Source organism: Dietzia maris (genome assembly GCF_036287335.1).
Taxonomy (GTDB): Bacteria; Actinomycetota; Actinomycetes; order Mycobacteriales; family Mycobacteriaceae; genus Dietzia; species Dietzia cinnamea.
This window is the reverse complement of the sequence record NZ_CP143053.1, coordinates 576,717-633,288: the sequence shown is the minus strand read 5'-3', so window position 1 is coordinate 633,288 and position 56,572 is coordinate 576,717. Positions and strand designations below refer to the sequence as shown.

The 56,572-nt window shown below is 72.4% G+C and carries 52 protein-coding genes and 1 tRNA gene (1 of these 53 running past the window's edge); 17 read left to right on the top strand and 36 right to left on the bottom strand.

Annotated elements, in window-relative coordinates:
• The 8 genes from VYL96_RS02870 to ftsH form a co-directional block, all read right to left on the bottom strand.
• A protein-coding gene (locus VYL96_RS02870; protein ID WP_061227476.1) for a Rossmann-like and DUF2520 domain-containing protein crosses the window boundary here: on the bottom strand, window positions 1-918 show its 5' portion. Its footprint begins 36 nt before the window's first position; the window shows 918 of its 954 coding nt (coding positions 1-918); its start codon is at window positions 916-918; its stop codon lies beyond the left edge, outside the window.
• A gap of 146 nt (window positions 919-1,064) precedes the next feature.
• Complete coding sequence (locus VYL96_RS02865; RefSeq protein ID WP_061916571.1) at window positions 1,065-2,213, bottom strand: DUF6779 domain-containing protein; 1,149 nt, start codon at window positions 2,211-2,213, stop codon at window positions 1,065-1,067.
• Window positions 2,214-2,335: 122 nt separating this feature from the next.
• Window positions 2,336-2,812, bottom strand: coding sequence for a DUF3180 domain-containing protein (locus VYL96_RS02860; protein ID WP_061227477.1), 477 nt, complete (start codon window positions 2,810-2,812; stop codon window positions 2,336-2,338).
• Window positions 2,809-3,339 (bottom strand): 2-amino-4-hydroxy-6-hydroxymethyldihydropteridine diphosphokinase, encoded by a 531-nt coding sequence (gene folK / locus VYL96_RS02855; protein ID WP_061227478.1) that lies wholly within the window; start codon window positions 3,337-3,339, stop codon window positions 2,809-2,811. The genes VYL96_RS02860 and folK overlap by 4 nt, the downstream gene beginning before the upstream one ends.
• Window positions 3,336-3,731, bottom strand: coding sequence for a dihydroneopterin aldolase (gene folB / locus VYL96_RS02850; RefSeq protein WP_061227567.1), 396 nt, complete (start codon window positions 3,729-3,731; stop codon window positions 3,336-3,338). The genes folK and folB overlap by 4 nt, the downstream gene beginning before the upstream one ends.
• Window positions 3,731-4,594 (bottom strand): dihydropteroate synthase, encoded by an 864-nt coding sequence (folP, locus tag VYL96_RS02845; protein WP_438356731.1) that lies wholly within the window; start codon window positions 4,592-4,594, stop codon window positions 3,731-3,733. The genes folB and folP overlap by 1 nt, the downstream gene beginning before the upstream one ends.
• Window positions 4,591-5,214, bottom strand: coding sequence for a GTP cyclohydrolase I FolE (gene folE, locus VYL96_RS02840; RefSeq protein ID WP_061916559.1), 624 nt, complete (start codon window positions 5,212-5,214; stop codon window positions 4,591-4,593). Before folE ends, folP begins: the two co-directional genes overlap by 4 nt.
• Window positions 5,215-5,247: 33 nt before the next feature.
• Window positions 5,248-7,716 (bottom strand): ATP-dependent zinc metalloprotease FtsH, encoded by a 2,469-nt coding sequence (ftsH, locus tag VYL96_RS02835; RefSeq protein ID WP_061227481.1) that lies wholly within the window; start codon window positions 7,714-7,716, stop codon window positions 5,248-5,250.
• Between the two features lie 152 nt (window positions 7,717-7,868).
• Here ftsH and VYL96_RS02830 point away from each other — a divergent pair, with 152 nt between their 5' ends.
• On the top strand, window positions 7,869-9,230 hold the full coding sequence (locus VYL96_RS02830; protein WP_243699670.1) for an amidase: 1,362 nt from the start codon (window positions 7,869-7,871) through the stop codon (window positions 9,228-9,230).
• Window positions 9,231-9,248: 18 nt separating this feature from the next.
• Here VYL96_RS02830 and VYL96_RS02825 read toward each other — a convergent pair whose 3' ends face one another.
• A complete protein-coding gene (locus tag VYL96_RS02825) occupies window positions 9,249-9,527 on the bottom strand; it encodes a DUF1059 domain-containing protein (protein ID WP_243699669.1) in 279 nt (92 codons plus the stop codon).
• A 4-nt stretch (window positions 9,528-9,531) separates the two neighbouring features.
• On the bottom strand, window positions 9,532-10,512 hold the full coding sequence (locus VYL96_RS02820) for a sigma-70 family RNA polymerase sigma factor (protein ID WP_243699668.1): 981 nt from the start codon (window positions 10,510-10,512) through the stop codon (window positions 9,532-9,534).
• Window positions 10,513-10,708: 196 nt separating this feature from the next.
• Here VYL96_RS02820 and VYL96_RS02815 point away from each other — a divergent pair, with 196 nt between their 5' ends.
• Complete coding sequence (locus VYL96_RS02815) at window positions 10,709-10,873, top strand: hypothetical protein (RefSeq protein WP_156482520.1); 165 nt, start codon at window positions 10,709-10,711, stop codon at window positions 10,871-10,873.
• A 626-nt stretch (window positions 10,874-11,499) separates the two neighbouring features.
• Here the strand turns inward: VYL96_RS02815 and VYL96_RS02810 are convergent.
• The 6 genes from VYL96_RS02810 to VYL96_RS02785 form a co-directional block, all read right to left on the bottom strand.
• Window positions 11,500-13,035, bottom strand: a complete 1,536-nt coding sequence (locus tag VYL96_RS02810; RefSeq protein ID WP_061916568.1) for an acyl-CoA synthetase — start codon at window positions 13,033-13,035, stop codon at window positions 11,500-11,502.
• Window positions 13,036-13,055: 20 nt separating this feature from the next.
• Entirely contained in the window at window positions 13,056-14,369 is a 1,314-nt protein-coding gene (locus VYL96_RS02805) for an exodeoxyribonuclease VII large subunit (protein ID WP_156482521.1), read from the bottom strand.
• Window positions 14,370-14,502: 133 nt separating this feature from the next.
• Entirely contained in the window at window positions 14,503-15,060 is a 558-nt protein-coding gene (gene hpt, locus VYL96_RS02800; protein WP_061227485.1) for a hypoxanthine phosphoribosyltransferase, read from the bottom strand.
• Window positions 15,061-16,074, bottom strand: a complete 1,014-nt coding sequence (gene tilS / locus VYL96_RS02795; protein ID WP_061227486.1) for a tRNA lysidine(34) synthetase TilS — start codon at window positions 16,072-16,074, stop codon at window positions 15,061-15,063. It lies immediately after the preceding gene.
• Entirely contained in the window at window positions 16,061-17,455 is a 1,395-nt protein-coding gene (gene dacB / locus VYL96_RS02790; RefSeq protein ID WP_243699667.1) for a D-alanyl-D-alanine carboxypeptidase/D-alanyl-D-alanine endopeptidase, read from the bottom strand. The genes tilS and dacB overlap by 14 nt, the downstream gene beginning before the upstream one ends.
• Before the next feature lie 66 nt (window positions 17,456-17,521).
• Window positions 17,522-17,986 carry a hypothetical protein gene (locus VYL96_RS02785; protein WP_254425955.1) on the bottom strand — a complete coding sequence of 155 codons (465 nt, stop codon included), beginning with the start codon at window positions 17,984-17,986 and terminating at the stop codon, window positions 17,522-17,524.
• Between VYL96_RS02785 and VYL96_RS02780 the strand changes: the two genes are divergently transcribed.
• Together VYL96_RS02780 and VYL96_RS02775 are read left to right on the top strand one after the other, a co-directional pair.
• Window positions 17,985-19,127 (top strand): IS630 family transposase, encoded by a 1,143-nt coding sequence (locus VYL96_RS02780; RefSeq protein ID WP_061917901.1) that lies wholly within the window; start codon window positions 17,985-17,987, stop codon window positions 19,125-19,127. The genes VYL96_RS02785 and VYL96_RS02780 overlap by 2 nt on opposite strands.
• A gap of 144 nt (window positions 19,128-19,271) precedes the next feature.
• Complete coding sequence (locus VYL96_RS02775; RefSeq protein ID WP_061227487.1) at window positions 19,272-19,784, top strand: inorganic diphosphatase; 513 nt, start codon at window positions 19,272-19,274, stop codon at window positions 19,782-19,784.
• A 122-nt stretch (window positions 19,785-19,906) separates the two neighbouring features.
• Here the strand turns inward: VYL96_RS02775 and VYL96_RS02770 are convergent, their stop codons facing one another.
• The 3 genes from VYL96_RS02770 to VYL96_RS02760 all read right to left on the bottom strand — a co-directional run bounded on the left by VYL96_RS02770 (window position 19,907) and on the right by VYL96_RS02760 (window position 22,067).
• A complete protein-coding gene (locus tag VYL96_RS02770; protein ID WP_082767562.1) occupies window positions 19,907-20,782 on the bottom strand; it encodes a crotonase/enoyl-CoA hydratase family protein in 876 nt (291 codons plus the stop codon).
• A gap of 50 nt (window positions 20,783-20,832) precedes the next feature.
• A complete protein-coding gene (locus VYL96_RS02765; RefSeq protein ID WP_061227488.1) occupies window positions 20,833-21,039 on the bottom strand; it encodes a PspC domain-containing protein in 207 nt (68 codons plus the stop codon).
• A gap of 134 nt (window positions 21,040-21,173) precedes the next feature.
• On the bottom strand, window positions 21,174-22,067 hold the full coding sequence (locus VYL96_RS02760; protein ID WP_061227489.1) for an SDR family oxidoreductase: 894 nt from the start codon (window positions 22,065-22,067) through the stop codon (window positions 21,174-21,176).
• 38 nt (window positions 22,068-22,105) lie between these two features.
• On the opposite strand from VYL96_RS02760, the gene VYL96_RS02755 reads away from it, so the two are divergent.
• A complete protein-coding gene (locus VYL96_RS02755) occupies window positions 22,106-25,987 on the top strand; it encodes a Pls/PosA family non-ribosomal peptide synthetase (protein WP_131885831.1) in 3,882 nt (1,293 codons plus the stop codon).
• A gap of 16 nt (window positions 25,988-26,003) precedes the next feature.
• On the opposite strand, the gene VYL96_RS02750 is transcribed toward VYL96_RS02755, so the two are convergent.
• Both VYL96_RS02750 and VYL96_RS02745 read right to left on the bottom strand, forming a co-directional pair.
• Window positions 26,004-26,393, bottom strand: a complete 390-nt coding sequence (locus VYL96_RS02750; protein ID WP_131885830.1) for a winged helix-turn-helix domain-containing protein — start codon at window positions 26,391-26,393, stop codon at window positions 26,004-26,006.
• Entirely contained in the window at window positions 26,390-26,839 is a 450-nt protein-coding gene (locus tag VYL96_RS02745) for a hypothetical protein (RefSeq protein WP_131885829.1), read from the bottom strand. The genes VYL96_RS02750 and VYL96_RS02745 overlap by 4 nt, the downstream gene beginning before the upstream one ends.
• 167 nt (window positions 26,840-27,006) lie before the next feature.
• Here VYL96_RS02745 and VYL96_RS02740 point away from each other — a divergent pair, with 167 nt between their 5' ends.
• From VYL96_RS02740 to VYL96_RS02730, 3 genes are read left to right on the top strand one after another with little or no spacing between them, the layout of a single operon-like run.
• Complete coding sequence (locus tag VYL96_RS02740) at window positions 27,007-28,395, top strand: M1 family metallopeptidase (RefSeq protein ID WP_131885843.1); 1,389 nt, start codon at window positions 27,007-27,009, stop codon at window positions 28,393-28,395.
• A complete protein-coding gene (locus tag VYL96_RS02735) occupies window positions 28,373-29,683 on the top strand; it encodes an MATE family efflux transporter (protein WP_131885828.1) in 1,311 nt (436 codons plus the stop codon). Before VYL96_RS02740 ends, VYL96_RS02735 begins: the two co-directional genes overlap by 23 nt.
• Window positions 29,680-31,671 carry an arabinofuranosyltransferase gene (locus tag VYL96_RS02730; RefSeq protein ID WP_131885827.1) on the top strand — a complete coding sequence of 664 codons (1,992 nt, stop codon included), beginning with the start codon at window positions 29,680-29,682 and terminating at the stop codon, window positions 31,669-31,671. The genes VYL96_RS02735 and VYL96_RS02730 overlap by 4 nt, the downstream gene beginning before the upstream one ends.
• A 56-nt stretch (window positions 31,672-31,727) precedes the next feature.
• Here VYL96_RS02730 and VYL96_RS02725 read toward each other — a convergent pair whose 3' ends face one another.
• Together VYL96_RS02725 and VYL96_RS02720 are read right to left on the bottom strand one after the other, a co-directional pair.
• Window positions 31,728-33,107 (bottom strand): HNH endonuclease signature motif containing protein, encoded by a 1,380-nt coding sequence (locus VYL96_RS02725; RefSeq protein WP_131885826.1) that lies wholly within the window; start codon window positions 33,105-33,107, stop codon window positions 31,728-31,730.
• 61 nt (window positions 33,108-33,168) lie between these two features.
• Entirely contained in the window at window positions 33,169-33,354 is a 186-nt protein-coding gene (locus tag VYL96_RS02720) for a hypothetical protein (protein WP_131885825.1), read from the bottom strand.
• 572 nt (window positions 33,355-33,926) lie between these two features.
• On the opposite strand from VYL96_RS02720, the gene VYL96_RS02715 reads away from it, so the two are divergent.
• Complete coding sequence (locus VYL96_RS02715) at window positions 33,927-34,499, top strand: DUF3558 family protein (protein ID WP_131885824.1); 573 nt, start codon at window positions 33,927-33,929, stop codon at window positions 34,497-34,499.
• A 218-nt stretch (window positions 34,500-34,717) separates the two neighbouring features.
• The gene (locus VYL96_RS02710; protein WP_131885823.1) at window positions 34,718-36,424 is read left to right on the top strand and encodes a WXG100 family type VII secretion target; all 1,707 of its coding nucleotides are present in this window, start codon (window positions 34,718-34,720) and stop codon (window positions 36,422-36,424) included.
• A gap of 85 nt (window positions 36,425-36,509) precedes the next feature.
• Here the strand turns inward: VYL96_RS02710 and VYL96_RS02705 are convergent, their stop codons facing one another.
• From VYL96_RS02705 to VYL96_RS02695, 3 genes are read right to left on the bottom strand one after another with little or no spacing between them, the layout of a single operon-like run.
• On the bottom strand, window positions 36,510-36,860 hold the full coding sequence (locus tag VYL96_RS02705; RefSeq protein ID WP_131885822.1) for a hypothetical protein: 351 nt from the start codon (window positions 36,858-36,860) through the stop codon (window positions 36,510-36,512).
• A gap of 28 nt (window positions 36,861-36,888) precedes the next feature.
• Entirely contained in the window at window positions 36,889-37,266 is a 378-nt protein-coding gene (locus VYL96_RS02700; protein ID WP_131885821.1) for a hypothetical protein, read from the bottom strand.
• Window positions 37,267-37,273: 7 nt separating this feature from the next.
• The gene (locus VYL96_RS02695; RefSeq protein ID WP_131885820.1) at window positions 37,274-38,170 is read right to left on the bottom strand and encodes a glycosyltransferase family 2 protein; all 897 of its coding nucleotides are present in this window, start codon (window positions 38,168-38,170) and stop codon (window positions 37,274-37,276) included.
• A 63-nt stretch (window positions 38,171-38,233) separates the two neighbouring features.
• Between VYL96_RS02695 and VYL96_RS02690 the strand changes: the two genes are divergently transcribed.
• The 5 genes from VYL96_RS02690 to VYL96_RS02670 are packed head-to-tail and all read left to right on the top strand — an operon-like array spanning window position 38,234 to window position 42,123.
• Complete coding sequence (locus VYL96_RS02690) at window positions 38,234-38,998, top strand: polyprenyl-phospho-N-acetylgalactosaminyl synthase PpgS (protein ID WP_243699707.1); 765 nt, start codon at window positions 38,234-38,236, stop codon at window positions 38,996-38,998.
• Window positions 38,995-39,381 (top strand): DUF2304 domain-containing protein, encoded by a 387-nt coding sequence (locus VYL96_RS02685; protein ID WP_131885819.1) that lies wholly within the window; start codon window positions 38,995-38,997, stop codon window positions 39,379-39,381. The genes VYL96_RS02690 and VYL96_RS02685 overlap by 4 nt, the downstream gene beginning before the upstream one ends.
• 8 nt (window positions 39,382-39,389) lie before the next feature.
• Window positions 39,390-39,701 carry a hypothetical protein gene (locus VYL96_RS02680; protein ID WP_131885818.1) on the top strand — a complete coding sequence of 104 codons (312 nt, stop codon included), beginning with the start codon at window positions 39,390-39,392 and terminating at the stop codon, window positions 39,699-39,701.
• Entirely contained in the window at window positions 39,698-41,347 is a 1,650-nt protein-coding gene (locus VYL96_RS02675; protein ID WP_165928485.1) for an alpha/beta hydrolase, read from the top strand. Before VYL96_RS02680 ends, VYL96_RS02675 begins: the two co-directional genes overlap by 4 nt.
• Window positions 41,348-41,358: 11 nt before the next feature.
• The gene (locus VYL96_RS02670) at window positions 41,359-42,123 is read left to right on the top strand and encodes a superantigen-like protein SSL4 (RefSeq protein ID WP_131885817.1); all 765 of its coding nucleotides are present in this window, start codon (window positions 41,359-41,361) and stop codon (window positions 42,121-42,123) included.
• An 11-nt stretch (window positions 42,124-42,134) separates the two neighbouring features.
• On the opposite strand, the gene VYL96_RS02665 is transcribed toward VYL96_RS02670, so the two are convergent.
• The 3 genes from VYL96_RS02665 to VYL96_RS02655 all read right to left on the bottom strand — a co-directional run bounded on the left by VYL96_RS02665 (window position 42,135) and on the right by VYL96_RS02655 (window position 47,366).
• Window positions 42,135-43,073 carry an SDR family NAD(P)-dependent oxidoreductase gene (locus VYL96_RS02665; RefSeq protein WP_061227505.1) on the bottom strand — a complete coding sequence of 313 codons (939 nt, stop codon included), beginning with the start codon at window positions 43,071-43,073 and terminating at the stop codon, window positions 42,135-42,137.
• A 91-nt stretch (window positions 43,074-43,164) separates the two neighbouring features.
• Window positions 43,165-45,252, bottom strand: a complete 2,088-nt coding sequence (locus tag VYL96_RS02660) for a DUF6541 family protein (protein ID WP_329438746.1) — start codon at window positions 45,250-45,252, stop codon at window positions 43,165-43,167.
• Window positions 45,253-45,380: 128 nt separating this feature from the next.
• Window positions 45,381-47,366, bottom strand: a complete 1,986-nt coding sequence (locus VYL96_RS02655; RefSeq protein ID WP_061914175.1) for a glycosyltransferase family protein — start codon at window positions 47,364-47,366, stop codon at window positions 45,381-45,383.
• 331 nt (window positions 47,367-47,697) lie between these two features.
• Between VYL96_RS02655 and VYL96_RS02650 the strand changes: the two genes are divergently transcribed.
• On the top strand, window positions 47,698-48,531 hold the full coding sequence (locus VYL96_RS02650; protein ID WP_061914173.1) for an HNH endonuclease family protein: 834 nt from the start codon (window positions 47,698-47,700) through the stop codon (window positions 48,529-48,531).
• 84 nt (window positions 48,532-48,615) lie between these two features.
• Here the strand turns inward: VYL96_RS02650 and VYL96_RS02645 are convergent, their stop codons facing one another.
• From VYL96_RS02645 to VYL96_RS02630, 4 genes are all read right to left on the bottom strand, one after another.
• A complete protein-coding gene (locus VYL96_RS02645) occupies window positions 48,616-49,506 on the bottom strand; it encodes a hypothetical protein (protein ID WP_063935382.1) in 891 nt (296 codons plus the stop codon).
• Window positions 49,507-49,589: 83 nt separating this feature from the next.
• Window positions 49,590-50,789, bottom strand: coding sequence for a CaiB/BaiF CoA transferase family protein (locus VYL96_RS02640; protein WP_063935405.1), 1,200 nt, complete (start codon window positions 50,787-50,789; stop codon window positions 49,590-49,592).
• A gap of 12 nt (window positions 50,790-50,801) precedes the next feature.
• Window positions 50,802-51,863 (bottom strand): acyl-CoA dehydrogenase family protein, encoded by a 1,062-nt coding sequence (locus VYL96_RS02635; protein ID WP_063935404.1) that lies wholly within the window; start codon window positions 51,861-51,863, stop codon window positions 50,802-50,804.
• 104 nt (window positions 51,864-51,967) lie between these two features.
• On the bottom strand, window positions 51,968-53,134 hold the full coding sequence (locus tag VYL96_RS02630; protein WP_063935383.1) for an acyl-CoA dehydrogenase family protein: 1,167 nt from the start codon (window positions 53,132-53,134) through the stop codon (window positions 51,968-51,970).
• Between the two features lie 256 nt (window positions 53,135-53,390).
• On the opposite strand from VYL96_RS02630, the gene VYL96_RS02625 reads away from it, so the two are divergent.
• Window positions 53,391-54,089: an IclR family transcriptional regulator gene (locus tag VYL96_RS02625; RefSeq protein ID WP_131885840.1), complete on the top strand. Its 699-nt coding sequence runs from the start codon at window positions 53,391-53,393 to the stop codon at window positions 54,087-54,089.
• A 26-nt stretch (window positions 54,090-54,115) separates the two neighbouring features.
• Here VYL96_RS02625 and VYL96_RS02620 read toward each other — a convergent pair whose 3' ends face one another.
• The 3 genes from VYL96_RS02620 to VYL96_RS02610 form a co-directional block, all read right to left on the bottom strand.
• Window positions 54,116-54,919 (bottom strand): crotonase/enoyl-CoA hydratase family protein, encoded by an 804-nt coding sequence (locus tag VYL96_RS02620; RefSeq protein WP_063935385.1) that lies wholly within the window; start codon window positions 54,917-54,919, stop codon window positions 54,116-54,118.
• A 186-nt stretch (window positions 54,920-55,105) separates the two neighbouring features.
• A tRNA-Thr gene (locus VYL96_RS02615) sits at window positions 55,106-55,178 on the bottom strand.
• Between the two features lie 122 nt (window positions 55,179-55,300).
• Window positions 55,301-56,518, bottom strand: coding sequence for a DNA polymerase III subunit delta' (locus VYL96_RS02610; protein ID WP_061227513.1), 1,218 nt, complete (start codon window positions 56,516-56,518; stop codon window positions 55,301-55,303).
• Window positions 56,519-56,572 lie beyond the last annotated feature (54 nt).

The following is a 56,572-nucleotide window of genomic DNA, read 5'->3' as shown; positions in this document are numbered from 1 at the left end:
GTCGGTCACGTCGGGGCCGGCGCCCACGCGGTCGGCGGTGCGCAGGGCGAGCGCCCGGTACCCGGTGGCGATACCGCCGTCGACGTCCTCGAGGGCGTCGAGGTGGCGGGAGACGGTGACGGCGTCGCCGCGCATCACGGGCCCCGTCAGCGCGGAGTCGCCTGACGCCAGGACGTTGTCGAGGGCCGCCCGCAGCAGCGGCTCGAGCGTCCGGCGGGCGAGCGCCTCGGCGTCCGCACCGAGCATGCCGTCGGGATCACCCTCGACGGCCCCGCCGGGCAGGACGGAGAACGAGGCCGCGAGCGCCTCGGCCGCGTCGTTGACGAGAGTGACCAGGTGGTTCGCCCCGTGGGCGAGGGCCGCGTGGTACAGGGCGCGGTGGGATTCGGCGACCGTGACGGGCAGACCGCCGGTCTCCATGACCAGCATCTGGCCCACCACGAGGCCGACCTCGTCCGGCGCGGTCAGGGCCCACGAACAGCCTTCCATGCGGTCGACGTCGGCCGATCCGCCGGTGAAGGTCATGGCCGGGTGGGCCGCCACGACCACGGCGCCGGCGTCGGCGGCCGGGCGCAGGACCTCCGCGCCGACCGCGCCCGCGACGTGGACGACGATGTGGCCGGGCCTGAACGCGTCCGCCTCGGCGAGTTCGGACACGACGCCCGGGAGTGCGGCGTCCGGCACGGCGAGGATGAGGAGTTCGCCGGCCGCCGCGACCGCGGCGGGGTCGGCGATGCGGGCTTCGGGGAGTCGGCGCGCGGCGAGGTCGCGCGACCGTTCGGAGCGGGCGACCAGCGCGGACACAACATGGCCACGGCGCTCGAGGGCGGCTCCGACGGCGGTACCCACCCGGCCGGCGGACACGAGGCCTATGGACAGGCGGGCAGGGGGTGTTCCGGTGACGCCGTGGTCGGACATCTCAGGGGTGCTCCAGTGCTCGATCCGTTCCAGGCCCGCTCATTGTCGGCGGGTCCCGGACATCTCGCAGGCGAGAGTAGTCCTGTGGGCGGGCCGAATCAGTATGGAGTGGCGCACTTCACAGAACCGGAGGAGCGGCTCGCGCGTCAGTCCTCCGCGCGGCGTCGGCGACGGCTCGGCTTGGGCGCCTCGCCCTCCCCCAGGCGTGCCATGAGCTCGGCCACCGACAGCCCGCGACCCTCGCCGTGGCGGCTCGCCGGCGCCGACTCGGAGGCGGGCTGGGACGCGGGCTCGGGAGCCGACGCCGGCGCGGGCTCCGACGAACGCCGCGGCTCGGACGTCGATTCGGCCTTCGGAGCGGGCTCGCGCTTCGGCTCGGTCTGCGGAGCAGGCTTCGACCCGGTCTTCGGCGCGGCCGCCGGGCCGCTCGAGCTCGGGTCACGGGACGGCTGCCCGGCCACCGGGCGCACGGCGGGGCGACGCGGCTCACCGGTCGGCGCGTCCGCGGCGGCCCCACGTCCGGCGACCGGGGCGAGCCGCTCGGTGCGCTCGGTGCTCGGCGTGGCATCCGGCCCGACCCCGGCCACCGACGGCTCGGTCGGGGACGGCTCGGTCGGCGACGAAGGACTCCCCGGCTGCGTCGACCGCGTGAACGGCGCGGACTGGCCGGGCCGGTCGGAGGTCGTCTTCTCCCCGGACGATTCCGTGTCAGCGGAGGTCCTTGCGCCGACGCGCGGCGGCGTCATCCCGGGGGTACGACGGCGGGGCGCCACCCGCTCCGACGGGACGGACGGCAGGGACGAGCCTGCGCCGAGCTGTCCGGCCGGGCCGGGGCCGCCCACGGCGAAGCGGTCCTCGGGGAGGCTGACCCCCAGCGCCGACAACTGCTCACGCAGCGCGGCGATCTCCTGACGCAGCGCGAGCACCGAGTCCTCGGTCTCGGCGCGGACGCTGGCGCGCAGCTCCTTCTCCACCACCAGTTCGTGCTCCCGGCGGGCCGAGATCTCACGCTCGAGCTGCAGCTCGTAGACGGTGTGCAGGTCCCGGACCCGGGCGGCCTCCGCCGCGGCCTGCCTGCGGTAGCGCGCCACGAGGAACGCCCCGATGAACGCCGCCCACAGGGCGGACAGCGTCCCGATCCGCATCCACACCGGGTTGTCCGAGAAGACCATGACGACGGTGGCGATGAGCGCCAGGACCAGCAGCACTCCCAGAGCGATGCTCGCCAGTCCGCGATCGTCGCCGCGCGCGGGGCGAGCTGACCGGGGCTTGTCCATCGCGCCGTCGGAACTCATGACCCGCATGATACTCAGAGAATCACGGGTCACACAGGTAACCAGCGCGTGTCCGCTCCAACGGGGCCGACGAAAGTCGGGTCTCCAGGCGGGATCTCACCCGCCGTTCCCGCACGGCCGGCTCAGGCGGGTTCGCCCAGCCCGCCGTTCTCGTCGTCGTCGGGCGGGGTCTCACACGCCGACTCCAGGAACAGCCCGGCCCCCACCAGGGCCGCCCCGGACACCAGGACGGCGAGGGACGAGGGGAGCTCCGCCGCCGCGGCCGCCAGCTCGCCCAGGCGTGGGAGGAAGAACAGGGCCAGCCCCGCCCCGAACCCACCGGTGGCCGCCCCGAGCACCGCCGAGGCCTGCCCCAGCGCCGCGCACCGGGCGATGGTGAGCGGGTGCATCTGACTACGGTCCTGCCCGACGCCGCCGTCCGAGATCGCCGCACGGATGCGGATGGCCAACAGGACGTCGACCGCCGCGACCACCAGCAGCGTCACCCAGCCGAAGCCGATCGGCGGCATGGATCCCAGGAACGCGTCGACGAGGACGTAGGCGGCCACCGCCGCGACGAGCGCCACCAACGCGAGGGTCGACTTGGCCACCCGCGTCATGACGGCGCCACCCGGCCCCGAGGGGCGAGGGTCCCGGGAAGCCGCCGTACCGCGGAGACATCCGCCGGGTCGAGCGCCGCGAGGTGGTCGGTGACGGGCACGCCGGCCAGGCGGGCGTCGGGATCGATCTCCAGCCACGGCACGAGCACGAAGGCGCGCTCGGCCGCACGCGAATGGGGAAGGGTGAGGATCGGATCGTCGGAGACCACGGTCTCGCCGTCGACGTCGGCGGTCACCACGTCCACGTCCAGGGTCCTCGGCCCCCACCGCACCTCGCGGGTGCGGCCGGCCGCGCGCTCGCGGGCGAAGCCCCACTCGAGGACGTCGGCCGGAGTGCCGGGGTGCTCCACGAGGAGAGCGGCGTTGAGGAAGTCGTCCTGCTCGACGCCGCCCCACGGCGGGGTGGCGTAGACCGAGGACGCCGCGCGCAGGATCCCGTCGGCGGCCGCGGCGTCCACGACGCCCCGCAGGAGCTCGAGGGCGTCGCCCTGGTTCCCGCCGATCGACAGCACCGCCCGGCAGCTCACCGCTCGCCCCGCTCGTGGTGGCTACCGCCGCCGCGGGAGCGCCGTGCCACGACGGCGACGTCGGCGAACTCGGCCGGGATGGGGGCCTGCGGCTTGTGCAGCGTCACCTCCACCGCGTGGGCGTCGGGGGCCATCTCCATGACGCCGTCGGCGATCCGCGAGGCCACCGTCTCGATGAGGTCGCAGGACGGCCCGGCGACGACATCGCGCGCGAACAGCGCGAGTGCCCCGTAGTCGACCGTGTCGGCCAGGTCGTCGGAGGCGGTCGCGGCGGTGAAGTCGGTCCACAGGACCAGATCCACGAGGAAATCCTGGCCGTCCCGCTTCTCGTGGTCGAAGACCCCGTGCGTGCCCCGCACCCGCAGTCCGCGGAGTTCGATGCGGTCGGTCATCAGTGAGCCCCCGCGCGTCCGGCCGCCCACGCGGCGGCGACCCGCACAGCGTCCGCGCTGGGGGCGACGTCGTGGACGCGCACCGCCCACGCACCGGCGGCGGCCGAGAGCGCGGTGATCGCCGCCGTCGCCGGGTCCCGGCCGGTCACCGCGCGGGGCCGCCCGTCGGGCTCCGACAGGAGAGAGCCGAGGAAGCGTTTGCGGGAGGCGGCCACGAGGACCGGGAACCCGAGATCGACGAGCCGGTCGAGCCCGTGCAGCAGAGCCCAGTTGTCCTCCCCGTTCTTGGCGAAGCCCAGCCCGGGGTCGAGGACGACGTCCGCGGCGTCGATCCCCGCCGCCAGGGCGGCGTCGGCCCGGCGGGCCAGGTGGTCGCGCACCGCGCCGGCGACGTCATCGCCGTAGTCGGCGCGGCCACCGGCCCCGGCCCGGTACTCGTCCGGGGAGACCCAGTGCATGAGGATGATCGATCTCCGGTTCTCGGCGACCACCCGGAGCATGTCGGGATCGGCGAGCCCGCCGGAGACGTCGTTGATGATCGCCGCGCCCTCCTCCATCGCTCGGGCGGCGACCCGGGAACGCATGGTGTCCACCGAGACCGGCGCGAAGCCGGCGACCTCGCGGACGAGCGGCACGACGCGCTGTTCCTCGTCGGACTCCTCGACCCGCAGCGCACCGGGCCGGGTGGACTCGCCGCCGATGTCGACGAGGTCCGCGCCCTCGGAGACCATCCGCCGGGCGTGCGAGACCGCGTCGTCGAACGCGAGATGCCGCCCACCGTCGGAGAAGGAGTCCGCCGTGACGTTGAGGACCCCCATCACCGCGCAGTGCGCCGGGCGGGGCAGCCGACCTGGCGTGCTCACGTCCCGCGCAGGAGGCCGAGCGCCTCCGCCCTCGTGGAGGCGTTGGACCGCATGATCCCGCGGACGGCCGACGTCGTGGTGACCGCGCCCGCCTTGCGGATCCCGCGCATGGACATGCACAGGTGCTCACACTCGATCACCACGAGCACGCCGGAGGGGTCGAGCTTGTCGACCAACGCGTCGGCGACCTGGCTGGTGAGGCGCTCCTGCACCTGGGGGCGCTTGGCGTAGAGGTCTACGAGGCGGGCGAGCTTGCTCAGGCCCGTCACCGCGCCCGACTGCCCGGGGATGTAGCCGATGTGGGCGACCCCGTGGAACGGGACGAGATGGTGTTCGCACGTCGAATAGACGGGGATGTCACGTACCAGCACGAGCTCGCGGTGGTCCTCGTCGAAGGTGCGGGACAGCACCTCGGAGGGGTCCGTGTACAGGCCGGCGAACACCTCGCGGTAGGCCCTCGCCACCCGGGCGGGCGTGTCCTGCAGGCCCTCGCGGTCCGGGTCCTCGCCGACTGCGATCAGCAGCTCACGGACAGCGGCCTCCGCGCGGGGTGCGTCGAAGACCTCCCCCGTGGGCATCGAGCGCGCGTCGGCGGGGGGTAGGTGGTCAGGGGTCGTCATCAATCCTCTTCTCGCACGAAGCGGCCGCGGCGGTCAGTCCTCACGTTCCCACGGCGGTTGCCAGTCGGGGTCCTTGTCCTCGCGGCGGTGTGAACCACCGCCCGGGACGTCGGAGCCGGGGGCGACGTCCGTCTCCCCGTCTCCCGCCCGGGACCAGGCGCGGTTCGACGGCTCGGCGGGCTGTTCGCGACGGTCGCCGCCCTCGGGGCCGCCCCATCCGTCGGTGGGTCGACCGTTCACGGGCGCGGCGGGCAGACGCGTGGTCTCCGCCCCGCTCGGCCCGCGGTCACCGTGGTGGGAGGGCTGGCGCGGGGGCCAGCCCGGCGCCGACCAGCCCGGGGGCGGCGGCGTCCCGTAGGCGGGGATGCCGGACGGGCCCTGACCGCGGTCGGCGGAACCTGCCGGGCCGCGGGGCACACCGGCGGAGGCGCCGACACCGTTGCGCTCGTCGCCCGGCCGGTCGTGGGCCCGAGAGTCGCCGTCCGACGCGGGGTCACCCGCATCGCGACCGGTCGGCGGGACCGGCATCGCGAACGGGTCGGTCACCGGCGGGGGCCACGGCTCGCCGCGCTCCTTGGCCAGCTCTCCCGGGGTCTTGATGGGCGGCCGCGTCGACGGGATGCGGCCACCGAAGTCGTCGAACTCGGTGATCCGCGGGCGCTTGACCACGTCGGCGAAGAGCCTCTCGAGATCGTCCTGGCGCAGGGTCTCCTTCTCGAGCAGCTCGCCCGCGACCGCGTCGAGGATGTCGCGGTTGGACTCGAGCACCTGCCACGCCTCGGTGTGGGCGGCGTCGATGATCCGGCGGACCTCGTCGTCGATGATCTTGGCGACCTCGGGCGAGTACTCCCCCGCCGCGGAGCCGCCGCGGCCGAGGAACGGGTCCCCGCCCTCGCCGCCGTACTTCACGGCGCCGAGCTTGGCGCTCATGCCGTACTCGGCGACCATCGTGCGGGCGATGCGGGTGGCCTGCTCGATGTCCGAACTGGCTCCCGACGTGGGCTCGCCGAAGACGTACTCCTCGGCGGCGCGACCGCCCATCGCCATGACGATCCTCGCGATCATGTCTGCGCGCGTCATCAACGACTTGTCGTCCTCGGGGACCACGAGAGCGTGACCGCCGGTGCGGCCGCGGGCGAGGATGGTGACCTTGTGGACGGGCTCGAGGTCCTCCATCGCCCACGCGGCCAGGGCGTGTCCCGACTCGTGGTAGGCGGTGACCTTCTTCTCGTGCTCGCTGATCACCCGGTGCTTGCGGCGCGGGCCGCCCACCACGCGGTCCGTGGCCTCCTCGAGGATCTCGATGTCGATCTCGTCGCGGCCCAGACGCGCCGCCAGCAGCGCGCCCTCGTTGAGCACGTTGGCCAGGTCCGCACCCGACATTCCGATGGTGCGCCGGGCCAGGGACGTCATGTCGACGTCCGCGGCCAGCGGCTTGCCGACCGAGTGGACGGCGAGGATCGCCTCACGGCCCTTGAGATCCGGATTGGTCACCGGGACCTGACGGTCGAACCGGCCCGGGCGCAGCAGCGCCGGGTCCAGGACGTCGGGCCGGTTGGTGGCGGCGATGAGGATGACGGTCGAGCGGTCGTCGAACCCGTCCATCTCCACGAGGAGCTGGTTGAGGGTCTGCTCGCGCTCGTCGTGACCGCCGCCGGTGCCCGACCCGCGGTGCCGGCCCACGGCGTCGATCTCGTCGACGAACACGATGCAGGGCGCGTTCTGCTTGGCCTTCTCGAACAGGTCCCGCACACGCGAGGCGCCGACGCCGACGAACATCTCGACGAAGTCCGAACCGGAGATGGAGTAGAACGGCACCCCGGCCTCGCCCGCGACAGCGCGCGCGAGGAGGGTCTTACCGGTGCCGGGCGGGCCGTACAGCAGGACACCGCGCGGGATCTTGGCGCCGAGGCGCTCGTACCGCGCGGGGTTCTGCAGGAAGTCTTTGATCTCGTTGAGTTCCTCGACCGCCTCGTCCTCGCCCGCGACGTCCGCGAACGTGGTCTGGGGCATGTCCTTGGTGAACTCGACGGCGCGCGACTTGCCCACCCCGAACAGTCCGCCCTTGCCACCCTGCATCCGGGACATGAAGAAGAACAGCAGCCCGAACAGGATGAGCATGGGCAGCAGGAACGACAGCATCTGCGACAGGAAGCCCTGCTGGGTGACCGCCGTGTCGTACTTCTCCGGCTCCGCCGCGGCCACCCGGTCGAAGATCTGATCCGCGGCCCGCTCCGGGTACTTGGCGAGGAGCTGGTCCGTCTCCTCCGCACCCTCCTCGGGCGTGATCGGGTTCTCGAGCGTGAGGCGCAGCTGCTGCTCCCGGTCCTCGATCAGCGCTTCCCTGACGTTGCCGGCGTCGACCTGCGCCAACGCCACCGAGGTGTCGACCTCGGCGAAACCGCGGTCGTCGTTCGCGAAGAACGAGAACCCGACGATGGCCAGGATGATCACGCCCGCGATCGCGAGGTTGCGGAAGACGGTGTTGCTCTTGCGTTCCATTCGGTCCTCGTGTGGAAGGACGGCCCAGCCGGTCGGAGGGCCCGGTCGTGCACCCGACGTCGTCGGTATCGCCCCAGGCTACCCGCCGGCACCGACACCCCACCCCGATGATCGCCACGGGCGCACACCCCCGCCGTCGTACGATCGGGGCCGTGACCACCGATCCCTCGTCCGCGACCGCGACCGCGGAGGCCGTGCGCACCGGCGCCACCGGCGCGCTGGAGACCCTCGACGCCGCCTTCGACCGCGTGGACGATCTGAACCCGTCACTCCGCGCCTTCACCACCCTGCTGCGGGCGGACGGTCGGGCGGCCGGCGCCGCCGTCGACGCCGGGACACCGGAGGCCCGCGCGCGACTCCCGCTGGCGGGGGTCCCGCTGGCGATCAAGAGCACGGTCACCCTCGACAACCCCGTGGTGACCCCCCTGCTGGCGGCCGGCGCCGTCCCGGTCGGCGTCACCGCCGCCCCGCAGCTGTGCACGTGGGGGATGACCGATTCCGACGCCCACGGCATCACCCGCAACCCCCGGGACACGTCGCTGTCCGCCGGGGGGTCCTCGGGCGGCTCGGCCGCGGCCGTCGCCTCCGGCATGGTGCCTCTCGCGGTGGGTGACGACGGGATGGGCTCGCTGCGCATCCCCGCCGCGGCCTGCGGAATCGTCACCATCAAGCCCGGGCCGGGGGTCGTACCGACGCGCCTGTCCGGGGACAACTGGGGCGGCCTGGCCGAATCCGGCCCGCTGGGCCGGACGGTCGGCGACGTCGCGCTCGCCCTGTCGGTCATGGCGGGCCGCCCGGAGCTCGCCCGCACCGGCCCCGTGCCCGGAGGCACCCGCGTCGGCCTGTCCGTCGCGAGCCCGATACGGCTGGGCCGCGATCTCGTGCGCGTTCACGCACCCTGGGTTCGCGCGGCGCGGGAAGCCGCCTCACTGCTGCGCGCCGAGGGCCTCGTCGTCGTCGACACCTCCCTGCCGTCCCCGCGCGACCCGATCCTCTACCTCGCGCGGTGGACCTCCGCCGTGGCGCGCGCCGCCGAGGAGGAGAACCTCCCCCTCTCGGCGATGGAGCGTCGCACCCGACACCACGCGCTGCTCGGCCGCACCGTGTTCCGGCGGGGCGGCGCCGGCGACGGTGACACCCGTTGGAACCGCGGCGTCCGGGCGCTCCGCGCGGACGTCGAGCGCGCCATGGACAGCGCGGGGGTCGACGTGTGGCTGACCCCGGCGCTGGCCGACGTCCCGCCCGAGGCGACCGACTGGCACCGGCGATCCTGGGGGCGCTCCCTGTGGGCGTCCATGCGGTTCTCGCCCTTCACGCCGCTGGCGAACGTCCTGGGCTGGCCCGCGCTCTCCGTGCCGTGCGGCAGCACCACCACCCCGGCGGGACGGGCCCTGCCGACGTCGGTCCAGCTCGTGGGGCGGCCGGGCTCCGAGACGACGCTGCTCGCGCTCGCGGCCGTCATCGAGCGGGCGGGAGTCGGCGTACGGACTCCGGGCGAGGCCGGCGCCTCCTGATGCCCCGCCTCCTGACGCTCAGTCCTCCGGCAGGTCGGCGAAGCGCTTCTTGACGTCGCGGTACCACCCCAGCGACTGCCGGGGCCGGCGCCACCTGCCCTTCATGTCCTCCCGCGCCGGCACGTGCGCCTCGTCGCCGGCCCGGACGCGCTCCTTGAGGTGTGCGTCCTGTGCGTTGATCACGTCGTCCGCCGTCTCGCCGCGGTGCGCCAGATCGCAGGGCCCGCCCAGGTCCTTGCAGGTCATGGCCTTCATGTGGAGTCCGTCCTCTCGGGTCGTGGCGGTCGCGGATCGCACCGCCTCACCTCGTTGACGAGCGGCGCGTCCCGGATGTGACCGCGGCGCTCACCCGTCTCGCCGCCGCGCGCTCACCGCTGGTCGCCGCCCCGGCGCCGCCGCAATCCGGCGAGCACTGGTCGCCGCCCCGGCGCCGCCGCAATCCGGCGAGCACGTCGGGGTCCGCGCGGAAGTCGATCCGGCGGACCAGGCCGTCGGTGACCAGGAAGTCGAACGCCACCCGGGCCTCGCCGCGGTCGAACCACGCCGCGCCCGGTCGGTCGTGGACGAAGACGGGCAGCGCCGCGGCGGCCGCGCCGTTGAAGAACTCCGCCACGGCGTCGCCGCCGTCGATGCGCGACGGGGTGCCCACGCGCACGGCGACGGGGTCGCCGGTGACGACGACGTCCGGCGCGAGGAGTTCGAGGAGGCGGGTGAACTCGCCGTGCCTGGCCGCGGCGAGAAAGGCGTCGACGACGAGCCAGTCCGCCTGCTCGCCGGTGTCGCCCGCCCGGGTGATCTTCGCGCGGGCCCTCGACGCCAGTTTGCGCGCCGTGGCCGGGAGGCAGTCGAGGATGTCGGCGACAGTGGCGAAGTCGACCGAGAACAGGTCGTGCAGGACGAAGGCCACCCGCTCCGACGGAGTCAGGCGGTCGAGGACGACGTGCAGCGCCGCACCCATCGAGTCCGCGAGCACCGCCTCCTCGGAGGGGCCCGGCTCGACGGAGGCGCGGTCGATGGACGCGCCGTCGGGGCGCTCCGGGTCGCCGGGCTCGAGCGGTCGCGGCACCGCCGCCTTGAGCCGGTCGAGGCACAATCGCGTGACGACGGTCGTGAGCCAGGCGGGCAGCGAGTCGATGCCCGCCTTGTCCGCGCGCGCGAGGCGCAGCCAGGCCTGCTGGACGATGTCCTCGGCCTCCGCATGATCCCCCAGGAGGCGCCCGGCGATCCGGACGAGACGGGGTCGCTCGCGCTCGAAGCTCGTCACCACGTCCACGCCCGTCACCCTCTCAGCCCACGCACGCTCCCACAATAAGGAAAAACCGTCAAAGCACCGGCCCGGTCGGCGACATCCGGCGATGATGAGACCGGCTACGGAGGCGACGCCGCTCGCCCGTCGCCACCGGCCGGGTCACGCCGGCGCCGCCCACCACAGACCGGCCGCCCCCTGACGGGGAGCCGTCGACAGCAAAGGACGAACAATGGGAAGTCTCGCCACGCTCGCCGCCGGATCCGCCGAGTTCGCACTCGACTCGGGCTCCACTCTCGCCGACATGGGGACGAGCCTGCCGTCGCTGGCGCTGTCCTTCCTCGCCGCGTTGCTCGACGGCATCGCCGTCGACCTGGTGGCCAGCGTCGCCGACTGACGAGCAGGACCGAGGCTTGACTGGACGAGATAAGAAGCGCATCATCTTCAGCGGGGGATGTGTGTGAGTTATCTCACAATCGGTTTCGTCAGGCCGGACGCGGCGTCCGGCTGCCAGCCCCCCACCCTCACAGAAAGGGGCACCACCATGGGCAGCCTCGGAGTATTCGCAGAAGGTTCAGCTGCTTTCGGACTCAACTCGGGATCGACCGTGGCAGATGCCGCGACCAACCTGCCGTCCTTTTTCCTCGGACTCCTCGACTTCCTCGGCATCATGACCTCCGCCGACCTCACGGCGAGTGTCGCCTGACCGGCTCGGCCTGGGGGGAAGCAGGAACGAGAGCGAGATCCGACATCGGAGAAGCCGCCGACCGCGAGGTCGGCGGCTTCTCTCGTCTGCCTGCGAAGTGGGCGGACCGGGACGCGGGGTCGCCTCTCGGCGAGGGGCGCAACGCGGCTCCAGTCGAACGGAACTCCGCGAGGGCTGTGTGAGTGAGCCCGGGGGACACTGCCGCATCCCGATCCGCCCAGTAGAACCACGACGGTGCCAGATCTGTTCCCGCACACCGTCCGAGAGCTCCGCCACACTCCCCGGCGCCGCCTTTCACCGTCGCCGCCGGGTCCGCGTCAGGCGTACTGCTGCACGATCCGGCGCTTGACCAGCTTCCCGGTGGGCGTGCGGGGCAGCTCGTCGACGAGGTCGAGACCGCGGGGGATCTTGAAATCGGAGATCTTCCCCCGCAGGGAGTCGAGGATCTCCTGCGCGAGGCCCGGGTCGTCAGCGCGGTCCGCGGCGGGCACGACCACGGCGTGGACGCGCTCCCCCATCTCCTCGTCCGGCAGTCCGATCACGGCGACGTCCTCGACGGCCGGATGCAGGACGAGCGCGTTCTCGATCTCCTGCGGGTAGATGTTCACCCCGCCGGAGATGATGGTGAACGCTTTGCGGTCCGTGAGGTACAGGAAGCGGTCCTCGTCGAGGTATCCGACGTCGCCGAAGGTCGCCCACGTGGGATGGTCGGGGTGGCGCACGGACGCCGTCTTCTCCGGATCGCCGTGATAGGCGAAGCCGCCCTCGTCGTTCTGCCAGTAGATGGTCCCGATCTCGCCGGCCGGCAGCTCGTTGCCCTCGTCATCGCAGATGTGGGCGATGCCCTTGAGCCCGTCCCGTCCCACCGATCCGGGGCGCTCGAGTGCCTCCTGCGAGTTGATGAACGTGATGCCCATGCCCTCGGTCGCCGAGTAGTACTCGTGGATCACCGGCCCCCACCACTCGATCATGCGGCGCTTGACCTCGGGCGGGCACGGCGCGGCGGCGTGGATGGCGTGGGTCAGGCTCGACAGGTCGTACCTGGCTCGGGTCTCCTCCGGCAGCTTGAGCATGCGCACGAACATCGTCGGCACCCACTGCGAATGCGTCACCTTGTATGCCTCGATGAGCCGCAGCGCCTCCTCCGCGTCGAAGCGGTCCATGAGCACCACGGTCCCGCCGACGGAGTTGACCACGCCGCAGAAGCGCAGTGGGGCCGCGTGGTACAGCGGCGCCGGGCACAGGTAGACGCTGTCGGCGTCGAAGCCGTAGAGGAAGCTGAAGACCGGCGTGTAGTGGTCGGCCACCTCGTCGATCTGCCCCTCCGGCGGGTCCACGCGGACGCCCTTGGGCCGGCCGGTGGTGCCCGACGAGTAGAGGAAGTCGTGACCGCGCGGCTGATCCGCCGGAGGCTCGGTCGACTTGCCTTCGAGCAGCGATCGGTAGTCGTCGAACCCCTCGAGCGCGCCGCCGAACACGACCCGGTGCTCGACGCCCGGGTGGGCCTCCGGGGTGAGGTCGACGTGATCGGCGACCGGCGCGGAGACGAACAGGGCGCGGGCACCGCAGTCGCCGATGATGTACGACGACTCGTCCGGGGTCAGGTGATGGTTGATCGCGGCGATGTACAGGCCGGTCCGCAGGGCCGCCCAGTAGATCTCGAGCATCTCGAGCGTGTTGTCCGAGACCACGGCGATCGTCTCGCCGGGGCGAAGCCCCCAGTCATCGACGAGGACGTGCGCGAGCTGGGCCGAGCGGGCCTCCAGCTCGGCGTACGTGATCTGCTCACCCGTTGCGGGACGGATCACGGCGGGCTTGTCCGGGGTGGTGGCGGCGAAGGTTCCTGGATACATGTCCAGAGCGTATGTGTGATCTACAACACTGTCGGCTCTTTTGGCTCTCTGATCTTTCGCTGCCACCGCGCGCCGCGTTCCGGCGCCGTGCGGACCCACTCGAGGATCAGACGAGCAGCTCCTACCACTCCGGCCAGGGCGACGATCACGAAGACGAGTTCGCCCACGGCCACGGCCAGTCCGCCGATCGCAAAGGTCACCAGCACCGTCACTATCAGGGCGACCTCGACTGCTCGATTGGTCGCGAGCCGTTCGCCGGACCGGAGCCCCTGCTCGAAAGCGTGCTTCTGAGCCGCATCCGCTCGCGCGCGCTCGTCCTCGAGAGTCGCCTGCGCCCGGCTCAGTTCTGCTTCGACGGTTCGACACCGCGCTCTCGACTGTGCCAACCTACGCTTGACCTCCTCGAGCTCGGTCGGCTCCCCGGCCACCCGGGTCCCCGGGCTCTTGATCCCGGTAACCCTGGGGACCGAGCGGGAGCAAAGCTCGCGAAACGCCCACCCGAGCCCTTCTCCGAGCGAGCTCGGAGTGCCCCGCGACCCTCTTGCCGCGCAGTCGATCGCGAGCCGGTCACTCTCGTGCCCGATGGCCGTGAAGACGGGCATCGGCATGTCATGTACCGCCTTGACCACCTCGAGTGAGTGAAACGGCCAGAGATCGGACCACGGCCCCCCACCCCGGACGATGCACACGGCGTCGGCCCGGCTCTCGGGCACCTCATCCCGCAGAACCCGGACCAACTCGTCCGCCACACCGGCCCCCTCTAGCCTGAACGGGACGTGGACCAACTGGGGGCGGGGGAACTTCTCCGCACCCTTCCGCTTCGCGGTGCTCCAGAATGCGGCGCAGAAGTCCTCGTACGCCCGAGAGCTCTTACCGGTCACCACCGCGATACGGGACGGGGGTCGGTCGAGGGTCAGCTTCTGTCTCGTTTCCGAGGGGCTGAGTCGATCCGGGGGGATCCCGAGATCCTCGAGCGTCGACGGAAGACGATTTAACTGCGCCTGGAGGCTGCCGACCGCGTCGAAGTCATTGATGTACACGCCGGTGGCGCTGACCTGGATGGAGGTCCTCCGCACCTCGGCCGTGCCTATCACCACGACGCATCGGCCATCGGCGAGGCACTCCTCCAGAGGGTGACTCCACCTCGACTCCAGCCCCTGCCGGATTCTCCAGATCTGGTTGGCCGGGATCCAGACGCGGACCACATCTGGACAGTCCGAATCTCTCCCACAGAGATCGAACGAGACATAGTGGGCGTCGACCCGTGCGTTCCGGCATTCGCCCTCGACCTTCACCGGTTCGGCGGCGAGGGCTCGCCCCAGCGTCTCGCACAACTCGCGCGGATCGACCGCTCTGGTCCCGACTCGTGTCACTTCTTCCCTCTCGCCTCGGTTGTCACCGCGAACATAGGCGAGTGGTCCGACAAGCGGGGCGGGCAAGGGAGTCAGCCCAGGACGACCGGGCAGGTCAGGAGTACATGCGCGGGTGCAGCTTGCCGATGTACGGCAGATCGCGGTACCGCTCGGCGAAGTCCAGGCCGTAGCCCACCACGAACTCGTTGGGGATGTCGAAGCCGATCTCGAGGATGTCGAGATCGGCCTTCACCGCGTCGGGCTTGCGCAGCAGGGTGACGATCTCCAGCGAGCGCGGGTTGCGGGTCTTGAGGTTGCGCATCAGCCACGACAGGGTGAGGCCGGAATCGATGATGTCCTCGACGATGATCACATCGCGGTCGGCGATGTCGCGGTCCAGGTCCTTGAGGATCCGCACGACGCCCGAGGAGCTGGTGGACGAGCCGTACGAGCTGACGGCCATGAACTCCATCTCGGACGGGATGGGCAGCGCGCGGGCGAAGTCGGAGACGAAGATCGCGGCGCCCTTGAGGACGGCGATCAGCACGACCTCCTTCTCGACATCCGCGTAGCGCTCGCCGACGGTGGCGGCCATCTCGGCGATCCGCTCCCGGATCGCGTCTTCATCGAGGAGTACGGACTCGATCTCGTCCGCGTACTTGTCCGTGGTCATCTACGTCCCCGCTCCGCTCGCCCGGTCGATCTCCAGGACCACTTTTCCATGCCGACGCCGGGCGACCAACCTGGCCGTCGGGCCCACCCCGCGCGTCCCTGCGGGTCCGGTGCCCCCGACCGCGACGCCGCCCTGTCCGCGCCAGTCCGTGACGAGCGCGGCCACCGCCGTCAGGTGCGCGTACGTCGGGGAGATGACCCCCCGGGACAGCAGCCAGCGGCGCAGGACCCGGGTGAGCACGGCGGTCGACAACCGCTCCAGTCGGCTCACGTCCAGTGCGCCGTCGTCGCCGACGGGAACGGCCCCGGCGAGGCGGTCGAGCTCGTCGTCGTCGACCCTCGCCAGTTCCGCGGTGCGCGCCAGGCCCTCGGCGACCCCACCCCCCAGGACGTCCTCGAGCAGCGGCAGCACCTCGCGGCGCACCCGCACGCGCGTGTACGTCGGGTCGGTGTTGTGCGGGTCGTCCCACCAGGTCAGGCCGAGGCCACGGCAGGCGGCGCGGGTGTCGGCGGCGCGCACGCCGAGCAGGGGGCGGCCCCACGGCGCGTCCCACGCGGCCATTCCGCGCAACGACCGCGCGCCGGAGCCGCGCCCCAGGCCGAGCAGGACGGTCTCGGCCTGGTCGTCGAGGGTGTGGGCGAGCAGGACGGGTCGGTCGCGGCGCGCGGCGTCGAGCGCGGCGTACCGCGCGGTGCGGGCGGCGGCCTCGGGGCCGGAACCGTCGGAGTCGACGACGACGACGAGGACCTCCGCCGCCGTCCCGAGCCCGCGGGCCGCGGCGGCCGCGCGACGGGCGACCTCGTCGGACCCGGGCTGCAGGCCGTGGTCCACCACGAGCGCCGTCACGTCGGCGAACTCGGCGGCGGCCGCGGCGGTCAGGGCCAGCGAGTCGGCGCCCCCGGACAGGGCCACGCACACCTCGTCACCGACCTCGGGGTGGGCGCGTCGGAACGCCCGCACGGCGGCGCGCACCGTCCACGCGGCGCCGGTCCAGGCCCCGCTAGCGGCAGCCACAGGTCCGCAGCTCGGCGGCGATGCGGTCAAGGACCGGGCGCGCGACCGAGGGGTCGGTACCGGAGGACAGCAGGGCGAAGCTCATGGACCGCCCGTCCGCGCTGGTCACCGTGCCCGCCAGCGCGCTGGTGCCGCTGAGGGTCCCGGTCTTGGCCCGCACCCAGCCGGCGCCCGCCTCCGCCGGGCCGGTGAAGCGGTCGGCGAGCGTGCCCGAGCCCGCGGCCACGGGCAGGGTGTCGAGCAGGTCGCGCATCTCGCGGGTCGCGTCGGGGGCGGCCGCCGTGCGCAGGACGTCGGTGAGCGCGGCCGCGGACAGGCGGTTGCCGGAGCTCATCCCGGAGCAGTCGTCCAGGCGCACGCCCGTCATGTCCAGGCCGTGCTCGGCGAGGGTGTCGACCACCGCGGCGGTGCCCTGGGCGAAGCCCGCCGGCCGGTCGGGATCCCGCTCGAGCGCGACCTCGCGGCAGATGGTCTCGGCCAGGACGTTGTCCGAGTACACCAGCATCGAGCGCACCCGCTCGGTCAGCGGCGCCGACGACACCCGGCCCAGCTCCCCGCCCGTCTCCACGGCGGTCTCCGAGACCTTGACCCGCTCCGGGTCCACGCCCAGCTCGCGCGCCAGGGCGCGCCCGGCGGCCAGCGCGGGCTCGGTCGAGCGGGGCGAGTACTCGTCCGCCGGGTCCAGGCGCCCGGCGTCGAGCATCCACGCGTCCACCGGCGCCACGTTGCCGGCCGCGATCTCCGCGGGCACCCAGTTCGGCCCCATCCGCGGTCCGGTGTACGGGCCGGGGGCCACGACGATCCGCGCGGGCGTCATCCCGGCGGCGCGCACCACGTCGGCGGCCTGGACGACGGTCGCCGCGCCCGGGAACAACGGCCCCGGCTTCGCCCCGCCTGACATGGTCGGATCGCCACCCGGGACCACGACGAGGGTGTCCGGCTCGGCGCCCCGCGCCAGGGTGGTGTCGACCCTGGCGTCCGGCGGCAGCTGGAGCATGGCGGCGACCGCGGTGAGCAGCTTGGTGGTGGACGCCGGGACCTTGGCCTCGCGCGGGCGGACCTCCCACAGCACCTGTCCGGTGGCGTCGTCGACGACGCTGGCGGTGAGGTCGCCGACCGCGGGGTCCTGGGCGAGCGGGGTCAGGATCCGCTTGAGCGCGGCCGGGTCGGGCATCGGGGCCGAGCCGTCGGCCGGCAGCAGGCCGGGATTCACGTCGTAGGCGGCGTCAGAGGAGGTGTCCCCGATGAGTCCGCCGCGCTGGTCGACGTCGGTGACCAGGGCCGCCGCCACGAGTCCGGCGACGAGGACGGCGACGACGACGAGCACGACACCCGCCCGCCACACGAGCCCGCGCCCGCGCCACACTCCCCGCTCGGTCACTCGACCCACTTCCCGGACGCCCGCACGTCCACCGCACCTGTCCATGTCGCCTGCTGCCGCCCCACGCTAGTGGGCATCTCCGTTAGTTCGTCGGGGGTCGGTGATCCAGGCGGTGGGGTCGCCGAGATAGAGGCCGCAGGCGGTGTCGAGGGCTTCTGCGGGAGTGCCTGAGGGCCATCCGTTTGGCAGGGCGGCTTGCTGGTAGTCGTCGTGGCTGGCGCGGTAGATCGCAAAACCCCACTGGCTGGCTGATCCGGCGTAGCGCAGTCGGCAGAGCTTGACTTCGTCGCCGTCGGTCAAGGTGGCATCGATGTAGGCGAATCCGGCCCGGTAGCGGGTGTGCAGGGCCTGGATCTGGGGCCACCGTTCGGCAGCGCGGGCCAGGAGTTTCTGTCGCAGTGAGGTCTGTGTCGAGTCGGGGATCTTGGCCATGGTCTCCATCATCGCCGCCGCCGTTTCTCGCCCTCGACTTTCGGCTTGTTCCGGCGTGGCGGCTTGGCGGGCGCCGCTGGGTGCGTCAGAAATGAACATGCCTCCCACCAGCGCCGTTATCGTCATCCTGTCCGGCAAAGAACGCGACGTGCTGACCCGCCGCGCGCACGCTGCTCGTTGTGCGCACCGCGATGTACTGCGAGCCCGGATCGTCCTGGCGGCCGCTGCCGGTGATGCCAACGCTGCGATCGCCCGCGAGGTCGGGGTGTGCGAAGACACGGTGCGCCAGTGGCGGCATCGGTTCTGCACCGAGCGCCTGGAGGGTCTCAAAGATCGGCCCCGCTCGGGACGACCGCGAGTGTTCACCCCCGTCGAGGTCGCCCAGGTCAAAGCGTTGGCGTGTACGCGCCCGGCTGACCACGGTCTGCCACTGACCAGATGGTCGGCCGCCGAGTTGAGAGCCCACGCCGTGGCCACAGGGCTGGTGCGCCCCGTGGCGTCGGCGACGATCGGGCGCTGGCTGGCCGCAGATGCGATCAAGCCGTGGCAGCACCGGTCGTGGATTTTTCCCCGCGACCCCGACTTCGCCGTCAAGGCCGCCCGGGTGCTGGACCTGTACCACCGGCGCTGGAACGGCGTTGCTCTCGGCGACGATGAGTACGTCATCAGTGCGGACGAAAAATCACAGCTCCAAGCCCTCAAACGCCGTCACGCCGAGACTCCCGCCAGGCCCGGTCAGCCGCGGCGCGTGGAGTTCGAGTACCGCCGCGGTGGGACGTTGGCCTACTTCGCCGCCTACGACGTCCACCAGGCCCGCGTGATGGGGATGACCGCACCCAAGACAGGGATCGCCCCGTTCACCGAACTGGTCGAGCAGGTGATGACCCAAGAGCCATACGCATCCGCGAAGCGAGTGTTCTGGGTCGTCGACAACGGCTCATCCCACGCAGGTCAGGCCTCGAAAGACCGGATGCGTCATGCGTTTCCCAACGCGGTCCTGGTGCACCTTCCGGTGCACGCCTCGTGGCTCAACCAGGTCGAAATCTACTTCTCGATCCTGCAGCGCAAAGCCATCGCCACCGGCGACTTCGCAGACCTCGACGATCTCGCCGCACGCATCCTCGCGTTCCAGGATCGCTACAACCGAAGCGCCGAACCGTTCGGCTGGAAGTACACCCGCGACGACCTCAACCGCCACCTCGACCGCCTCAACAACGACGGCACCCTCCGCGCAGCATGACCCCCGACGAACTAACGGAGATGCCCACTAGCGGCCCGCGTGACGGCGCCCACCCCCGACGCCGGTGGCGCCTACTAGAATCACCCCGAATTGCCCGGGAGAGCCGTCTCGGGTTCCGGAGCATGACGATTTGTGAGGTAGCCCGTGTCCGTCGAAGTGACCATCGAGATCCCCAAGGGTTCGCGGAACAAGTACGAGATCCACCACGAGACCGGCAAGATCTACCTCGACCGGTTCCTCTTCACCTCGATGGGCTACCCGGCCGACTACGGCTACATCGACAAGACCCTCGCCGACGACGGCGACCCCTGCGACGCCCTCGTGCTGCTCGACGAGTCCGTGTTCCCGGGCGTGATCATCAAGTCCCGTGTCGTGGGCGTCTACACGATGTCCGACGAGGCCGGCGGTGACGACAAACTGCTGTGCGTGCCCGACCTCGACCCGCGCTGGGATCACATCCAGGACATCGACGACGTCCCCGACTTCGAGCTCAAGGCCATCGAGCACTTCTTCCTCCACTACAAGGACCTCGAGCCGGGCAAGCACGTCACCCCGGGCGAGTGGCGGGACAAGGCGCACGGCGAGAAGCTCGTCGCCGAGGGCCTGGAGAACTTCGTCGAGCACCCCGAGGAGAAGGCCGAGCCCTTCCGGGGCTGAACGAGGCCCGACCTCATCGAGAAGACAGTTCCGCCCGTGTCGCCCGAGTGGCGATGTGCGGAACTGTCTTCTCGTTGGTGGCTGGGTGGCGGACGCGGCGTACTGAGGCCGACCTCGACCGGTCAGCGGCCGGTGAATTCGGCCTCGCGCTTCTCCAGCGTCGCGCTGATCGCCTCCATCATGTCGGCGGAGGCCAGGAAACCCGCGTTCCACGTGGCCACGTAGCGGTTGGACTCGTAGATCGGCCCCTCGATCGCGCGATTGAGCACCTCGCGGGTGCCGCGCACCACGAGCGGCGGGTTGTCGGCGATCTCGGCGGCCGTGGCGTGTGCCGAATCGAGGACTCCGGCGGCGTCGTCGGCGACATGGGTGACGAGGCCGTACCGCAGGGCGGTCTCGGCGTCGATGTCACGGCCGGTGAGCGCCAGCTCGCGGGTCAGGGCCGAGCCGATGATGTAGGGCAGCCGCGCCAGCGAGCCCATGTCCGCGACGATGCCGACCTTGACCTCGCGCACCGAGTACGCCGAGTCCGCGGAGCCATGGCGGACGTCACAGGCCGAGATGAGGTCGATCCCGCCGCCGATGCAGCGACCCTGCACCGCCGCCACCGTCGGCGTCCTGGCGGACGCGACGGCGTCGACGGCCCGGCGCATGTTCTCCACGAAGTCGAGGACGCGCTCGTTGCGGGACGCGTCCGGGGCCTTGTCCTGCGGCAGGAACTCCATGAACTGCGGCATCATCGCCATCAGATCCAGGCCGTAGGTGAAGTTGCGGCCCTGCGCGGCGATGACCGCGGCGCGGACGTCGGGATCCGCGTCGAGCTCGGCCATGACCCGGGGCATCTCCGCCCAGAAGTCCGGGCCCATCGCGTTGTTCCGGCCCGGGCCGATCAGCGTCACCTGGGCGACGTGCGGGTGCCGGGTGGCCTTCTCGACGCGGACGGACGCGTATTCACCAGCGGCGGACGGGGCGGCGGCTGAGGTCTCTGCAATGCTCATGCGCTCAGCCTGCCAGAGCGGTCCCGACAACGGGGAGGGCCCGTCCCCGGTCAGGCGCGGGCGTCGGGCATGACGAACCACAGGATCGCGTAGATGAGCAGCTGCGGGCCCGGGAGCAGCAGCGAGGCCACGAACAGGACGCGCACCAACGCCGGGTCCAGACCGAAGTGGTCGGCCAGGCCACCGCACACGCCACCGATCCAGCGGTCCTCGGATCGGGTCAGGCGCTTCGGCCGAGAGGCGGGTTCGTGAGTCATGGCGATCTCCTCGTCGTCGTCCTGCCCGGACGATCGGGGACGTGTTCCCCGGTGAGCTCCACTCTCCACGACCGCGCCTCGCACCACATCGGGGAAAGACCCGGATCCCACGCCTCGGGGTGGTGCTGCTCGTGTCAGGTGTGGAACTCGCCGCAGTCCACGGTGAGCGTCTGCCCGGTGACTGCCGAGGCTGCGTCGGAGAGCAGGAACAGAACCGGGTCGACGATCTCCGCCTCGTCGGGCAGGCGACGCAGGTCCGTCTTCTCCGCCGTGTGCGCGTAGACGTCCTCGCCCGTCCCGCCGTACTTGGTGGCCAGGCTCTCGAAGTACGCCTTGAGGGTGTCGCCGTAGATGTAACCCGGCGCGACGGTGTTGACGCGGATGCCGCGCGGCCCGAGCTCGGTGGCGAGCGAATGCCCCAGAGCGACCAGGGCGGTCTTGGCGACCTTGTAGCCCGCGTAGCGCTCGCGGGAGTGGTGGATGACGGCCGAGGCCATCATGACGACCGAGCTCGTGGCAGGGCGGGAGGCGGCGGCGGGGCGGGAGGCGGTGGCGTGGGTGGCGTGGGTGGCGCCGGCGACGTGGGTGGCGTCATCGGCAGCGGCGCCGGCCTCGAGGAGCGGGGTGAACTCCTGCGTCGTACGCAGGGCGCCCAGGACGGACAGGTCGATCCCCGCGGAGATCTGAGCGTGGTCGGTGCGGGCCAGCGGCTTCATGCTGGGCACCGCGAAGGCGCTGTACACGAGCCCGTGGACCGCGTCGGCGTGGCCCTCGACGGTCTCACGCAGGGCACGCACCGAGTCGGGATCGGTGGCGTCGACGGGCGCGGCGATCGCCGTGCCGCCGGCGCGGCGCACGTCGTCATCCCGACGGACCGCGTCCGCGATGTCCTCCACCCGCGACGCCGTCCGCGCCGCGACCACCACCGACGCGCCCTGCGCCGCGGCGCGCAGAGCCAGCGTGTGACCGAAACCCGGACCCGCGCCCACGATCACGACGGTCCTGCCCTGAAGGCTCCCAGAAGTCATGCGCCTCACTTAACCAGCCCGGAGGTGACCGCGGCGGGATGTTCACCTCAGAGCGATACCATCCGCACGTGGCCACCATCCCAGAGCAGTATCTGCGCAGCTCGCACGCTGCGACCCCACGGACACTCCTCGACGTGTTGGGGTCGGCGGTCGAACGGCACCCGGACGCCCCGTGCCTCGACGACGGCACGCGCGTCCTCACCTACGGCGAGGTCTGGCGGCAGATCCAGGTCTCCGCCGCGTGGATGCAGGACCAGGGCGTCGGCGCCGGTGACCGGGTCGGCATCCACATGCCCTCCGGCTCGGCCGAGCTGTACCTGGCGATCCTCAGCACCCTGGCCGCCGGCGCGGCCTACGTCCCCGTCGACGTGGACGACCCGGCCGAGCGGGCCGAGCTGGTCTTCGGCCAGGCGCGGGTCGCCGCCGTGTACACCGCCCACGGCATGCTCGTCACCGACCCCGACCGCCCCGACGATCCCGCACGACACCGCCGGCCGACCGTCGACGACGACTGCTGGATCATCTTCACCTCCGGGACCACCGGCCTGCCCAAGGGCGTGGCCGTCACGCACCGCAGCGCCGCCGCGTTCGTGGACGCCGAGTCACGGATCTTCCTGCGGGACGCGCCCCTCGGCCCGGGCGACCGCGTGCTCGCCGGCCTGTCCGTGGCCTTCGACGCCTCGTGCGAGGAGATGTGGCTGGCCTGGGCCCACGGGGCGTGCCTCGTGTCCGCGCCGCGCTCGATCGTCAAGTCCGGACTCGACCTGGGGCCGTGGCTGCGCGAGCGGCGGATCACTGTGATCTCCACGGTGCCGACGCTGGCCTCGATGTGGCCGGACTCCATGCTCACCGACGTCCGCCTGGTGATCCTGGGCGGCGAGGCGTGCCCGCCGGAGCTCGCCGCGCGGCTCGCCGCCGACGGCCGCGAGGTGTGGAACACCTACGGTCCCACCGAGGCCACCGTCGTGGCGTGCGCCGCCCCGCTGACCGGCGCCGGCGAGGTGTCGATCGGGCTGCCCCTCGACGGCTGGGACCTCGCGGTGGTCGATCCCGCCGGGCAGCCGGTCGGCTACGGCGAGTCCGGCGAACTGGTGATCGGCGGCGTCGGGCTGGCCCGCTACCTCGACCCCGAGAAGGATCTCGAGAAGTACGCGCCCATGGAGACCCTCGGCTGGGACCGCGCCTACCGGTCGGGCGACATGGTGCGGCTCGAGGCCGACGGACTGTACTTCCACGGTCGGGTCGACGACCAGGTCAAGATCGGCGGACGCCGCCTCGAACTGGGCGAGGTCGACACCGCGGTGTCCGCGCTCCCCGGCGTCAGCGCCGGCGCGGCCGCGGTGCAGAAGACCGAGGCCGGACAGCCGGTGCTCGTGGCGTACCTCGTCGCCGACGACCCGGACGGCTTCGATCTGGCGGCGGCCGCCGGGCTGCTGCGCGAACAGCTGCCGGCGGGCGTCGTACCGCGGCTCGCGCTCGTCGACGAACTGCCCACCCGTACCTCCGGGAAGGTCGACCGCGCCGCCCTGCCCTGGCCGCTGGCCCAGACCTCGGCCGCCGAGTCCGAACTCGACGGCACCGAGGCGTGGGTCGCCGAGCTGTGGTCCCACGCCCTCGGGGCCGACGTCTCCGGCGTCGACGAGGACTTCTTCGCCCTCGGCGGCGGTTCGCTGGCCGCCGCGCACGTCGTGGCCCGCGTCCGCGAGCGCTTCCCCGCCGTGACGGTGGGCGACATCTACGACCGCTCCCGCCTGGGCGACTTCGCCGCCTTCCTCGACGAGCTCGAGCCGGAGGCCGAGGTCGCGCCGCGCCACGTCCGGCCCGTCGGGCCCGTCGCTCAGACGGTTCAGGTCCTCTCGACGATCCCGCTGCTCACCGTGACCGGCCTGCGGTGGCTGACATGGCTGGGACTCGCCAACAATGTGGCGGCCGAGCTCGGCGTGGCGTGGGCGCGGCCCGTGTCGTGGTGGGTGCTGGGAGTGCTCGCGGTGCTACTGCTGCTGCCCGTCGGCCGGATGGTCGTCACCGCCGGCCTGTGCCGGCTCCTCACGGCCGGCATCCGTCCGGGGACGTACCCGCGCGCCGGGTCGGTGCACCTCCGTCTGTGGGCGGCCGAGCGGCTCGTGGAGTCCTCCGGTGCCGTCTCCCTGACCGGGGCCGGCTGGCTGACCACGTTCGCCCGGCTCCTGGGCGCGCGGATCGGACGCGACGTCGACATGCACACGCTGCCGCCCGTGACCGGGCTGCTCACGGTGGGCGACGGCGCCTCCGTCGAGCCCGAGGTCGACCTGGCCGGGCACTGGGTGGACGGCGACGTGGTGCACATCGGCAGGATCGAGATCGGCGAGCAGGCCGTGATCGGCGCGCGGTCCATGCTGTTGCCCGGCGCGGTGATCGGCCGCGGTGCGCACGTCGAGATCGGCTCGGCCGTGGTGGGCACGGTCAAAGCCGGCAAGCGCTACGCGGGTTCACCGGCGCTCAAGCGCGGCAAGCGCGGGTCGAGCTGGCCCGCCGAGCCCGCGCCCCACAGCCGCGGCTGGAGCCTCGCGTACCAGCTCTCAGCCCTGGTGCTGGGCGGGATGCCGCTCCTGGCCCTGGCCGCGGGACTGGCGCTCGTGGCGTGGGGCGCAGGCGACGCCGCGGGTGTCGGGGAGCTGGCGGCGCGCGCCGCGCTGTGGTCGGTCCCCGGTGCGCTACTCGCGTTCGCCCTGTTCGCCGCGTTCACGCTGTTGTCGATCCGCCTGCTCTCGATCCGACTGACCCCGGGCTTCCACCCGGTCCACTCGCGCATCGCCTGGCAGGCATGGTGCAGCGAGCGGATCATGGACGCCGCCCGCACCTGGCTCTACCCGCTGTACGCATCGATGCTCACCCCGGTCTGGCTGCGCCTGCTGGGCGCGCGGATCGGCCGCGACGTCGAGGCGTCGACCGTCCTGCTCATCCCCTCGCTCACCACCGTCCGCGACGGCGCGTTCCTCGCCGACGACACCATGGTCGCCCCCTACGAACTGGGCTCGGGGTGGATGCGGCTCGAGCACGCCCAGATCGGCAAACGCGCGTTCCTCGGCAACTCCGGGATCGCCTCCGCAGGCCGCAAGGTCCCGGCGCGCGGCCTGGTCGCCGTCCTGTCGTCCGCCCCGCAGAAGGCCAAGAAGGGCACCTCGTGGCTGGGCTCGCCGCCGCAGAAGCTGCCGCGCGCCACCGCCGACGGCGACGACGACGGGCGCACCTACCGGCCGCCGCGCCGCCTGAAGATCGCGCGTGGGGCGTGGGAGACGCTGCGACTGGTCCCCGTGTGGCTGTCGTTCCTCCTGCTCGTCGGCGTGCTGGTGCTGTTGCAGGCCGCGCATCGCGAGTGGGGCTTCGGCGTGGCCGCCCTGCTCTCCGGCCCGGTCCTCGCCTACGCGGGCCTGGTCGCCCTGGTGGCGGCCGTGCTCGCCAAGTGGGTGCTGGTGGGCCGGATCCGCGCCGGCGAGCAGCCGCTCTGGTCGTCGTTCGTGTGGCGCAACGAGGTGGCGGACATGTTCGTCGAGCTGATGGCCGCGCCATGGGTGGCGCGGCCCGCCTCCGGCACGCCCGTCCTCAACCTCATGCTGCGGCTGTTGGGATCGCGCGTCGGCCGCGGCGTGTGGTGCGAGTCGTACTGGCTGCCCGAGGCCGACCTCATCTCCCTCGGTCGCGGCGCCACCGTCAACCGCGGCTGCGTGGTCCAGACGCACCTGTTCCACGACCGCATCATGCAGATCGACCGCGTGGATCTCGCCGACGGCGCCACCCTGGGCAGCCACTGCGTCGCGCTGCCGGCCTCGTCCATCGGCGCCGGCTCGACGGTGGGCCCGGCCTCGCTCGTCATGCGCGGCGACCGCATCCCCGCAGGCACACGGTGGCAGGGCAACCCGATCACGCCCTGGCGGGGCTAGAGCGGACGGCGCGCGGTCAGGCGCCGGCGATGGCGCGCAGCGCCGCGAGGTGCGACTCGTACGCCTTGCGCCCGTCCCGGCTCAGCGAGAGCCACGTGCGGGGCCGCTTGCCCACGTAGCCCTTGCGGACCGTGACGTAGCCGGCCTTCTCCAGGACGGCGACCTGCTTGGACAGCGTCGAATCGGTCACCTCGACCGCGTCGCGGATCGTGGCGAACTCCGCGTCGTCGACCCCGGCCAGCGCCGCCACGATCGAGAAGCGGACCGGGGCGTGGATGACCTCGTCGAGACGATGCCGGGCGTGGCCCCCGGGCCGGTCCCGCTCATCCCGGCGGGAGCCCGCCCCCGGGGCGGAGCCCCCCGATGCGGCGGCGGTGCTCGTCGTCGTCACCTTCTCGTCACTCATCGCGCGGCGCCCCGTCGCACGATGATCGCGGCGGCCACCAGGCCGGGCAGCGCGACCAGGACCACGCCGAGCGCGTACCACCAGGCGGTGAGGCCGATCGTCGTGCGGAGGACGTGAAGACCGGTGACGACGACGAGGACCATCACCCCCGACCCCCCCATGCCCCACGAATACGTCCGGCCCGAGCCCCGCGGGCTGGCGCTGATCGCTCGCCGCTGCCAGTAGATCGCCAGGAACAGCAGGGCCACGTAGGGGATGACCGTCCAGTTGGTGAACATGATCGCGATGGTGCCGACGCCCATGAGGACCGCGATCGCCGCGGCGAAGCCGGCGAAGACGCGGACGTCGTGGGCGGTGCTCACCGGCGGGCGACCCTCCGCTTCGGCGAGCAGACGGGCGGCCTCGGCGCGGTCGACCGGGTCGGTCGTGGGGTTCTCCGTGTTCATGACGACACCTTTCTAGGTGGACCCCGTTGGCGTTTCCCCCGAGGCGACGAATCGAATGTAGGCAACTACTTTCCAGTTTTGCAAGTCGTTTCTCGGAATCGGCCGCGGGGGGCGTCGGCCGGGGCGGGCGAGCGGGGCGGTCCTCTAGACTCGCGCAGGTCATGGAATTGAAGGCAGCCAGCAAGGACCTCGTCGCCAGACTCGCGGGCCACCACGCCCCGTCGAGCGGCGATCCTGTCGACCCCTATCTGCCGACAGCCGGCAACCACGGCTACCGCGTCGCGCGCTACGACCTGGACCTCACCTACAAGATGAGCTCCAACAATCTCCGCGGCGAGGCCGTCATCACCGCGACCGCCACCGCCCCGCTCGACGCGGTCCGGCTCGACCTCTCCCCGCACCTGGACGTGTCCAAGGTGACTACCGACCGGGGCGGCGTCGCCCGCTACTCCCGGCCCCGCGGCAAGCTCGCCGTCACGCTCGCCGAGACGCTCGAGCCCGGCACCGAGTTCACGCTGACCATCCGCTACTCCGGCAACCCGCGCCCCATCCGCGGTACGTGGGGTGAGGTCGGCTGGGAGGAACTCACCGACGGAGTGCTCGTGGCCAACCAGCCCAACGGCGCGGCCAGTTGGTTCCCCTGCGACGACCACCCCTCGTCCAAGGCACCGTTCCGCATCCGCCTGACCACGGACTCGCCGTACCGGGCCGTCGTGACCGGCGCGCTGGTGGGCAAGAAGCGCAGCGGCAGCATGACGACCTGGGACTTCGACCTGCCGTACCCCACGTCCACCTACCTGGTCACCATCAACCTCGGCCGCTACGAACACCTGACGGTGGGCGACGGCGCCGTCCCCGTCCACGCCTTCCTGCCCGCCGACCTCAAGCGCGGGTTCCGGCAGGCGTTCGCCCGGCAGACCGAGATGATCGACGTCTTCAGCGGACTGTTCGGCCCGTACCCGTTCGACGAGTACACGGTCGTGGTCACCGACGACGAGCTCGAGATCCCGCTCGAGGCCATGGGGATGTCGACGTTCGGGCGCGGCACCGCCGAGTCCGGCGACCGCGACGAGCGGCTGATCGCCCACGAACTGGCCCACCAGTGGTTCGGCAACGCCGTCACCGCCGCCGAGTGGAAGCACATCTGGCTGCACGAGGGCTTCGCCTGCTACGCCGAATGGCTGTGGACCGAGTTCTCCGGCGGCGCCGATGCCGGCAGCCACGCCCAGCGCTACTACTCCAAGCTGCAGAACTCCCCGCAGGACATCCTGTTGGCGGACCCCGGGCCGAAGGACATGTTCGACGACCGGGTCTACAAGCGCGGCGCCCTGACCCTGCACGCCCTGCGCCAGGCCATCGGCGACACCGCGTTCTTCGACCTCCTCCGGGCATGGGTGGCCACCTACTCCGGCCGGACCGCCACCACCGACGACTTCCTCCGCATGGCCGCCGACCACTCACCCGTCGATCTGCAGCCCCTGTGGGACGCCTGGTTGTTCTCCGAGCCGCTGCCGCCGACCCTCGGCATGCCCCATGACCACGCCGACCGCCGCTGAGGTGGAGCCCGGCGCCGCCCCGGGCGCCGCGGGCGGCATGCGGGCGCTGACCCTCGCGACCGTGTTCGCCGCTGCCTCGGGGTACCTGGTGATGCTCATCGCCGGCCGCGCGCTGGGACCGGCGGACTACCCGCTGTTCGCCACCTACTGGGGGGCGTTCTTCGCCCTGGGCGGCGTGGCCAACGGGCTGATGCAGGAGGTCACCCGGGCCGTGCGCTCGGCGCGGGAGAGCCTCACCCCCGGTGCCGTGGGGGCCCGCGCCCGATCGTCGAGGGGCGCGGTCCGGCTGCTGCCGGCCGGCCTCACCCTGGGCCTGATCCTGGCCGCCGCGGTCGTCGTGAGCGCACCGGCGTGGCCACCACTGGGACTGCCCACGTTCTCGGGCGCCGGGGTGGCGATCATGGCGTTCGGCATCCTCGGCTTCACCCTCCAGGCCGCCACCGCCGGCGCCCTGTCCGGGACGGAACGGTGGGGGCTGTACGCCGTCCTGCTCACCGTCGACGCCGCCCTGCGCCTGGCCGTCGCGGGCGTCGCGTGGGGGCTCGGCGACACCGGGCTCGGCTTCGCCGTGGCCACCGTCGCGGGCGCCGTGACCTGGGCACTGCTCGTCGCGCTGTCTCCCGGCACCCGCGCCGCGCTGGCCTCGGCCGTCGACTCCGGGCGCCGACGTTTCTGGCGGAACACCGCCACCGCGATGCTCGCCTCCGCCGGCACCTCCGCCCTAGTCACCGGCTTTCCGCTGTTCGTCACCGCGACCGTCCGCGACTCCGATCCGGCTCCGGTCGTCGGTGCGGTGATCCTCGCCATCACCCTCACCCGCGCCCCGCTGCTGGTGCCGCTGACCAGCTTCCAGAGCGCGATCATCGTCTACTTCGTCCGGCGCCGCGACAGCGGCCCGCGCTCCCTCGCCGCGCCACTGGGCCTGGTCACCGCCGTGGGCATCGTCGGTGCGGGCGCCGCGTGGCTGATCGGCCCCTGGCTGATCCGGGTCCTGTTCGGCGGCGACTTCGAGCTGCCCGGCGCCGTCCTCGCCGCCCTGACCGCCGCCTCCGTGGGTACCGCCGCGCTCATGGTCACCGGGAACGCCGCCCTCGCCTTCGATCGCCATCTGCTCTACAACGCCGGCTGGTGGGTCGCGGTGGTCGCCGCCGCCGTCCTGCTGGTGACCGTCCCCGGCTCGCTCGACGTGCGCGCGGCGATCGCGCTTCTGGCCGGGCCGGGCATCGGGGTCGCACTGCACGTGGTGGGCCTGATCGCCGCGGCGCGACGTCCGGGAGCCACGGAGTGACGGAACTCCGCTCGCTGGCCCGCCGGGGGGCCGAACTCCTCGCCGCGCTCCTGATCGCCGCCGTCGTCAGTGCGGTCACCTTCATCGCGGTCGACGCGCTGCCGTTCGCCGAGCCGAGCTGGCTGCCCGAGACGTTCGGCGGGACACTGGCCGCGCTGGCTGTGATCGCTGCCGGCTGGCTGCTGTTGCGCCGCGCCACCGGGGACCGGACCCTGTGGGCGCTCGGTACCGTCGGCCCGGCCTTTCTCGCCACCTCCCATCTGGGCCTGCTCCTGAGCGGCACCCCCCACTATCTGTTCGGCCTGGGCGGCGACCAGCTCAACCGCGTCGCCTACGTCACCCGCTTCGCCGACTCCCCCGCGATCGCGGACCCCTTCTACGCCGACGCCGCACCGTTCTATCCGCCGCAGTGGTTCTGGGTGGGCGGACGGCTCGCGGCACTGCTGGGGGTCGACGGCTGGGTGTTCTACAAGCCGTACGCGATCGTCACCATGGCCATCGCTGGCGCGATCGCGTTCGTGGCGTGGCGCTGGCTGGTCCCCGCCCGGCTGGCCGTACTGTTCGGCCTCGCCACGTCCGTCGTCGGCGGTCACACCAACGCCTACGAGCCCTACTCGTGGATCCTGATCTGCCTGCTCCCGCAGGTCGTCGTGGCGACCTTCCTGCTCTGCGCGCGCGCCGCCAGGGCCCGGGCGGGAACGGAGACGGGCCGCCGGCCCACGTGGCCGCTCGTGGTGACGATCGGCGTCTATCTCGGCTGGGCCGCGCTCGGATACACGCTGATCGCGGGGTTCGCGGCGCTGATGGTCGGTCTCGTCGTCGTCCTCCATTCCTGGCGGCACCGCTCCGACCGCGCGGTGGTCGGGGCGCTGCTGGGACGGCTGGCCGCCATGGCCGGCATCTCGGCGGCGATCGCACTGCTGTTCTGGCACCGCTATCTGCTGGCGGTGCTGGGCGGTGCGGAGACCGAGCCGTCGGTGGCGAACGACTTCGCGCCCGAGGTGGCGTCGCGGTGGCCGTTGCCGATGTTCGAGCCGTCCGCCGCCGGACTCCTGTGTCTGATCGGCGTGGTGTGGCTGGTCGTCACCGTGTGGCCCGCTCGGGTCGGGGCGGTCGCCGATCGCGCGGCGGAGTCGGTGCGCGCACGTGTCGGTGCCGGGTCCGGCGCCGGGGCTGACGCCGCCGCCGACTGCGCACGCGCAGGGGACGGCCCGCTCCCCTCCGCCGGTCGCCAGCTCGTGCTGGCGCGGGCGCTCGCGTTGACCGTGGTCGCCGCCCTCGGCTGGTACCTCCTGTCCGGGCTGCGCGCGGTCACCGGGAGCACGCTGCTGCCGTTCCGCATGATCCCGGTGGTGACTCTGGCGCTCTCGCTGGCCGGGATCGTCGGAGCGCTCGCCCTGGCCCGGTGGGCGGTACGCACCTCCCCCCAGCGTTCCCGCGGGCGCGTGACCGCCGCCGCGATCGTGCTCGCCGGACTCGCCGCGGTGCAGATGGTGCAGCACGTCTCCGACGAGGACTCCCACTTCGCCGCGGCCGCCCGGGCGAACCCCGGGGTTCCGGAGGACGTGCTCGGGGCGATCGGCGAGATGACCGGCGACCGCGCCCCCTCCGACCTGGTCCTGCTGACCGCGGATCCGGCCCTTTACGCATACCGGCCCTTCTTCTCGTTCCAGGCGCCGGCGCAGGCCTATGCGACCCCGGCGGGCCGCTACGAGGAGCGACTCGACGAGATCCGTCGATGGTCCGACACGGACTCGCCGGCGCAGTTGACGGCCGCGATCGACTCGAGCCCGTTCCGCGGCCCCGACGTCCTGGTCCTGGACCGCGAAGGGTCCCGGAGGTGGGTGTTCCCGGCCATGGTCAACGTGATGCCGCGGGCCCAGAACAATGTCCGGGAAGAGATCGTCTTCGCCCCTCGGCATTTCGACGATCCCGCCCTGTTCGACGTGCGCGAGGTGGGATCGCGGATGGTGATCGTCCGCCGCTGACCCGGCCCCTCGGCCCGATCGGGGTCGCCCCGCCGTGGCCCCTCGGCCCCGCGCGGTCATGCGGCGGCCTCGTGGCTGCCTGTGTGTCGGGTGATTGCTGTGTCGAGGTCGTGGAGGAGTGCGAACGGCAGGAGGGGTGCGTCGAGTGGCCCGAGTGGCGGTGGGCCGGGTTTGGGTGGGGGTGGGTTGCTCGCGCGTGGGGTGCCGGTGGGTGGGATCCATCGGACGCCTTGGGGTGCGGTGCGGTCGGGGATGGTGGTCCAGCCGGTGTCGTGGATCATGGCGTGGCAGTCGGGGCTGGTCAGGGCGAGTTCGTCGATGTTGGTCAGGCCGCCGGCGGCCCAGGGTGTGCCGGCGTGGTGGGCTTGGCAGTGTCTGGCGTCCTGGTCGCAGTCGGGGTGGGTGCAGCCGCCGTAGGCGGCGAACAGGGCCAGGCGTTGGTAGCGGGAGGCGGTGCGGCGACTGCGGTAGAGCTTGAGGTCGATCTCCTGGTCGCACAGGGCGAGGAACCAGTGGTTGCCGCCGGCCATGGCGATGGCCTGGTCGACGGGCACGCGGATCCCGGAGTCGGTCTGCCCGCATCCGGCCAGGGTGGCGAGCTGGTCGAGGTCGATGCGCACGACGATCGCCGCCGCGGCGCCGGTCTTGCGCGCGTCGGTGGTCAGCGCGAGGGTCAGGGCGTGGACGAGGGCGTCGTGCATGCGTTGACCGTCGGTGCGGGTGTCCTTCTCGTCAGGGTCGGGCCACAGGCGTCCGGGTTGGGCCCAGCGGGCGTGGACTTCGCGCATCAGGGCCGCCAGTTGGGGGTCCATGGTCATCGACGCCCTGGCCATGAGGTCCAGGCCTTGTCCGGAGCAGGTGACCGATCGGCGCCGGGCTCGTTCGGCGGCGCCGCGTTCGGTGCGGCCGGGGTCGATCTGGTCCAGCAGGCGGTGGGCGTTCTCCTGCAGGCGGCGGGTCGTGCACTGTCCGGCGGCCAGGGCGATCAGTTCGGTTTCGAGGCGGTTGCGCTCGTCGTCGTCGACCTCGTCCGGTAGCGCGGCCAGGGTGGTGTTGATGATTTTCAGGTGCCCGGCCGAGATCGTCCCGGCCGCGGTGGCGGCCATGCGGGCGGTGTTCGCGATTGTGGAGTCTTCGAGGCGGCCGCGTGCCTCGCCGGGTGCCAGGCCGAGGCCGCCGGTGAGCATCTGCCGTTCGTTGATGTAGCCCATCTGCCTGGCGGCCCCGGCTCTGCGCGCCTCGGCCATCACGCGCGCTTGGGTGGCGCGGAGCCTGCGTTGGGCCTGCTCGAGCGCGACGATTTCGGCGTGCAGCTCGGAGGCCGGGACCTGGGACCAGTCGCGGGCCAGGTGCGCATCGAGCGCGGACAGCACGGCGGCCATCTCGCCGCCCGCCGCGGAGGCGTTGCCCGCCGCCTTCGTCCCCGTGTCGCTCATGTGTTCGATTAGATCATCCGGGTACGACACGAACCCGTCACCGCAGGTAAACAGGGTCGAACTAGACGGCTCCGGTGCTCGCCTGCACGTCGGCGTCGCCCTGGCCAGCCCCAGCCCCACGCACGGACCTGGCTATGTGGATGTGGAAGTACACCATGAGCCCGAGCGGGAGCACGGCTGCCAGCGACCACTCCGACGCGGTCGACAGTGCGAATATCGTCGTGGCGATCAGCCCGTAGAGGGTCACCGCACCGGTCAGGAGAAATAGCGGGGATCTCGCCCCCGGCGCGCGGACCCGCGTGCGGCTGATCAACCAGCCGCCGATCAGCGCTGCGGCGCAGAGGCCGAGCAGGCTGCACGCCAGCAGAACGTACTCCTGCGGTAACTCGCTCGGCCTCGGCTGAGGCTCGAGGGGCGACGCGGTCGTCCACGCGAGCCAGGACCCTCACAGTCCCAGTGCGAGGATGACCGCAGTCGTGGCGACCCAGTTCGCTGTTGAGTGATTTCCCGTCTGACCGTTCGCCACGACGATTCCTTTCCTCGGCTGCCCAGTAGGACGGGCGGGCGGCCCGGGCGGTTCCCCCGAGTTCGTCGGGACCCGGCTGACCGGCAGCCGCCTGCACCGACGGCCGCGGAGACCCACCCACCGGTCGTCGCCGACTGCGAAGATCATCGACCGTGAACTCCCACCACCCCGACGCTGCCGCTGCCGAACTGCCCGGACGTGACTTGCCGAAAAAGTCGGCGGGTCGAGGGAACCGCCGCGCGCCGTGGCCCGTCGTACAGGTTGTGGGGAGAAGTAGAGGTGTCGCGGCCGCGGTGGTCACCGTCGGCATGATTGCTACGGGATGCGGTTCGGCGGACGGAGGAGAAGGGACGCCGACGACGACGAGCGCACCCGCCGCTGAAGAATCCGGCAATCCGTGGGATCTGCCGGTCGAGCAGAGGCCCGCCCTTTTCGACCCGTGCGCGGATGTGCCCACTGATGCGGTAGAACGCGCCGTCGGGGCCCCTATCCGCAAGGAGGCGCGCCTTACCAAAAGCGATCCGGGAAATCTCCAGACGTGTGGCTGGAGCACTGACGAGTTGATTGTGGACCTGGTCGCGACCTGGAAGTCACACGCCGACTATCTAGTGGACCCAACCGGCGTTATCGCTAGTGAACGCTATCCCGTTGAAGACCGGATAGCACTGCGACTACTCGATCGAGAGGATGATCCCAATACCTGTCGGTATCTGTTCTTCACAGAGCGAGGCACGGTCGCTATTTCTGCCAGTTTGACCACGACCTTCAAGACGTTTCGAGGAAAGCGCTTCGCGGACGTGTGCGAAGTTCTACACGAGGTGAGCAGCCCACTAGTCCAGATCGTTCCTCCTGGAGATTTCCGATGACCGTTCACTTGGGACCAGGCGCTGCACAAGCGTGTTCCGCCCACTGCGAGTCTTTCGTCAGCACCCTTACGACTGCCGTGCTCGACGAATGGCAGACAAGACAGAAACCTAGCCTCGCAGCCTTCGATACCGCCCGTCAGCTTGAGACTGTCTACTCGCTTTTCGCCGGAGAAGATCTTCGAACGCTCCTCACCGGATTCATCGACCAGGGCCGAGCCATGTCGATGTTGTTCGCCGCTGCGGGCGGGCTGATCGAGGCGCAGGACGAAGCCGTGGCCGCCGCGCTGGGCAAGGCCGCCGAGGAGCCCGCCGGGCTGCAGAGCCTCGGACTCACGGGATCACTCGGATCGATTACGGCGCTGCTCGACGCCGCCGACGGCACCACCACGTTCGGAGGCTACGGCCGCGTCGGCCCCGAGGATGTGTCGACCTCGCCGCTGGAGCGGATGGTCGAGGCGGCGCGTGCGCTCGATGCGGACCAGTTCGCGGCCATCGCCACGCGGATGACCGAAGTCTCGACCGCGCTCGAGGACGCCGCCACCGGACTCCACAGCGGGTTGAGCACCGTTCTCGGCCACACGTGGCAGGGCGACTTCGCCGACCGCGCCCAGGAATCAGCACGTGGGCTCGTCACGTCCGCCCTCGAACTCGCCGGCCAGCTCAACGCGGTCGCGGAGAAAGCCGACGGTGCACAGCGCGGGTTCGCCACGACCCGCCAGCGCATCATCTCCGAGGCCGCGGACGTCACCCTCGCCGAGAGCCGCACGCCCGGTTTCGGGCGACTCGCCGGCCCGGTGGCGCCGTCGATGAAAGCCGAGGTCGAGGCAGCTCGGCAGGCGGCCGAGGAGCAGGCGCGGGCCATCGTCAACACCGAGTACAGCCCCGCGGTGATGGACGCCAACCTCGACGATCTGGACTTCACCGCCGCCTACCGGGTGGTCTCCACCACGGCGCTAGGTGGTCCGGACGGGATCGACATGGCAAAAATCTGGAACACCGAGGGCATCCCGCGTCCGGCGCAACCGGCCGCGCCGAACCCGGCCACGCTCGCCGCGCTCACGGGCGGCGCCGGCGGAGAGGGTGGCGGCGCGGCAACCGGCGGGGCCGGAGGTGGCGGGGCGACGACGGGCCCGCCGGGTGCGGTGCGCGATGCCGCGACCGAGCAGGCGTTGCTGGCCGCGCGGACGGGCCCAGCCGACGGCAGTGGCACGGCCGCGCCGGGATCAGGCCAGGCGGGCGGCGGACAGCCGGCGGCCGGGCAACCGGGTGCGGGCGGCGGGGTGAACGCGGCCACCACCGCGGCCGCAGCGCCGATAACACCGATCACCGCGGCGAACGGCCAGCAGGGCGGCGCGGCAGGCGCCGGCGGGATCCGCGGGATCCGTGGCGGTGCGAGCGGGGACGGTCGGGGCCGTGATCGCGGGTTCGGCTCCACCAGCGGCCTGCTCGGCGGTGGCGGCGCCGCAGCGGCCGGGGCGGGTGCGGGCGCATCCCGCATGGGTGGCGCCGGGACATTGGCAGGTTTCGGTGCCGGCGGCGCGGCGGGCCCCGGCGGAGGCGCTCCGGCCGCGGGTGCTCCCGGGGCAGGTCCCGCGCCCGGTGGGGCGGCGGGGTCGGGTGCGGGGGCGCTCTCGTCGTCGTCGCCAGGTACGGCCGCTGGGCGGGCCGGGGCCATGCCGATGGGCGGGGTGATGGGCGCGGCCAACGCGGGCCAGAACAGTGATCGGCGCGGCCACACGCCCGCGAGCTACCTGACCAACGCCACCAACACCACCGCCATCATCGGCGAACCGGTCAAGGTCGCCCCGGCGGTCCTCGGCCGCCCGCGAGTCGAGGAGCCGGCGCCCACGGACGATGCCGCCGAGCCGTACCGCGGACGCACCCTCGGCCGCGACTACACCGGCGGAGGTGCGGCACGGGACTGAAGAGGCGCGACACAGGGCTAATCCGGAACCAGCAAGTACACCCGCTCGCGAAGGTGGTCCGCGGCCGCGGGACGCCGCCGCCCCGTCACTCCACGCGTCGGAGACCTGCCGGCGCCGGGAACGGCACCACGATCTCGCGACCGACCTCCTCGATCGCACCGGTGAGGGCGGTGCTCAGCACGATACGGTCGTCGTAGACATGGGCGATGCGGACCACGGTCTCGCGGCCGCCCTCGTCCATGACGAAGCGATCCATGAGGAACCGCAGGCCCACCCCCTCCAGGACCTGCTCGGCCTCGTGCCAGTCGTCGACCGGATCCATCGGCCGGCCCAACCTGTCGATCGGCACGACCAGCGGCTCGGCGACCGTCATCTCGATCCAGCCGACCACCTCGCCGTCGTCACGCCGGTGCGGCACCCACGACGCCGGGATCACAACAGCCCCACCGGACCCACCACCCGGCTCACGCGGTCACCACCGCCTCCATGACGAGGAACGCCACCAACGGCACGACCGGGGTCGCCACCATCGCGGCCACCACCAGCCAGAACCGTCGACGCCACCACATCAGCCCCACGAACGCTGCGACGGTGACGACCCACGCGGTGATCGGCGTGGCCGCCATGATGGTCTGCCAGCGCGGCTCGCAGATGAGCTCGGTGCTCTCGCTGAAGCAGGTGTCGGCGAGCATCGCGGACAGGCCACCGAAGAGCAGCGCGAGGAACCCCACCGCCACGGCCTCGACGGCGTACATGGACAGGCCCAGCCCCCACCGCGCGCGCACGGGATCGCGACCGGCGCCACGGCGACCCTCGCCGCCCGGATCCGCGCCGCCGGTCATCGCCGCGTCAGAACTTGCGGAAGGTGTGGCCGAGCAGCTTCTTCCCGCCCTCGGCGAGCTTGCCCGCCTTGGCCGCGGTCGGGATGAGCGACAGCGCGTTGAGCCGCGACGTGACGTGCAGGCGGGCGGCCCGCTCGGCGTTCTTCCAGCCGCGGGCGGCGAACACGTCGGCCTCGCCGGCGAAGAAGCGGGCCTCCTCGTCGAACCGCCGGCCGTCGAGGGCGCGGACGGATGAGTCGGAGGCGGAGTGCCGGCGGTAGAGGAACGCCAGCGTGGGGTCGTAGATCATGTGGCCGCCGCCGGTGATGACGTCCACCAGCAGCGCGAGGTCCTGCACCACGTCCAAGCCCTCGCGGAAGCCGATCCGCTTGACCCACTCGGAGTTCCACGCCAGCGACGGGAAGTAGGTCCAGTTTCCGTGCATGAGCGAGGTCATGAGCTTCTCGCCGTGCAGGACGGTGCGGCCCTGGGTCTTGGGCTGGGTGAACGCCTTTACCGAGTCGGACAGGCCGCGCACGGGCGCGCCGTGCTCGTCGATGACGCTGACGCCCACCTCCATGACGGCGGCGTCGGGCACGGCGGCGAACCCGTCGGCCACCACCTGGAGGTAGTTGGGCAGCATGACGTCGTCGGCGCCCATGATCACCACGATCGGCGCGGTGACCATGTCCACGCACTTGCGGTAGTTGCCGTTGGCGCCGAGGTTCGTCTCGTTCTTCTCGTACGAGACCCGCTCGTCGCGCGCGGTGATCTCGCCCATGTAGCGGGCGGGCTCGGGATCCGGGTAGCCGTCGTCCACCACGACGAGGCGGAAGTCCCGGTAGCTCTGGGCGAGGACACTGTCCACGGCCTTCTTGAAGTGGTCGACGTCCCCGTAGTACGGGAGCATCACGTCAATGGCCATCAGGGGAACCGCCGTCCTTCTCTTCACCGGGTTGTCCGACTGATCGCATAGTATCGACCCGCGATGACGGGTGACAGTGTGCGGGATGGCGAGCCGGGCGCGGCGGACGGGCGGGCGGACGGCTCGGGCCCCGGTGGAAACCGCGATGTGTGGCTCATCGTGCCGTGCTTCAACGAGGGCACCGTGATCGAGGAAGTCCTCGCCGGCGCGCGCGAGACGTTCCCCAACATCGTGGCGGTGGACGACGGTTCGGCCGACGACTCGGCCGCGGCCATCCACCGCGCGGGCGCGCACCTGGTGCGGCACCCGGTCAACCTCGGCCAGGGCGCGGCCATCCAGACCGGCGTGGAGTACGCCCGCGCCCAGCCCGGCGCGCGGTACTTCGTCACGTTCGACGCCGACGGCCAGCACCAGGTCAAAGACGTCCAGGCGATGGTCGAGCGGCTGCGCAGCGAACCGATCGACATCATCGTCGGCACCCGCTTCGGCCGCCCGCGCGGCGAGGACGACCAGGTGCCGCTCATCAAACGGCTCGTCCTGCGCACGGTCGTGCTGCTCAGCCCCCGCACCCGCCGGCTCGGCCTGACCGACGCCCACAACGGCCTGCGCGTGTTCAACCGCCGCGTCGCCGAGGAGCTCAACCTGCGGATGAACGGCATGAGCCACGCCAGCGAGTTCGTCGAGCTCATGGACTCGCACGGCTGGCGGGTCGCCGAGCAGCCGGTCGACATCCTCTACACCGAGTACTCCATGTCCAAGGGGCAGTCGCTGCTCAACGGCATCAACATCCTCTCCGACGGCTTCGTGGGACGGAGACTGCCCCGATGATCAAGGTCCTGCTCCTGCTGGCCGGCGCCGCGCTGGTGGCGTTCTTCCTGGCCAACCGCCGCAAGGCGCGCGCCAAGGCGGGCGTGAAGATCGGGTTCGTCCTGTTCGTGGTGTTCATGGTCTACGCCGTGATCCGCCCCGACGACCTCACGGTGATCGCCAACGCCCTCGGCGTGCAGCGCGGCACCGACCTGGTGCTCTACGCGCTGGTCATGGGCTTCGCCTTCGTCACCGTCTCCACGTACGTGCGGTTCCGCGAGCAGGAGCTGCGCTACTCGCGCCTGGCGCGCACCATCGCGCTGCAGAACGCCGTGCGCCCCGACGACAGGGTCGACGTCCGCGCGATGAAGCCGGCGGCGGACGACGACCCGCTGCGGCCCTGACCCCGCCCGTGGACGACGCCGTGCGTGGCGACGCCGTGCATGAAGAGGCCGTGCGTGGCGAGGCCGCACGCCTGCTGCGACGCCTCGAGGTGGCGCGCGACCGCCTCGACCGCGCCCGTAGCGAGCGCGCATCCGACGCCGCGGGAGTCGACAGGGGCGACGACGACGAGGTCCGCGCCCTCCTGGGCCCCGCCGCCGACCGAATCGCGCGACTGGCCGAGCTCGCGGGCGCCCTGGCGGACGGCACGCTGACCGAGGCGTCGGCCGGAGAGGCGGCCCGCGCGGTGGCCACCTCCCAACCGCACCGCGGCGTCCGATGACCGGGGCACTGCCGGAGAACCCGCCGCCGGCCCGGGTCGTCGCGCTGCTCGAGCTGGCCGCCGACCTCGTGGCGACACGGGACGCCCTCGCGACCGCCCGCGACTCCCTGCTCACCGCCCCGACCCGCTCCCCCGCGCTCGACGCCCTCGCCGACGCGATCGACGGCGAGACCCGCGGCCTCGACGAACAACTGGCCGGCGTCTACCGTCTGGTCGAACTCGCCGAGGACGCCTTCGACGACCTCGACGGACCGGACCCCCTGCCCGAGCCGCAGCACGCCCGGCAACGCGAGCGGCTGGGCCGGGCCCGGCGCAACGCGCTCGCCGACCTGGCCAGACTCGCGGGATGCGCCCGGGCCGCGGAGGGCGGGCGCGCCGAACCGGGCGCCGAGGGCGGCAGGGCCACCGGGAGAGCTACCGGCGGCATCGACACCGCCGCGACCGTGGCCGGCTGGGCGACCGTCGAGCCCGAGGAGGTCTATTCGCGGATCGAGCACCTGCCGGTCGCCGACAGGCGACTGCTCACGCTCGCCGAGCCCGAGGCCGTCGGCGGGACCTACGGCGTGCCGTGGCCGATGCGGGCCCGCTCCAACGCGGTGGCCGTGCGCAGGGCGCTCCACCGCGAGCAGCTGGCGGGCACCCCGTGGTCCCCGCGTATCGGGAGACTGGAGACGATGGCGCGGCGCGACGCTCGTCGTCGTCGTTCCTTCCCCGCCTTCTCCCCGCGGCGCGGTGGCCGGATGATCGAGGTCGTGGGCGACCTCGGGCCGCTCACCGAGGCGGTCGCGGTGTACGTCCCCGGGACCGGCACCAATCTCGACATGTCGCACGTCAATACCGACGTCGCCGTGGACCTCGTCGACGCCGCCGACGGCCGACTGGCGGTGATCGCGTTCCTCGACGGCGAGTTCCCGCAGGACATCATGGCCGACGCCGGCAACCCGCGGTACGCCGAGACCATGGGGCCGCGGCTGGTGCACTTCTGCCGCGAGGTCGACCGGGTGATCGAGATCGAGTGCCCGGGCGCCGCGCTCACCGTGGTGGGCCACTCCTACGGCGGCCGGATCGTCGGCACCGCCGAGCGCCTGGGCCTGCGCGCCGACCGGGTCATCTACGCCGAATCCCCCGACCTCGGCGTGGGCGTGACGGGGCCGTCGGACTGGCGCGCCCCCGGCCCGGTGCTCCGCTACACCCTCACCGCGCCGGGCGACCCCGTCGAGCTGCTCCAGGTCCGCTTCGGGCTGCGGCGGCGGTGGTCGCACTCCGACCTCGGTGACGGCGGCGTGCGCCTCGACACCGGCTACTTCGCCGACGGCACGCCCGTCTACGGCACCCGCGGGCACGGCGGGGTGTTCGACCGCGACTGCGGCGCGTTCCGCGCGATGCTCACCGTAATGCTCGGCGGTCCGGTACCCCTGTGGCGCGAACGCGAGATCCGCGCCCGCCACACCGCCGTCCGGCGAGGCGACGAGGGTCGGCTGCTGCCCGTCCTCCGACGGCACGCCGCCGGCCTCTGGTTGCGCCGCGACCGCGAACCCTACGGCGACGCCGAAGCCACCTGGGAAGCGCCCGAACGACTGACGATCGTCCCGCCGGCGACGCGCGCGGCGGGGGAAGGTGTTGGCGTTCGCACGGAGGCTGTCTGATACTGGGGCCCATGGCATCGCTCGACACCCGGTTCACCCGCCCGTCCCTCACCGCCGTGGGGATGAGCGCCCTGGGGGTCCTGTCCGTCGGCCTCATCACGACCGGCCTCTGGTACGACTCCCACCGCAGCGCCCAGGCCGTCGAGCGGGCCCGCGCCCAGGTGGAGACCGCCCAGACCGGCGGCCCCACCGCTGAGCCGATCGCGAGCACCACTTCCGAGACGACCACCGAGACCACCTCGGAGGAGACCGGCGAGCCGCCCACCGAGACGGCCTCGGAGGAGGCGACCTCCACGCCCGTCGCGACGCAGGCGCCCTCGACGACCGTGCCGACCGCGGCCCCCGCGCGGCAGGACGCCACCGTCCAGCCGGTCCGTCAGGCACCGGTCGCGCCCGTTGCGCCCGCCGTCCCCGTCGCGCCGGCGGCGCCCGCGCCGGACCCCGGCGGGGGCGCCGGGACCGAGGGCGCCCCGGGGGACGCCCCCGGCGCGGGCCCCGGCACCGGCGAGACAGGCGGCGGAGAGGCCGACCAGGGTGAGGGTGGCGCGCAGGGTGGTCAGGGCGGCCTCGAGGTGCGGCAGCCCGACGGTGCCCGGCCCGCGCCCGGTTTCCCGGACCTGCTGCGGCCGTTCCTCCCCCGCCCGAACGTACTCCCCCAGCCCAACACCGTCGGAGCCGCCGCGCTCGACGCTAACGCGGCCGAGGCTCGGACCACAGAGGAGGCGGGGGCGGCCGAGCCGGCCGACGAGGCCGACGGCGACGAGCGGGGCGAGTAAACCCGCTTGGATCAGTCGCGGAAGTAGTCGACCGTGCGGGCCACGCCCTCACGGATCGTCACCTGAGGGACCCAGCCCAGCACCTCGGCCGCGCGGCCGGCGTCCAGCGCCGAGCGGGCGACATCGCCCAGGCGGGCGGGCGCGTACTCGGGATCGTCGGCCGCGCCCGCGGCCTCGGCGACCAGCGAGTGCAGTCCACGGTCGGTGGTCTCCACCCCGGTGCCGACGTTGAACCGCAGACCGGCGGCGGCCGGCACCTCGGCGGCGCGCACGAAGGCGTCCACCACGTCGTCGACGAACACGTAGTCACGGGTGTTGCCACCGTCGCCGAACACCCGGGTGGGCTGCCCGGCGAGCAGACGCTGCGAGAAGATCGCCACGACGCCGGCCTCGCCGTGCGGGTCCTGACGCGGCCCGTACACGTTCGCCGGCGCCACGCCCGCCCACTCGATGCCGTACAGCCGCGAGAACATCTCCAGGTAGATCTCACCGGCGACCTTGCCCGCCGCGTAGGGGCTCAGCGGATCGACCGGGCGGGTCTCCGCGACCGGAAGCTCGGTGACGGGTCCGTAGATCGACCCGCCGGAGGACGTGAAGACGACCCGCCGCACACCGGCCTTGCGCGCGGCCTCCGCGAGGCGGACAGTGCCGACCACGTTGACCTCGGCGTCGTGCACCGGGTCCTCGACCGACAGGCGCACGTCGATCTGCGCGGCCAGGTGGAAGATCACCTCCGGCCGGGCCTCCGCGACGACGTCCTCGATCGCCGGGTCGGTGAGATCCAACTGGTGGAAGACGAAGCGGTCACCCGCCTCGCGCGCGGCCGCGAGGTTCTCCAACCGCCCCCGCGACAGGTTGTCCACCACCGTCACGTCGTGGCCCTCGCCCAACAGTCTGTCCACCAGGGTTGAGCCGATGAACCCGGCCCCGCCCGTCACCAGTGCACGCATACGTTCCCCTCCCTCGTGCGACGGGCCCCGCCGCCGCTCCCCCCTGTCGGAGGACAGTGTTCACGATACGACCGCGGGGTTCCCCGCGAGCTCACTCCGGCCCGTAGAGTTCCGTCGCCCTGGTGAGCGGGGTCCGCCGCTCCGGCGGGAACGGCGAGTCCTCCAGGATCTGCGCGAGCTCGGCGTCGGTGAACGCGGCGCGCACGGCGTGGATGCGTACCTGAGAATCCGCGTACACGGTGACCAGGCCGGGCGTGGTCGTCAGGTCGAGCAGGTGCTTGTTGGGCCCCTGGAACCCCCAGTAGTTCGGCGGGCTGACGTACACGTAGGTGACGCCCAGGTCGGCGAGCGCCTGATCGACCCGCGGGTCCTCGCCGGCCCGGTCCATCCGGGAGAACAGGTAGGTCGTCAGCGGGGCTGTGGAACCGGGCTGCAGGTAGTGCCGCGCCGTCGAGGGCAGGCCATGGGTGGCGTACATCCACCCGGAGCCCTCGTCGGGGTTCGTGTAGATCAGTCCTGAGTAGGCCTGCGGTTGCTCGGACAACCACTGGAAAGCACGCAGGTCGTGCTGGTCGACCATGCGGCCCCAGCGCTGGCTGGTGCCGGCCGCGGAGGCGTACTCGGGCGAGGCCTGGACGACCCACGAGCCCACGCCGACCAGGGCGGCCAGCGCCACGGCCACCCGCGCCAGCTCCACGCCGCGGCCCTCGGGATCGGTGACGGGGTCCATGAGCCGGCCCAGCCAACCCGCCAGGCCCTGTACGGTGGCGGCCACGCCCACGCCGACGGCGGCGGCCACCACCACGGCGAGCACCACCCCGATCCGGCGGGGGTCGTTGTAGTAGATGCTGCCGATCCCTCGGAGCACGCCGCCGGTCCAGTTGCCGAAGACGCTCATGGCGTTCACGCACACCACGAGCAGACCGCCCCACAGCAGGAGCGGCCACACCACGCGGCGGCGCAGCATGACGAGCAGCCCCAGCACCGCGAGAGACAGGAGCACCCAGCGCACGCCCCAGTCCTCGACGTGCCGGACCTGCAGGGCGACCGCCTTGCCCCACGTCGCGGCGCGATCGGCGCCGATCTCGAACTCGAACGCCGAGATGTCGTCGGCCTCCTCCGAGACGGTGAGGACCTGCGGCAGCAGCGTCAGCACCCCCGCCAGGCCGATGCCGGCCAGCACCACGAAGTCGCGCACCCGCCCGCGCACCGGCCGCCACAGCCCGTCGAAGAGCCACCAGAACAGCACGAACGCCCCGGCGGTGACCATCGCCGAGGGGTGGACGCCGCCGATGCCGACCAGGCCGAGTGCCGCGGCGGGGATGAGCCGCCGGTCCGCCAGCGCCGCCACCACGACCGCGGCGCCGAGACCGGCCATCCCGTTGGCCACGGCGGACGGGGTAGCGGCCACCATCACCTCGACGAACGGCAATCCGGGGAACAGCGGGGTGGCCATCGCGGCGACGGCCGCAGACGTGGCCACGACCGGCCGAGAGAAAGACCGGTGCGTGATGAGCCACGCCAGCGCCGCCACGCCGAGCGGGAAGACCAGCGCGACGCTGCCGATCTGGACGAGGTTGTACGTCTCGACCGCCCCGATGCCGCACAACCCCATTACGAGCGCGGCGATCGCGTGCCACGTGCTCGGGTAGTACAGCGTCGCGCCGTTCTCCGGGTACCGCAGCGCACCGGCCTGATCAGGCGAGGCCAGGCCCACGTCGTGGATGAAGCGGATGTAGTTGACGTGCCAGTGGGCGTCCCACCCCTGGAAGATGTTCGCGGTGCCGCCCGGCATCGCCGACAGCTCCGTGATGATCATCTGCCCGATCAGCCAGGCGCTGACCAGCACCGCCGCACCCGGCAGCAGCCACCACCGCGCGCGCCGACGACCGCCACGCCCCTCCGCCGGCCGGGATCGGCGCGCTCGTCGTCGTCTCGCCATCCACAACACCCCGGTGATGGCCAACCCCACCGCACCCACGACGGCGGCGGTGGCGGCCGTGGCGACCACATATCCACCCAACGACCACGGCACGCCGATCCGGCCGTAGACGTAACCGGCGATCGCGGCGATACCGAAGGAGACGGGGATCGACGTGGCCACCGACAGCCGCAGGGGCAGCTGCGCGGCGGTGCCGACGATCACGCCGGGCACCACCAGGAGCGCGGTGAGGGTCATCATGACCATCGCGATGTCGATGACCTGCCTCCGTTCCCCGCCCTGTCAGCGTCTCGTCCCGGCCCGCGGGCTCGTCTCGTGTCCCGCCTTGCCGACCCGCCCATTATGGGCCACCGCGTCGGGAGACCTCAGCGCGGCACGAGCACCCCGACCGGTCCGCTGCCCAGACACAGCCCCGACAGCCCCGCGAGCGGGGAGACGGTGAGTCCGCTCCCCCCGCCGACGAGACGCACGTAGACCGTGCCCAGGCCCGCCTCGACGGGCACGACCGCGGGCTCGCCGTCGTCTAGGCGCACGGACACGTGACCGTCGGCCTCCGCGAACACGTGCAACCGCACCACCCAGTCGCGCCCGATCAGCGGCCCGTCCAGCTCGATCCGGGCGCCGTCCGCGTCGATCCGGTGGCCGCAGCCCGGGTCGGGGCCCTGTGGGAGCGAGCGGCCGGGCACCACGTCGGCCGGCCGGAGGATACCGCCCGTATCGATCACCACCGGCTCACGGGTCCACGCCCCCACCTCCGGCACACCGGACACACCGACGAGCAGCCAGGACAGCCGGTGCGCGGGGGCCGCGACGGGCAGTAGCACCTCGGGCGGGACGTCCTTGTCCAGCAGCGGTTCGGTGCGGTCGTGCAGCGCGGCGAGCAGCGGCTGGAGGTAGTCGCGGGCGGGCTGCTCGGCCCAGGTCTGCCGGTAGGTGACGGTCGAGACCGCGGTCGAGGCGAGCAGCGCCACGAGGCCGAGCGCGCCCGCGACCGGCCACCCGCCGCGCGTCGGTGCGATGTGCGTGCGGTGCGGCCCGCCTCGGGTCGCCGGCCCGGTTCCACGCCGCGGGGCCGCCAGGGCGAGGGCTGCCGCCGCGGCCAGTACGACGGGATATTCGGAGTGGTAGCGCAGCGTCTGGACGATCTCCGCGGCGGTGTCCGGACCGGCGCGGCCGACCGCCACGAGGACCACCGGGACCAGCGGGTACAGCGCCGCGCCCGCCCAGATCGCGCCGGTGCGGCGTCGGGTGGTCAGCGACCACGCCAGCACGGCCACGCACGCGGCCGCTCCGGCGATCACCGCGGCGAGGGGCGGGTCGGCCATCGGCGGACCGGGGTGCCAGCGATCCCACCGCCACGGCCCTCCGCCGAGCGTCGGCGCGACTGCCAGCCGGTAGGCGTGGTCGACCAGAGCCGCGAACCGCAGTGGTGCGCCGTCGCCTCCCGCCCCGTCTGCCGGGCCTACAGAGCCGGTCGCGCCACTCGCCGCGCCACTCGCCGCCCCGTTCGGGTCCGGGTCGAGCGTGCCCCCGCCGAGACGGCCGACGACGACGAGGAAGACCGCCGCCCACACCGCCACGATCACGGCCTGAGCGAGCCAGGCGGCGCGGGTCCGCCGCCACAGTGCGAGCAGGTCGGCGCGCGTTCCGCTCGTCGTCCACCACCCGCCCAGCAGCACGACGGCCGCGACCGCCGGGACGATGAGGGCCTTCTCCACGAACAGCAGCCCCAGCGCGGTGGCCATCGCCGCACCCACCGCGTGCCGCGTCCTGCCCGTGCGCGCGAGGAGGGCCATCGACGCGACGGCCAACGCCATCGCGGCGGTGAGCGGGAGCGCGTTGAGCGCCGCCGCCCACCATGTCGCGGCGGGCAGGCCCAGCGGGATCGCCAATGCCGCCGTCAGCGGGACGAGCAGGGCCGTCCGCCCCGACAGCAGCACCCACAGCATGCGGGCCAGCGCCGCGCCGGAGACCAGCTGGAGCAGTGCGATCTGCAGCAGCGGCATCCGGAAGTCCAGCGGCGCCAGATGGGCGGACAGCCAGACCAGGGCCATCCCGCCGGGCATGAGGTGACCGTCGTGGTCGGTGAACAGCAGGTCCGGATCCGGCCACGCGTGCCGGGCGGCCAGGCCGTGGAGGATGAGGTCGTCCCAGTAAAACCAGCCCGCCGCCGCGACCCACAGCCGCACCCCCGTGGCCGCCAGCACCACGAACGCGCAGGACACGAGCAATGCGCGGCGGCCGAGCACGGGGCGGGAGGGCGCGGGCGCGGACTCGGTGCACGGACCGGTCTCGGCGGCAGGATCCGTCTCGGCGGGTGCGGGGCTGCGGTCGGGGGTCGCGGGCGGCATCGCGGGCAAGGCTAGCCGGATCCCGGGCCCCGGAGTCTTCGGTGTCCGCGCGCGTCGGCCGGGAAAGTCCGCACACGCCGCCTCGGCCACAGCCGCGCGCGGCCATGGCGTCTCGCCCGTCCCCCTGCGCAGGCCAGACGCCATGGCGAGGAGCGACGATGGATATCCCGCGCATCCACGGGAGCGAGACGCCAGCGCCGGGAGCGAGACGCCAGGGAGGAGAGCGGCTGTGGGCCGGGCCGCGTGCATGCGCTCCCGCTGATGCGCAGCCGCGTCTGCTGATGCCCTGCCGCGGGCGGGGATGTCCGAGGCCGTCGCTAGGGTGCCCCGCATGAGTTCCGGAACCCCTCGTGCAGTCGGTGCAGTCGTTCTCGGTGTGGCCATGCTGGCGGGGATCGGGTGGTGCGCGGAAGCCGAGGACGGCGCTCCCGGCACGACCGGAACTCCCCAGAGCTCGCAGGTCGATCCGGGCGGGCCCGTCTCGTCGTCGTCGCCGATCCCACCGGCCTCGCCCGCGCCGGACGCGGGCAAAACGGCCGACCCCGCGCCGCCGGCCGACCCCGCGCCGCCAGCGGACCTGTCGGGCGACCCGCAGGTCATCGCCGCGAAGGTGGCGCTACCGCAACTCGAGGTTAAGGGCCGTGCGCCCAGGACGGGCTACGACCGCGACCTGTTCGGCCAGTCCTGGACCGACGACGTGTCCGTCGAATTCGGGCGCAACGGCTGCGACACCCGCAACGACATCCTCAAGCGGGACCTCACGGACCTCACCTTCCGGCCGGGAACCCGCGACTGCGTGGTCCTCACCGGCGTCCTCGAGGGCCCGTACACCGGGGAGCGCATCGAGTTCACGCGCGGACAGGACACCTCCTCGGAGGTGCAGATCGACCACGTGGTGGCGCTGTCGGACGCGTGGCAGAAGGGCGCCCAGCAGCTCACCGAGGAACAGCGGCGCGATTTCGCCAACGACCCACTGAACCTCATGGCCGTGGCGGGGTGGGCCAATCAGCAGAAGGGCGACGGCGACACCGCCACATGGCTACCGCCGCGTCGCGAGTTCCGCTGCTCTTACGTGTCACGGCAGGTGCTGGTCAAGGAGCGCTACGGGCTGTGGGTGACGGCCGCCGAGCGCGACGCGATGGACCGGATCCTGGCGAGCTGCTGACGCCCGGGGGCCCGGCGGGCCGGGCGGACTACTGAGCGGCGCACCCGGGCTGATCGACCCGCCCGGGCTGATCGATCCGGCCGCTCAGAAGTCGAAGAAGCCGCCGCCGTCGCCGCCGAACAGACCCCCGTCGAAGAACCCGCCGCCGCCGTCTCCCCCTCCGCCATCGCCGCCGAAGAGCCCGCCGTCGAAGAAACCACCGCCGTCACCACCGGCGTCTCCGCCCTCGCCACCGTCGCCGCCGAACAGGCCGCCGTCGAAGAAGCCCTCGCCGTCGCCGCCGTCAGCGCCGCCCATGTCACCGACGTCGGCGCCGCCCTCGCCGACCCCGGCCGCGAAATCCTCACCGGAGTAGCCGACGCCCGCCATTCCGGCGAACAGCATGTTGAACATCATCATCGAGCCCATCATCCAGGCGCCGGTGGCCAGCGCGGACGCCCACCAGGGCTCCGAGTACCAGCCCGCGGGCACCGGGCGGCCCGCCACGACACCACCCGGGTAGTAGTGCGGGGTTTCGTCGCTCGGGTCGGTGGCGGCCTTCAACTTGCGGCCCTCGACCTCGACCTCGCGGTCCTCGGTCACCCGGCCGGCGCGATCCTGGCCGGGGGTCGGCGGCAGCTCAGGGCCGGGGTCGAGGCCCATCGCCGAACGGGCGGCGCGCACGTAGTACAGGCCCTCCAGCGCGGTGTCCTTGGCCAGCTGGGCCTGCACGGGCGTGCGCGCCTTCTCCAGCTCCGCCACGGCGGCGGTGTAGCGCTCGGAGGCGTCGGCCATCGCCTGCTTCGACGCCTCGTCCGTGCCGTCGAGATTGAAGACCTGCCCGCCGAGCCGCTCGATCCAGCGGGACGCCTCGGCGCGGTAGTCCTCGAGATGACGGTTGTGGTGCGCCTCCAGCTGCGTCTGGCCCTTGTTCTGGCTGCGGGAGATCACAGCGACGGCCACCGCGATCACTGCGGCGATGAGGAGGAATTCCACGACACGACCTTTCTCGGTACTGGTTCCGAGGGTACCGAGAACGCGGGTTCGGGCGCGCCGTCCCGCCGGGGTCAGGGGCGCCGTCAGGGGCGGCCGTCCCCGCCGCTCACCACGCCCGCCTCGCGCAGGCGGGCCACCTCCGCCCGGCCGATCCCGAACCCGGTGAGCACCTCGTCGGTATCCGCCCCGCGAGGGCGTGGGCCGAAACGGACGGACCCGGGCGTCTCGGACATCTTCACCGGAATCCCGACGCTGCGGTACCCCTCCCGCTCGACCACCATCTCGCGGTGCAGGACGTGCGGCATCTCGAGTGCCTCGCCGACCTGGTTGACCGCCCCGGAGGGCACTCCCGCGGCGCGGAGCCGAGCCGCGAGGTCTTCACGGCCGATCGAGCCGACGAGATCCCCGAGGATCACCCGGAGCTCCTCCGCGTGCGCGAGCCGGTCGGAGTTGGTGCGGAAACGGGAGTCGTCGGCGAGGTCGGGCGCGCCCAGCGCAGCCGCGAGGGAACGGAACTGGCGGTCGTTGCCGGCCCCGATGAAGAAGGGACCGTCCACGCACGTGAAGGTCTCGTAGGGGCAGATCGTCGGGTGGGCGACCCCGGTCCGGACAGGCTGTTCGCCGCTCGCGAACCACTTCCCGGCGTGCGGGTGCAGGATCGACACGGCATTGTCGAGCAACGCTAGATCGATCAACTGCCCGCGCCCGGTCGACTCGCGGGCGTGCAGCGCCAGCAGGATCCCGTTCATCGCGTTGAGGCTGGTGACGATGTCGACCAGCGGGATGCCGATCCGCATCGCCGGGCCCTCGGGTTCTCCGTTGATGCTCATCAGGCCGGACAGCGCCTGCAGGACCGCGTCGTAGCCCGGCGCCCCGCCCAGGGGGCCGTCGACGCCGTACCCGGTGATGCGGCAGTGGATCAGTCGCGGGAACCGCTCGGCGATCACCTCGTCCGCCAGCCCCCACCGTTCGAGGGTCCCGGCCTTGAAGTTCTCGATCACCACGTCCGCGCCCTCGAGCATCCGCCGCAGCAGAGCCTGCCCGTCCTCGGTGCGCAGGTCGATGCTCACGTTGCGCTTGTTGCGGTTGAGGCCGTCGAAGTAGGCGCTGTGGTCGTCCCGCACGAACGGCGGCCCCCATCCGCGGGTCTCGTCCCCGTCCGGCGGCTCGACCTTGATGACGTCGGCGCCGTGGTCGGCGAGCATCTGCCCGCACAGGGGACCGGCGAGGACGCGGGACAGGTCCACCACCCGGATGTCGGTGAGCGCGCCGGTGCGCGGCATGTCGGTCACGGCTCAGGCTCCCGTCACGCGGTCGAGCCACGCGGCGGCGGGGCTCTCCACCGGGGCGCCCTCAACGATCAGGGGCCACGCACCGTCCATGCCGTCGCGGACCGCCGCGTCGGCGATCAGCGACTCCCAGTAGGCGGCCGAGCCGAACTCCCCACGCCACTGCAGGGCGGGCAGGGTCACGCGGTGCAGGGTGTGCTCGTGGGTCGTCCCGATCGCGCCGTGGACCTGGTGTGCGTTGCGGACGGCCACGGCGAGCGCCTGCGAGACGACGCTTCGCGCGACGGCCACCCGGAATCCGGACAGCGGACCGGCGAGGTCGGTGGCCAGTGCATCGGCGACGGCCTGATCGGCCGCCGCCCGGGCGAGGACGGTTTCCGCGGCGATGTCGACGACGAGGTTCTGCACCGACTGGAATCGGGCCAGTGGCCGGCCGAACTGGGTCCGCTCGGTGGTGTGCGCGACGGCCGAGTCGAGCATCCCCTCGGCGGCGCCCAGGCACTGCACCGCTCGCGCCAACGCTCCCCGCAGGACTGCGACCTCGACCGGGCCCGGCTCGACGGCGGTCCACTCGACGTCCTCGGGCGGCGTCACGTCGGCCAGCGGGACCGCGGAGACCCCTCGGGCCGCCGCGACGCCGGTCCGGCCGGTCCGCACTTCGGCCACCTCGTACCCGCCGGCCGGGCGGCCGCCCACCTCGTCGTCGTCCCCTCCTGCCGGTCGCACGAACAGGACGGTGTCGGTCGCACCCGCCCAGGGGACCCTCCGTGCGTGTCCGTCGGGGCCGAGCACCGCGAGGGTCGCCGTTCCGGCGGAGGTGTCGTCGAGCGCGGCGGCGCGGCGGAGGGGCCCGACGACGAGGTCGGTCTCGGCGTAGGGAACGGCCACTCCCGCGGCCGCGGACAGGCGGAGAAGGGCAGCCGCCTCGGCCCAACCGGCACCGCTGCCACCTGAGGTCTCGGGGGCGGTGAGCCGGGCGAGGCCGACCTCTGCCAGGGTCCGCCACACGGCCGCGGGGTCCGGCTCGATGCCCGGGCCGGAGTGCTCGGCCAGGACGTCGCCCATCATGGCCAGAAGGTCCTCGTCGACGGCGAGGTCGGCGGTCGCGGCCTGCTGGTCGGATGTGGCGGCCTGCTGGTCGGTGGTGGTCTGCAGATCAGTGGTGGCGTGGCTCATCGCATCCCCAGTCCCCGCGCGATCACGCCGCGCAGAATCTCGTTGGTCCCGCCGCGCAGCGTGAAGCCGGGGCGTTGATGGAGTCCGGCGCGGAGCAGGTCGGCCAGCTCGGACGCCGCCGCGTCGCCGTCGCCCGGCCGGAACTCGTCGCCGAGGCCGGTGGAGACCGCGTCGACGAGGTCCCCCTCCGTGGTGGTGCCGAGCAGCTTGACCAGCGCGGCGGCGGTGTCGGCGGGTTCACCTCGTTGGAGCGCGCCGGCGATGTTCTGGCTCAGCGAGTGCAGGCCGGCCATCCGCGCCACCGACCGACCCAGGTCCGCGCGGGCGGGCAGCGCTCCCTCCGCGACCGCCCCGATCTCGGCGGCGAAGAGGCGGAACGAGGACAGGAACCGCTCGGGGCCGCTGCGTTCGAAGGCGAGCTCGGAATTGACCTGCTCCCACCCGTTACCGAGGGCCCCGAACACCATGGCGTCGGGGACGAACACCTCGTCGAGGATCACCTCGTTGAAGTGGTGGTCGCCCGACAGCGACACGATCGGCCGGATGGTCACCCCCTCGCTGCGCAGATCGACGATGAACTGGCTCAGGCCCGCGTGGCGGATCGTGGTGTCGAGGGGCTCGGTCCGGCAGAGGGCGATGAACGCCTCGGCGTGCTGGGCGCCGGACGTCCACACCTTGGTTCCGGTGATCGACCAGCCGCCGTCGACCTTCACGCCCTTCGTGCGGACGCTGGCGAGGTCGGAGCCCGAGTCCGGCTCGCTCATCCCGATGCCGAAGCAGCACTCGCCCGCCGCGATCCTGGGCAGGTACTCGCGCTTCTGCTCCTCGGTGCCGTAACGCAGCAGCGATGGGGCGATCTGACGATCGGCGACCCACTGCGCGGCCACGGGTGCGCCCACGGAGAGCAGTTCCTCGGTGACGACAAAGCGCTCGAGGAATGTGCGACCGCGACCGCCGTACTCGGTGGGGATCGTCATCCCGACCCACCCACGCTCGGCCAGTCGGCGCGTGAAGTCCTCGTCCCACCTGGTCAGCCAGGTGTCGATCCACGGGGTCAGTCGCCCCGCCGCGATCTCGTCCGTGAGGAAGGTGCGGACCTCCGCCCGCAGGGCGGTCATCTCCTCCGATTCCAGGGTCGTGGGTGGGGCGAGCGCGGACCTCATCGGTGCTCCTCGGGTCGGGGTGCGGTGACCGGGGTTCGCCGGTCCGGGGATTCCCGGCGCCGGTAGTGACCGGCACCACGGGAACAGCATCGCACGGTCGCGAGTCTTACGCAATGACGGAATGGGGTACGTGTCTACGGATCACTGGGCTGTTTTCCGAGAGGCCGGATACTGTTACCTCATGACGGAGAGCGAGACGACGGGCGGCGATTCCGCGAGCGACGTCGGCCGGGCCACCGAACGACCACGCCACCGGATGGTCGACAGGGTCGCCGCGATCATGGAACTCGTCGCGCGTTCCGGCTCGGGGATGACGCTGACCGCGGTGGCCAAGGCCCTCGACGCGCCCATCAGCTCCACCCAGGGACTCCTCAACGGCCTGGTCGCCGTGGGATATCTCGACGAGCGGAACCGGATCTACACGCTCGGCACCGCCCCGTACCTGCTCAACGTGATCGCGGGACGCCCGCCCGTCACCTCGGTGTCCCACGAGCAGCTGGAGGCGCTGCACTCACAGACCGGGCTCACGACAACTCTGTCGACGGATGTCGGCGACGACCTGTTCTACGTGGACTTTGTCTCCTCCGACCCGCACTACGCCTACCTCGCGGAGAACAAACTGCGTCGCTCTCTGCTGCGGACCTCGTCCGGGTGGCTACTCCTCGCGGACCGCGAGCGGCGGGACGTATGGGCCTACCTCAACTCGCGGCCCGGAGAGGACGCCGAGTACGTCGACCGTTTCCTCGCCGCTCTCGACGACCTGATCGATACCGGGGTCTGCCTCGCGCCCGGCGTGGCCGTCGACGGCGGGGACGGCGTCTCCGTCGCACTGCGCGAGCGCGGCCGCACCATCGCGACGGTCGGCGTGATCGGCAGTCGGGCCGAGATCCTCGCCCGCAAGGACGAGCTCGCGAGCGTGTGCCTCGAGCACGCGGCCTCGTGGGGCCTCCGGTAGCCGGGAGGGCCCGCGGCCGCCGCCGGCTACCGCCCCTCGTACCGACCGGCGCGCTTGTCCCCGAACGCCGCGAGCGCTTCGTGGTGATCCTCGGTGTGGTGGGCCAGCGCCTGCATCGCCGCGGACAGCTCGAGCAGCGACTCCAGCGACTGGTGCTGGGATTCGCGCAGCAGCCGCTTGGCCATCCGGACCGAGTGCGGCGGGTTCTTGGCCACCCGGGCGGCGAGACCGCGAGCCGCGTCCATCAGGTCGTCGGGGTCGACCACCTGGTTGACCAGGCCCCACTCGGCGGCCTGCTCCGCCTGCACCCGGTCGCCGGTGAGAGCCATCTCCGCCGCACGCGCCGGACCGATCGCCTTGGTGAGCAGCCAGGCCCCGCCGTCGCCGGGGATGATGCCCAGTTGCACGAAGCTCTCCGCGAACCACGCGCTGGTGGACGCCACCCGCAGGTCGCACATCACCGCGAGATCGCACCCCGCCCCGACGGCCGGCCCGTTGACCGCGGCCACCACAGGGACCTCGCAGTGGTACAGGGCGCGGGGGATCCGCTGGATCCCGTGGCGGTAGCCGTCGCGGAGTTGATACGGCGACCCCCCGAACATGCCGGCCCGGTCGGCCATGTCCTTCACGTTGCCGCCCGCCGAGAACGCCGAACCCGCGCCGGTGAGCACCACGGCGCGCACATCATGGTCGGCATTGACCACCGCAACCTGCCCACAGAGGGCGTCGACGATGGCCGGATCCGAGATGGGGTTGCGGGTGTCCGGGAGGTTCAGGGTCCACGTCTCGATGTGGTCGGCTCGCTCGACGAGCAGGGGCGCTGAGGCCATGAGGGGACTTCTTTCGTGGTCGCGGAAACCGGCTCGCTATCTAACTACGTAAACCGTTACCCGACAGTATCGACCCGGCGCGTCACCGTCAACGATCACCGCCGTCTCGGGTCCGCCCGTACGCACGGTTGCGGAACGACAGAACCCCCGGCCGTGAGGACCGGGGGTCTGAGGAACTCTCTGCGGAGCCGCGTGTCGGAATCGAACCGACGACCTTTTCATTACGAGTGAAATGCTCTACCGACTGAGCTAACGCGGCGAGCCCTTGTGGGGCGACGCAACTATATCCGACGGACCCCCTGAGCCGAAAAACGGCCCGCGCCGGGACGCCTCCGCCGTCACTCCCCCGGCGCTCACGCCGGCCCACTCCAGCCTGGCGGGTCAGGAGCCGAGCGCCGCGCGAATCGCACCGACCATCGCCGACACCGCGAACTTCGGCTTGACGTTGACCTTGATCGCGGCCCGGCACTCCTGCACCGCCTCGATCGCCTTGAGGATCGAGGCAGCCGAATAGTGCCCGCCGAGGCGCGCAGCCTCCTCGGCCTTGTCGGGGTGGACCGCGGCGACGTCGCGGGCACCGAGCGCGACGATGAGTGCATCCCGGTAGAAGCCGGCCAGGTCGACCAGGGCGAGGTCCAGCGAGTCACGGGTGGAGCGGGTTCGCCGGGACTTCTGTGCACGTTCGAGTTCCTTGACCGCGCCCGTCGCCCCGCGGCCGGCGGACGCGGTGCCCTTACCTGTGCCGCCGGCGCCGAGGGCGGTACGTAATTCCTCGACCTCTCGCTCGTCCGACTCGGTGTTGCGCGCGAGCGCTTCCTGCTCGGCGGAACTGACGAGCCGGCTCGCGAGCGGGAAGGCCCGCCCGGGGTTGTGCATGACCATCGGCAGCTGGAGGACGACGTCCCGACGTTCGCGGGTCGCCTCATCGGTGGCCAGCCACCGCGCCCGCCCCACGTGCCCGGAGGAAACCGAGGCGGCCCACCGCGCGAGATCCGGCTCGATCGCGTCGCCGTCGGCGAGAAGGACCCGCTCGACCGCCTCGGCGTTCGGCTGGCGCAGCGCGACGTTCCTCGACCGCGAGCGGAGTGTGACCATGATGTCCATCGGATCGGTGGTCGGCGAGCACAGCAGGAACACGGTCCGGCTCGGCGGCTCCTCCACCACCTTGAGCAGCGCGTTGCCGGACTGCTCCGTGAGCCGGTCCGCCTCCTCCACCACGACTATCTGCCACCGACCGGTCCCTGGACGGCTGGCCGCGCGGTGGATGGTCTCCTTGACGTCCTTGAGGAGGATGTTCACGCCCTGCGGGGCGAGCAGGTGGACGTCGGCATGAGTTCCCGCCAGGACGGTATGGCACGCGCGGCACCGACCGCACCCCACCACGTCGGGGTCCTCGCACTGCAGGGACGCCGCGAATGCCATTGCCGCCACACTGCGTCCGCTGCCCGGCGGCCCGGTGAACAACCACGCGTGGACCATGCGCGGGTCGGACTCGTCCCACCCCTGGCCCGGGACGCGGGCACGGGCGGCCGTCGCGGCAGCGGTCAGCTCCGCCACGACGTCGGCCTGTCCGGCCAATCGTTCGAACACCCCGGGCATGGCCCCACCTTATCCCCGCGGACCGACACACCTGAGCCCCCACCGGCACCGGCG

Bases quoted from the DNA above. Each gene is read 5' to 3' on its own strand.
- VYL96_RS02865 (WP_061916571.1), bottom strand. From the start codon at position 2,213: ATGAGTTCCGACGGCGCGATGGACAAGCCCCGGTCAGCTCGCCCCGCG.
- VYL96_RS02860 (WP_061227477.1), bottom strand. From the start codon at position 2,812: ATGACGCGGGTGGCCAAGTCGACCCTCGCGTTGGTGGCGCTCGTCGCG.
- folB (WP_061227567.1), bottom strand. From the start codon at position 3,731: ATGACCGACCGCATCGAACTCCGCGGACTGCGGGTGCGGGGCACGCAC.
- folE (WP_061916559.1), bottom strand. From the start codon at position 5,214: ATGACGACCCCTGACCACCTACCCCCCGCCGACGCGCGCTCGATGCCC.
- ftsH (WP_061227481.1), bottom strand. From the start codon at position 7,716: ATGGAACGCAAGAGCAACACCGTCTTCCGCAACCTCGCGATCGCGGGC.
- VYL96_RS02815 (WP_156482520.1), top strand. From the start codon at position 10,709: ATGGGAAGTCTCGCCACGCTCGCCGCCGGATCCGCCGAGTTCGCACTC.
- VYL96_RS02810 (WP_061916568.1), bottom strand. From the start codon at position 13,035: ATGTATCCAGGAACCTTCGCCGCCACCACCCCGGACAAGCCCGCCGTG.
- hpt (WP_061227485.1), bottom strand. From the start codon at position 15,060: ATGACCACGGACAAGTACGCGGACGAGATCGAGTCCGTACTCCTCGAT.
- VYL96_RS02780 (WP_061917901.1), top strand. From the start codon at position 17,985: ATGCCTCCCACCAGCGCCGTTATCGTCATCCTGTCCGGCAAAGAACGC.
- VYL96_RS02785 (WP_254425955.1), bottom strand. From the start codon at position 17,986: ATGTTCATTTCTGACGCACCCAGCGGCGCCCGCCAAGCCGCCACGCCG.
- VYL96_RS02770 (WP_082767562.1), bottom strand. From the start codon at position 20,782: ATGAGCATTGCAGAGACCTCAGCCGCCGCCCCGTCCGCCGCTGGTGAA.
- VYL96_RS02765 (WP_061227488.1), bottom strand. From the start codon at position 21,039: ATGACTCACGAACCCGCCTCTCGGCCGAAGCGCCTGACCCGATCCGAG.
- VYL96_RS02760 (WP_061227489.1), bottom strand. From the start codon at position 22,067: ATGACTTCTGGGAGCCTTCAGGGCAGGACCGTCGTGATCGTGGGCGCG.
- VYL96_RS02755 (WP_131885831.1), top strand. From the start codon at position 22,106: ATGTTCACCTCAGAGCGATACCATCCGCACGTGGCCACCATCCCAGAG.
- VYL96_RS02750 (WP_131885830.1), bottom strand. From the start codon at position 26,393: ATGAGTGACGAGAAGGTGACGACGACGAGCACCGCCGCCGCATCGGGG.
- VYL96_RS02745 (WP_131885829.1), bottom strand. From the start codon at position 26,839: ATGAACACGGAGAACCCCACGACCGACCCGGTCGACCGCGCCGAGGCC.
- VYL96_RS02735 (WP_131885828.1), top strand. From the start codon at position 28,373: ATGACCACGCCGACCGCCGCTGAGGTGGAGCCCGGCGCCGCCCCGGGC.
- VYL96_RS02725 (WP_131885826.1), bottom strand. From the start codon at position 33,107: ATGAGCGACACGGGGACGAAGGCGGCGGGCAACGCCTCCGCGGCGGGC.
- VYL96_RS02710 (WP_131885823.1), top strand. From the start codon at position 34,718: ATGTCGATGTTGTTCGCCGCTGCGGGCGGGCTGATCGAGGCGCAGGAC.
- VYL96_RS02700 (WP_131885821.1), bottom strand. From the start codon at position 37,266: ATGACCGGCGGCGCGGATCCGGGCGGCGAGGGTCGCCGTGGCGCCGGT.
- VYL96_RS02695 (WP_131885820.1), bottom strand. From the start codon at position 38,170: ATGGCCATTGACGTGATGCTCCCGTACTACGGGGACGTCGACCACTTC.
- VYL96_RS02690 (WP_243699707.1), top strand. From the start codon at position 38,234: ATGACGGGTGACAGTGTGCGGGATGGCGAGCCGGGCGCGGCGGACGGG.
- VYL96_RS02685 (WP_131885819.1), top strand. From the start codon at position 38,995: ATGATCAAGGTCCTGCTCCTGCTGGCCGGCGCCGCGCTGGTGGCGTTC.
- VYL96_RS02675 (WP_165928485.1), top strand. From the start codon at position 39,698: ATGACCGGGGCACTGCCGGAGAACCCGCCGCCGGCCCGGGTCGTCGCG.
- VYL96_RS02670 (WP_131885817.1), top strand. From the start codon at position 41,359: ATGGCATCGCTCGACACCCGGTTCACCCGCCCGTCCCTCACCGCCGTG.
- VYL96_RS02665 (WP_061227505.1), bottom strand. From the start codon at position 43,073: ATGCGTGCACTGGTGACGGGCGGGGCCGGGTTCATCGGCTCAACCCTG.
- VYL96_RS02660 (WP_329438746.1), bottom strand. From the start codon at position 45,252: ATGACCCTCACCGCGCTCCTGGTGGTGCCCGGCGTGATCGTCGGCACC.
- VYL96_RS02655 (WP_061914175.1), bottom strand. From the start codon at position 47,366: ATGCCGCCCGCGACCCCCGACCGCAGCCCCGCACCCGCCGAGACGGAT.
- VYL96_RS02650 (WP_061914173.1), top strand. From the start codon at position 47,698: ATGAGTTCCGGAACCCCTCGTGCAGTCGGTGCAGTCGTTCTCGGTGTG.
- VYL96_RS02640 (WP_063935405.1), bottom strand. From the start codon at position 50,789: ATGCCGCGCACCGGCGCGCTCACCGACATCCGGGTGGTGGACCTGTCC.
- VYL96_RS02635 (WP_063935404.1), bottom strand. From the start codon at position 51,863: ATGATGGGCGACGTCCTGGCCGAGCACTCCGGCCCGGGCATCGAGCCG.
- VYL96_RS02630 (WP_063935383.1), bottom strand. From the start codon at position 53,134: ATGAGGTCCGCGCTCGCCCCACCCACGACCCTGGAATCGGAGGAGATG.
- VYL96_RS02625 (WP_131885840.1), top strand. From the start codon at position 53,391: ATGGTCGACAGGGTCGCCGCGATCATGGAACTCGTCGCGCGTTCCGGC.
- VYL96_RS02620 (WP_063935385.1), bottom strand. From the start codon at position 54,919: ATGGCCTCAGCGCCCCTGCTCGTCGAGCGAGCCGACCACATCGAGACG.
- VYL96_RS02610 (WP_061227513.1), bottom strand. From the start codon at position 56,518: ATGCCCGGGGTGTTCGAACGATTGGCCGGACAGGCCGACGTCGTGGCG.